The organism is Ruminococcus sp. 5_1_39BFAA, from assembly GCF_964240875.1.
In the GTDB taxonomy this organism is placed as follows: Bacteria; Bacillota; Clostridia; order Lachnospirales; family Lachnospiraceae; genus Blautia_A.
In genome coordinates, this window is sequence record NZ_CAXSVO010000011.1 from 1 (window position 1) to 56,414 (window position 56,414).

General features: G+C 45.1%; 63 protein-coding genes, 1 pseudogene and 1 riboswitch (1 of these 65 running past the window's edge). Of the genes and pseudogenes, 9 read left to right on the top strand and 55 right to left on the bottom strand.

The window, feature by feature from the left end; translation table 11 throughout:
* The first annotated feature begins 105 nt into the window (after positions 1-105).
* Entirely contained in the window at positions 106-522 is a 417-nt protein-coding gene (locus tag ACESZH_RS12620) for a toll/interleukin-1 receptor domain-containing protein (protein WP_373216956.1), read from the top strand.
* Positions 523-681: 159 nt separating this feature from the next.
* Entirely contained in the window at positions 682-1,101 is a 420-nt protein-coding gene (locus ACESZH_RS12625; RefSeq protein WP_373216954.1) for a twitching motility protein PilT, read from the top strand.
* 93 nt (positions 1,102-1,194) lie between these two features.
* Here ACESZH_RS12625 and ACESZH_RS12630 read toward each other — a convergent pair whose 3' ends face one another.
* Complete coding sequence (locus ACESZH_RS12630) at positions 1,195-1,893, bottom strand: transglycosylase domain-containing protein (protein ID WP_373216952.1); 699 nt, start codon at positions 1,891-1,893, stop codon at positions 1,195-1,197.
* 300 nt (positions 1,894-2,193) lie between these two features.
* Between ACESZH_RS12630 and ACESZH_RS12635 the strand changes: the two genes are divergently transcribed.
* Genes ACESZH_RS12635 through yedF form a run of 3 tightly spaced genes read left to right on the top strand, consistent with a single transcriptional unit; the run spans position 2,194 to position 4,275 of the window.
* On the top strand, positions 2,194-2,430 hold the full coding sequence (locus ACESZH_RS12635) for a DUF3343 domain-containing protein (protein WP_373216951.1): 237 nt from the start codon (positions 2,194-2,196) through the stop codon (positions 2,428-2,430).
* 20 nt (positions 2,431-2,450) lie between these two features.
* Complete coding sequence (locus ACESZH_RS12640) at positions 2,451-3,593, top strand: aminotransferase class V-fold PLP-dependent enzyme (RefSeq protein ID WP_373216962.1); 1,143 nt, start codon at positions 2,451-2,453, stop codon at positions 3,591-3,593.
* A 52-nt stretch (positions 3,594-3,645) separates the two neighbouring features.
* Complete coding sequence (yedF, locus tag ACESZH_RS12645; RefSeq protein WP_373216949.1) at positions 3,646-4,275, top strand: sulfurtransferase-like selenium metabolism protein YedF; 630 nt, start codon at positions 3,646-3,648, stop codon at positions 4,273-4,275.
* A 25-nt stretch (positions 4,276-4,300) separates the two neighbouring features.
* Here yedF and ACESZH_RS12650 read toward each other — a convergent pair whose 3' ends face one another.
* The 4 genes from ACESZH_RS12650 to ACESZH_RS12665 form a co-directional block, all read right to left on the bottom strand.
* Positions 4,301-4,966, bottom strand: coding sequence for a nitroreductase family protein (locus tag ACESZH_RS12650; protein WP_373216947.1), 666 nt, complete (start codon positions 4,964-4,966; stop codon positions 4,301-4,303).
* Positions 4,967-4,984: 18 nt separating this feature from the next.
* Positions 4,985-6,046 carry a tyrosine-type recombinase/integrase gene (locus ACESZH_RS12655; protein WP_373216946.1) on the bottom strand — a complete coding sequence of 354 codons (1,062 nt, stop codon included), beginning with the start codon at positions 6,044-6,046 and terminating at the stop codon, positions 4,985-4,987.
* Positions 6,047-6,244: 198 nt separating this feature from the next.
* Entirely contained in the window at positions 6,245-6,691 is a 447-nt protein-coding gene (dtd, locus tag ACESZH_RS12660; RefSeq protein ID WP_373216944.1) for a D-aminoacyl-tRNA deacylase, read from the bottom strand.
* 4 nt (positions 6,692-6,695) lie between these two features.
* Positions 6,696-8,150, bottom strand: coding sequence for an AI-2E family transporter (locus tag ACESZH_RS12665; RefSeq protein ID WP_373216942.1), 1,455 nt, complete (start codon positions 8,148-8,150; stop codon positions 6,696-6,698).
* A gap of 184 nt (positions 8,151-8,334) precedes the next feature.
* Here ACESZH_RS12665 and ACESZH_RS12670 point away from each other — a divergent pair, with 184 nt between their 5' ends.
* The gene (locus ACESZH_RS12670) at positions 8,335-9,102 is read left to right on the top strand and encodes a tRNA 2-thiocytidine biosynthesis TtcA family protein (RefSeq protein WP_373216940.1); all 768 of its coding nucleotides are present in this window, start codon (positions 8,335-8,337) and stop codon (positions 9,100-9,102) included.
* A gap of 108 nt (positions 9,103-9,210) precedes the next feature.
* On the opposite strand, the gene ACESZH_RS12675 is transcribed toward ACESZH_RS12670, so the two are convergent.
* From ACESZH_RS12675 to ACESZH_RS12710, 8 genes are all read right to left on the bottom strand, one after another.
* A complete protein-coding gene (locus ACESZH_RS12675; protein ID WP_373216939.1) occupies positions 9,211-9,849 on the bottom strand; it encodes an AAA family ATPase in 639 nt (212 codons plus the stop codon).
* Positions 9,850-9,918: 69 nt separating this feature from the next.
* Positions 9,919-10,833, bottom strand: coding sequence for an RluA family pseudouridine synthase (locus tag ACESZH_RS12680; protein ID WP_373216938.1), 915 nt, complete (start codon positions 10,831-10,833; stop codon positions 9,919-9,921).
* A gap of 28 nt (positions 10,834-10,861) precedes the next feature.
* Entirely contained in the window at positions 10,862-11,383 is a 522-nt protein-coding gene (gene lspA, locus ACESZH_RS12685; RefSeq protein ID WP_373216937.1) for a signal peptidase II, read from the bottom strand.
* Positions 11,380-12,471 carry a 3-dehydroquinate synthase gene (gene aroB, locus ACESZH_RS12690; RefSeq protein WP_373216936.1) on the bottom strand — a complete coding sequence of 364 codons (1,092 nt, stop codon included), beginning with the start codon at positions 12,469-12,471 and terminating at the stop codon, positions 11,380-11,382. Before aroB ends, lspA begins: the two co-directional genes overlap by 4 nt.
* Positions 12,472-12,490: 19 nt before the next feature.
* Positions 12,491-13,243: an RNA-binding protein gene (locus ACESZH_RS12695; RefSeq protein WP_373216935.1), complete on the bottom strand. Its 753-nt coding sequence runs from the start codon at positions 13,241-13,243 to the stop codon at positions 12,491-12,493.
* 5 nt (positions 13,244-13,248) lie between these two features.
* On the bottom strand, positions 13,249-13,872 hold the full coding sequence (locus ACESZH_RS12700; protein WP_373216934.1) for a cell division protein SepF: 624 nt from the start codon (positions 13,870-13,872) through the stop codon (positions 13,249-13,251).
* Positions 13,873-13,895: 23 nt separating this feature from the next.
* The gene (locus tag ACESZH_RS12705; protein ID WP_373216932.1) at positions 13,896-14,594 is read right to left on the bottom strand and encodes a YggS family pyridoxal phosphate-dependent enzyme; all 699 of its coding nucleotides are present in this window, start codon (positions 14,592-14,594) and stop codon (positions 13,896-13,898) included.
* Positions 14,595-14,629: 35 nt separating this feature from the next.
* The gene (locus tag ACESZH_RS12710; RefSeq protein ID WP_373216931.1) at positions 14,630-16,054 is read right to left on the bottom strand and encodes an HlyD family efflux transporter periplasmic adaptor subunit; all 1,425 of its coding nucleotides are present in this window, start codon (positions 16,052-16,054) and stop codon (positions 14,630-14,632) included.
* A 229-nt stretch (positions 16,055-16,283) separates the two neighbouring features.
* On the opposite strand from ACESZH_RS12710, the gene lexA reads away from it, so the two are divergent.
* The gene (gene lexA / locus ACESZH_RS12715) at positions 16,284-16,904 is read left to right on the top strand and encodes a transcriptional repressor LexA (RefSeq protein WP_373216929.1); all 621 of its coding nucleotides are present in this window, start codon (positions 16,284-16,286) and stop codon (positions 16,902-16,904) included.
* Between the two features lie 48 nt (positions 16,905-16,952).
* Here the strand turns inward: lexA and rsfS are convergent, their stop codons facing one another.
* From rsfS to ACESZH_RS12885, 34 genes and pseudogenes are all read right to left on the bottom strand, one after another.
* Complete coding sequence (rsfS, locus tag ACESZH_RS12720) at positions 16,953-17,312, bottom strand: ribosome silencing factor (RefSeq protein ID WP_373216927.1); 360 nt, start codon at positions 17,310-17,312, stop codon at positions 16,953-16,955.
* A 58-nt stretch (positions 17,313-17,370) separates the two neighbouring features.
* Positions 17,371-17,961: a bis(5'-nucleosyl)-tetraphosphatase (symmetrical) YqeK gene (gene yqeK, locus ACESZH_RS12725; protein WP_373216924.1), complete on the bottom strand. Its 591-nt coding sequence runs from the start codon at positions 17,959-17,961 to the stop codon at positions 17,371-17,373.
* Between the two features lie 38 nt (positions 17,962-17,999).
* Positions 18,000-18,629 (bottom strand): nicotinate-nucleotide adenylyltransferase, encoded by a 630-nt coding sequence (gene nadD / locus ACESZH_RS12730; protein ID WP_373216923.1) that lies wholly within the window; start codon positions 18,627-18,629, stop codon positions 18,000-18,002.
* Between the two features lie 35 nt (positions 18,630-18,664).
* Positions 18,665-18,958, bottom strand: a complete 294-nt coding sequence (gene yhbY / locus ACESZH_RS12735; RefSeq protein ID WP_373216921.1) for a ribosome assembly RNA-binding protein YhbY — start codon at positions 18,956-18,958, stop codon at positions 18,665-18,667.
* A 38-nt stretch (positions 18,959-18,996) separates the two neighbouring features.
* On the bottom strand, positions 18,997-20,289 hold the full coding sequence (gene obgE, locus ACESZH_RS12740; protein ID WP_373216919.1) for a GTPase ObgE: 1,293 nt from the start codon (positions 20,287-20,289) through the stop codon (positions 18,997-18,999).
* Between the two features lie 92 nt (positions 20,290-20,381).
* The gene (gene rpmA / locus ACESZH_RS12745) at positions 20,382-20,669 is read right to left on the bottom strand and encodes a 50S ribosomal protein L27 (RefSeq protein WP_373216918.1); all 288 of its coding nucleotides are present in this window, start codon (positions 20,667-20,669) and stop codon (positions 20,382-20,384) included.
* A 4-nt stretch (positions 20,670-20,673) separates the two neighbouring features.
* Positions 20,674-20,997, bottom strand: coding sequence for a ribosomal-processing cysteine protease Prp (locus tag ACESZH_RS12750; protein ID WP_373216916.1), 324 nt, complete (start codon positions 20,995-20,997; stop codon positions 20,674-20,676).
* Between the two features lie 12 nt (positions 20,998-21,009).
* A complete protein-coding gene (rplU, locus tag ACESZH_RS12755; RefSeq protein ID WP_373216914.1) occupies positions 21,010-21,315 on the bottom strand; it encodes a 50S ribosomal protein L21 in 306 nt (101 codons plus the stop codon).
* Positions 21,316-21,565: 250 nt separating this feature from the next.
* Positions 21,566-22,030: a hypothetical protein gene (locus ACESZH_RS12760; RefSeq protein ID WP_373216912.1), complete on the bottom strand. Its 465-nt coding sequence runs from the start codon at positions 22,028-22,030 to the stop codon at positions 21,566-21,568.
* Positions 22,031-22,117: 87 nt separating this feature from the next.
* On the bottom strand, positions 22,118-23,335 hold the full coding sequence (locus ACESZH_RS12765; RefSeq protein WP_373216911.1) for a ribonuclease E/G: 1,218 nt from the start codon (positions 23,333-23,335) through the stop codon (positions 22,118-22,120).
* A complete protein-coding gene (locus ACESZH_RS12770) occupies positions 23,328-24,035 on the bottom strand; it encodes a TIGR03936 family radical SAM-associated protein (protein WP_373216910.1) in 708 nt (235 codons plus the stop codon). The genes ACESZH_RS12765 and ACESZH_RS12770 overlap by 8 nt, the downstream gene beginning before the upstream one ends.
* Positions 24,019-25,908, bottom strand: coding sequence for a TIGR03960 family B12-binding radical SAM protein (locus ACESZH_RS12775; protein WP_373216909.1), 1,890 nt, complete (start codon positions 25,906-25,908; stop codon positions 24,019-24,021). The genes ACESZH_RS12770 and ACESZH_RS12775 overlap by 17 nt, the downstream gene beginning before the upstream one ends.
* 115 nt (positions 25,909-26,023) lie before the next feature.
* Positions 26,024-27,535: a 4Fe-4S dicluster domain-containing protein gene (locus ACESZH_RS12780; protein ID WP_373216907.1), complete on the bottom strand. Its 1,512-nt coding sequence runs from the start codon at positions 27,533-27,535 to the stop codon at positions 26,024-26,026.
* A 128-nt stretch (positions 27,536-27,663) separates the two neighbouring features.
* The gene (locus ACESZH_RS12785) at positions 27,664-28,008 is read right to left on the bottom strand and encodes a hypothetical protein (RefSeq protein ID WP_373216906.1); all 345 of its coding nucleotides are present in this window, start codon (positions 28,006-28,008) and stop codon (positions 27,664-27,666) included.
* A 142-nt stretch (positions 28,009-28,150) separates the two neighbouring features.
* Positions 28,151-29,044 carry a hypothetical protein gene (locus ACESZH_RS12790; RefSeq protein WP_373216905.1) on the bottom strand — a complete coding sequence of 298 codons (894 nt, stop codon included), beginning with the start codon at positions 29,042-29,044 and terminating at the stop codon, positions 28,151-28,153.
* Positions 29,045-29,087: 43 nt separating this feature from the next.
* The gene (locus ACESZH_RS12795; RefSeq protein WP_373216903.1) at positions 29,088-30,095 is read right to left on the bottom strand and encodes a sirohydrochlorin cobaltochelatase; all 1,008 of its coding nucleotides are present in this window, start codon (positions 30,093-30,095) and stop codon (positions 29,088-29,090) included.
* A gap of 231 nt (positions 30,096-30,326) precedes the next feature.
* A riboswitch (cobalamin riboswitch) is annotated at positions 30,327-30,530 on the bottom strand.
* Between the two features lie 157 nt (positions 30,531-30,687).
* Positions 30,688-32,760, bottom strand: coding sequence for a heavy metal translocating P-type ATPase (locus ACESZH_RS12800; RefSeq protein WP_373216902.1), 2,073 nt, complete (start codon positions 32,758-32,760; stop codon positions 30,688-30,690).
* On the bottom strand, positions 32,757-33,068 hold the full coding sequence (locus tag ACESZH_RS12805; RefSeq protein ID WP_373216901.1) for a DUF6110 family protein: 312 nt from the start codon (positions 33,066-33,068) through the stop codon (positions 32,757-32,759). The genes ACESZH_RS12800 and ACESZH_RS12805 overlap by 4 nt, the downstream gene beginning before the upstream one ends.
* A gap of 276 nt (positions 33,069-33,344) precedes the next feature.
* Complete coding sequence (locus tag ACESZH_RS12810) at positions 33,345-34,775, bottom strand: VanW family protein (protein WP_373216899.1); 1,431 nt, start codon at positions 34,773-34,775, stop codon at positions 33,345-33,347.
* 13 nt (positions 34,776-34,788) lie between these two features.
* Positions 34,789-35,403 carry a bifunctional phosphoribosyl-AMP cyclohydrolase/phosphoribosyl-ATP diphosphatase HisIE gene (gene hisIE, locus ACESZH_RS12815; protein ID WP_373216961.1) on the bottom strand — a complete coding sequence of 205 codons (615 nt, stop codon included), beginning with the start codon at positions 35,401-35,403 and terminating at the stop codon, positions 34,789-34,791.
* A 324-nt stretch (positions 35,404-35,727) separates the two neighbouring features.
* Positions 35,728-36,072: pseudogene (locus ACESZH_RS12820) on the bottom strand (HisA/HisF-related TIM barrel protein); the annotation flags it as partial.
* A gap of 18 nt (positions 36,073-36,090) precedes the next feature.
* Positions 36,091-36,678, bottom strand: coding sequence for an imidazoleglycerol-phosphate dehydratase HisB (hisB, locus tag ACESZH_RS12825; protein WP_373216898.1), 588 nt, complete (start codon positions 36,676-36,678; stop codon positions 36,091-36,093).
* Between the two features lie 11 nt (positions 36,679-36,689).
* A complete protein-coding gene (gene hisD, locus ACESZH_RS12830; protein ID WP_373216897.1) occupies positions 36,690-37,991 on the bottom strand; it encodes a histidinol dehydrogenase in 1,302 nt (433 codons plus the stop codon).
* 31 nt (positions 37,992-38,022) lie between these two features.
* Positions 38,023-38,658: an ATP phosphoribosyltransferase gene (hisG, locus tag ACESZH_RS12835; RefSeq protein ID WP_373216896.1), complete on the bottom strand. Its 636-nt coding sequence runs from the start codon at positions 38,656-38,658 to the stop codon at positions 38,023-38,025.
* Between the two features lies 1 nt (position 38,659).
* Positions 38,660-39,775 (bottom strand): ATP phosphoribosyltransferase regulatory subunit, encoded by a 1,116-nt coding sequence (hisZ, locus tag ACESZH_RS12840; protein ID WP_373216894.1) that lies wholly within the window; start codon positions 39,773-39,775, stop codon positions 38,660-38,662.
* 133 nt (positions 39,776-39,908) lie between these two features.
* Entirely contained in the window at positions 39,909-40,442 is a 534-nt protein-coding gene (locus ACESZH_RS12845; RefSeq protein ID WP_373216892.1) for a Holliday junction resolvase RecU, read from the bottom strand.
* 24 nt (positions 40,443-40,466) lie between these two features.
* Complete coding sequence (lepB, locus tag ACESZH_RS12850) at positions 40,467-41,024, bottom strand: signal peptidase I (protein ID WP_373216890.1); 558 nt, start codon at positions 41,022-41,024, stop codon at positions 40,467-40,469.
* A complete protein-coding gene (locus ACESZH_RS12855) occupies positions 41,008-42,009 on the bottom strand; it encodes an RluA family pseudouridine synthase (RefSeq protein ID WP_373216888.1) in 1,002 nt (333 codons plus the stop codon). The genes lepB and ACESZH_RS12855 overlap by 17 nt, the downstream gene beginning before the upstream one ends.
* Positions 42,010-42,017: 8 nt before the next feature.
* A complete protein-coding gene (locus tag ACESZH_RS12860) occupies positions 42,018-42,647 on the bottom strand; it encodes a hypothetical protein (RefSeq protein WP_373216886.1) in 630 nt (209 codons plus the stop codon).
* A 10-nt stretch (positions 42,648-42,657) separates the two neighbouring features.
* The gene (locus tag ACESZH_RS12865; RefSeq protein WP_373216885.1) at positions 42,658-44,538 is read right to left on the bottom strand and encodes a YgiQ family radical SAM protein; all 1,881 of its coding nucleotides are present in this window, start codon (positions 44,536-44,538) and stop codon (positions 42,658-42,660) included.
* Positions 44,539-45,204, bottom strand: coding sequence for an HAD family hydrolase (locus ACESZH_RS12870; RefSeq protein WP_373216884.1), 666 nt, complete (start codon positions 45,202-45,204; stop codon positions 44,539-44,541).
* A 133-nt stretch (positions 45,205-45,337) separates the two neighbouring features.
* Positions 45,338-46,153 carry a GTP pyrophosphokinase family protein gene (locus tag ACESZH_RS12875; RefSeq protein ID WP_373216882.1) on the bottom strand — a complete coding sequence of 272 codons (816 nt, stop codon included), beginning with the start codon at positions 46,151-46,153 and terminating at the stop codon, positions 45,338-45,340.
* Between the two features lie 123 nt (positions 46,154-46,276).
* The gene (locus tag ACESZH_RS12880; protein ID WP_373216879.1) at positions 46,277-47,077 is read right to left on the bottom strand and encodes a M23 family metallopeptidase; all 801 of its coding nucleotides are present in this window, start codon (positions 47,075-47,077) and stop codon (positions 46,277-46,279) included.
* Between the two features lie 225 nt (positions 47,078-47,302).
* Positions 47,303-48,754 carry an aminoacyl-histidine dipeptidase gene (locus ACESZH_RS12885; RefSeq protein ID WP_373216877.1) on the bottom strand — a complete coding sequence of 484 codons (1,452 nt, stop codon included), beginning with the start codon at positions 48,752-48,754 and terminating at the stop codon, positions 47,303-47,305.
* A gap of 80 nt (positions 48,755-48,834) precedes the next feature.
* Here ACESZH_RS12885 and ACESZH_RS12890 point away from each other — a divergent pair, with 80 nt between their 5' ends.
* Positions 48,835-49,815: a nucleoside recognition domain-containing protein gene (locus ACESZH_RS12890; RefSeq protein ID WP_373216876.1), complete on the top strand. Its 981-nt coding sequence runs from the start codon at positions 48,835-48,837 to the stop codon at positions 49,813-49,815.
* Here ACESZH_RS12890 and ACESZH_RS12895 read toward each other — a convergent pair.
* Genes ACESZH_RS12895 through ACESZH_RS12910 form a run of 4 tightly spaced genes read right to left on the bottom strand, consistent with a single transcriptional unit; the run spans position 49,801 to position 51,890 of the window.
* Positions 49,801-50,424 (bottom strand): ATPase, encoded by a 624-nt coding sequence (locus ACESZH_RS12895; protein ID WP_373216875.1) that lies wholly within the window; start codon positions 50,422-50,424, stop codon positions 49,801-49,803. The two genes, ACESZH_RS12890 and ACESZH_RS12895, sit on opposite strands and share 15 nt — an antisense overlap.
* 21 nt (positions 50,425-50,445) lie before the next feature.
* Positions 50,446-50,934 (bottom strand): pantetheine-phosphate adenylyltransferase, encoded by a 489-nt coding sequence (gene coaD, locus ACESZH_RS12900; RefSeq protein WP_373216873.1) that lies wholly within the window; start codon positions 50,932-50,934, stop codon positions 50,446-50,448.
* Between the two features lie 9 nt (positions 50,935-50,943).
* Positions 50,944-51,498 carry a 16S rRNA (guanine(966)-N(2))-methyltransferase RsmD gene (gene rsmD, locus ACESZH_RS12905; RefSeq protein WP_373216871.1) on the bottom strand — a complete coding sequence of 185 codons (555 nt, stop codon included), beginning with the start codon at positions 51,496-51,498 and terminating at the stop codon, positions 50,944-50,946.
* Entirely contained in the window at positions 51,495-51,890 is a 396-nt protein-coding gene (locus ACESZH_RS12910) for a methylglyoxal synthase (protein WP_373216870.1), read from the bottom strand. Before ACESZH_RS12910 ends, rsmD begins: the two co-directional genes overlap by 4 nt.
* 311 nt (positions 51,891-52,201) lie before the next feature.
* On the opposite strand from ACESZH_RS12910, the gene ACESZH_RS12915 reads away from it, so the two are divergent.
* Complete coding sequence (locus ACESZH_RS12915) at positions 52,202-52,429, top strand: small, acid-soluble spore protein, alpha/beta type (protein ID WP_373216869.1); 228 nt, start codon at positions 52,202-52,204, stop codon at positions 52,427-52,429.
* A gap of 82 nt (positions 52,430-52,511) precedes the next feature.
* Here ACESZH_RS12915 and ACESZH_RS12920 read toward each other — a convergent pair whose 3' ends face one another.
* The 4 genes in view from ACESZH_RS12920 to ACESZH_RS12935 are tightly spaced (at most 26 nt apart) and all read right to left on the bottom strand, a layout consistent with a single transcriptional unit that may run on beyond the window.
* Entirely contained in the window at positions 52,512-53,741 is a 1,230-nt protein-coding gene (locus ACESZH_RS12920; RefSeq protein ID WP_373216867.1) for an AGE family epimerase/isomerase, read from the bottom strand.
* A gap of 26 nt (positions 53,742-53,767) precedes the next feature.
* A complete protein-coding gene (locus tag ACESZH_RS12925) occupies positions 53,768-55,246 on the bottom strand; it encodes an ATP-binding cassette domain-containing protein (RefSeq protein WP_373216866.1) in 1,479 nt (492 codons plus the stop codon).
* Positions 55,203-56,294: a sensor histidine kinase gene (locus ACESZH_RS12930; protein WP_373216863.1), complete on the bottom strand. Its 1,092-nt coding sequence runs from the start codon at positions 56,292-56,294 to the stop codon at positions 55,203-55,205. Before ACESZH_RS12930 ends, ACESZH_RS12925 begins: the two co-directional genes overlap by 44 nt.
* Before the next feature lie 11 nt (positions 56,295-56,305).
* Positions 56,306-56,414, bottom strand: partial view of a response regulator gene (locus ACESZH_RS12935; protein WP_373216861.1) — the final stretch only. It continues 1,481 nt past the right edge of the window; the window shows 109 of its 1,590 coding nt (coding positions 1,482-1,590); its start codon lies beyond the right edge, outside the window — the gene reads right to left on this strand; the stop codon is at positions 56,306-56,308.

Below are 56,414 nucleotides of genomic sequence, written 5' to 3' on the forward strand. Positions count from 1 at the left end.
AGCCCTTTAAATGGACTTATAAAGGTATACCTTTGACGGTTTGATATTGCTTAATTATTAATGCAATGCTGTACTAGACTGAAGTTTATTGCAAAAAGTTCATCTTTGAGAGAACAAAAAATAGAAGTATTTAAGGAAGATGTTTTATCAGCATTTGTATCTTATGCGAGTCAGGACCGTCAACGGGTTGCTATGATTATTCAGGGAATGAAGAAAGTACGTCCGGATATGGGTATATTTTTTGATGTGGATAGTCTGCGGAGTGGTGAAGCATGGGAACGTGCATTATGGTCTGAAATTGAAAAAAGAGACACTCTATTTTTGTGCTGGTCACAATATGCAAAAAAATCGAAATGGGTTGATGCTGAATGGCGGTATGCTTATAAACATAAGGGTGTGGAATGTATAGAGCCAATTCCGCTGGAATCACCGGCAAACTGTCCTCCTCCAAAGGAACTCAGGGACAAACATTTTAACGATAAATTGCTGTATATAATTCAGGCATCTCCATTCCGCGGCTGAGCTATCTTTTATAGAAAATAAAAAATAGTATTCACAATAATTGTTTAAATTTTTAAAAAAAAGCATTGAATTAATTGCTAAAATGCACTATAATTGAAACATATTCAATATGCTTTTTGGTTAAAATTAATATTATACGTGTCTAAGGAGGAAAACAGCATGGTTGAACTGATTGTAGGAAAGAAAGGCAAAGGCAAAACAAAAGTACTGTTGGACAAGGTGAACAGTGCAGTTAAAGACGCGAACGGAAGCATTGTTTACTTAGACAAGAGCAAAAAACACATGTACGAGCTTAACAATAAGGTACGTCTTATTGATGTTTCCTCATATCCGGTTAAGAATGCGGATGAGTTTGTTGGCTTTATCTGCGGCATCATTTCCCAGGATCACGACCTTGAGCAGATTTATCTGGACAGCTTCTTAAAGGTAGCAAAGCTCGAGGATGCTGACGTAACAAATACATTAGAACAGCTTGATATGATCGGACAGAAATTTAATGTTTCTATCATTATCAGTATTTCTCTTGATAAAGAGGAACTTCCGGCAGCTTTCCAGGAAAAGGTTTCTGTTGCACTGTAAACCTATAGATAATACGCATAAGCGGATGAGAGATTTACATAAGATTATTATAAGGGACATGAATCCAGGTTCATGTCCCTTTTTTCAAAGCAATTAAATTTCATTTTCCAAAATAGCCGCGCACTCCGCTTTGTTGAGATATCCATACTTGTACATCTGCAGAAGCACATACTGCTGACGGCGGGCGGCAAGATCCGGATTTTGGGTGGGAGAGTAGATAGAAGGGGCATTGGGGATGCCTGCCAGAAGGGTAGCCTCATAGGCAGTCATCTGGACAGGATCCTTTCCGAAGTAGCCTTTGCAGGCATCTTTTACGCAGTAGTAACCATCTCCGAAATAGATGGAATTTACATAGAATTCCAGTATTTCCTCTTTATCATAGTCTGCTTCCAGCTTAAAAGCCATAAATACTTCGGCAATCTTCCGGGTAAGTTTTTTCTCCTGGGTGAAATAAAGGTTTTTGGCAAGCTGCTGGGTGATGGTACTGCCTCCTTCCTTAAGACTCAGGGAGTTTAGATCATTCCATGCTGCGCGTCCGATGGCAAGCAGGTCGATACCGTGATGCTTGTAAAATCGGTGATCCTCCACAGCAATCACCGCATCCAGATATGTCTGCGGCAGGTCGGAAACAGGGGTATACCCGGGATTTGCCTGAACCTCCGAAATCCTTTCTGCCAGGCTTTTTTGATCCAGCGCATCCCGGTACATTTTATATCCACTTCCTACCAGAATACCGCCGGCAAGCAGGAAGATCACCAGCAGTAAGAATACAGCTTTTTTAATCTGTTTCATGAATTTCTTCACCTCATATCTTTTGGATAATTATGTCTTTTCGCCTTTCGGAACTTCATTATAACAGATACCAGATGATGGAAACATCGAATCAGGTTACAATATCTCCGGCATAGATTACATTTTTGTAAGATTGCACGATGAATTTATTCCCACGAGCAACGAGCCAAGCGGTGGCGCTTGTATGAACATTTGATTTTATCTATAAATGGCACAAAAATTAGTCTATAATTTATTGGAAGAAATATACGTCCGGTGGTATTATTTAAGAAGAATCAAAGAAAAATGCTGGTGACAGAAATGAGAAAAAAAGAATGGAAGCTGATCGTGACATTCCATACCACAGCCGATGCAATGGCAATGGAAGAAATCTGCAGGGAGCAAAACGCTGAGGGCAGGCTAATCCCCGTTCCCCGAAGCATTTCCGCAGGCTGCGGCCTTGCCTGGTGCGCCGGGACAGAGTGCCGTGGCATGTTAAAGGAGCTTATGGAAAAAGCGGGAATCACAGAACAGGCAATGCAGGAATGTCTTGTCTGAAAATGGAAAGGTACAAAGCGATGATCTATTTTGACAATGCGGCAACGACTATGCAAAAGCCAAAACAAGTGGCAGAAGCTGTGGCAGGGGCGATGTGCTCTCTTGGGAACGCAGGCAGGGGCGGTCATGAGGCAACCCTTGGCGCTTCCAGAACGATTTTTGAGACGAGAAAAAGACTGGCCTCGTTATTTCATGCAGAAAGTCCGAAACAAATTGTGTTTACCGCAAATTCTACGGAGAGCCTGAATATTGCTATAAAAGGAATCCTGCAAAAAGGCGATCACGTCATTACCACACAGTTGGAGCATAATTCTGTGCTCCGTCCACTATACGAAATGGAAGAAAAGGGAGTAGAGCTGACCATTATTCAAAGTGATGAACGTGGATGTATCAATGCTGCAGAGATAGAGCGTGAGATAAAGAAAACGACACGGATGATCGTCTGCACCCATGGCTCCAATCTGACCGGAAATCTTATCGATATTGCTCAAATTGGTCATATCGCCAGGCGGCACGGTGCATTGTTCTGTGTAGATGCCTCACAGACTGCAGGAGTATTTCCGATCGATGTGCAGGAAATGAAGATCGATATTCTTTGTTTTACCGGTCACAAGGGGTTGTTAGGTCCTCAGGGAACCGGAGGAATGTATGTAAGAGAGGGTGTGGAGATACGTCCATTGAAAACAGGAGGCAGCGGGGTGCTGACCTACAGCAGGAAACACCCACCCCAAATGCCCACCGCATTGGAAGCAGGAACGCTGAATGGACACGGGATTGCGGGATTAAATGCGGCAGTTGCTTATATCCAGGAAACTGGGATGGAGGTAATACGACAAAAAGAGCAGCGGCTGATGCGGCGTTTTTATGAAGGAGTGAAGGAAATTCCGGGAGTAAAAATATATGGGGACTTCCGAAGTGACAACCGTTGTCCCATCGTTTCCCTGAATCTCGACGAATATGATTCTTCGGAGGTGAGTGATGAGCTGTTTACGGTCTATGGAATCGCCACCCGACCCGGCGCGCACTGCGCGCCGCTGATGCACCAGGCGCTTGGCACGATGGAGCAGGGCGCTGTACGCTTTAGCTTTTCCCACTATAACACGGAAGAAGAAATTGATACTGCGATTCGGGCGCTGCGGGAGCTTGCGCAAGATCTGTTTTGATCTGTTGCCTGCGGAAATAAATTGCCTGATAAAATATGAGGAGGAAAATAAAATGGAGAAAAAGACAGTAGACGCGAGAGGGCTTGCCTGCCCTATGCCAGTTGTAAATGCAAAGAAGGCTGTAGAAGAGTTTAAGGAAAATGGAATCCTTACGGTTCTTGTAGACAATGAGATTGCCGTTCAGAACCTGCAGAGGTTCGCGTCTCAGAAGGGGTTTGAAGCAGCAGGAGAGAAGAAGTCAGAAAAGGAATATGAGGTGACGATCCATGTTACTGCCGGAACACCGGTTCCCGCACAGACACCTGAAGAGGAAGAAGAGATCAACTGCAGCCCGGATTCCAGAAGGAAGGGACTTATTGTAGTGCTTTCTGCAAATGTGATGGGAGGCGGAGATGAGAAGCTTGGAAAAACACTGATGAAGGCATTTATTTTTGCTCTGACAAAACAGGATATTCTGCCAGAAATGATCGTGTGTTACAATTCCGGTGCCTATCTCACCTGTGAGGGTTCCGAATCCCTGGAGGATTTCCGGATACTGGAATCAAAAGGTGTCCAGATCATGACTTGCGGCACCTGCCTTGACTTTTACGGAATAAAGGAAAAGCTGGCAGTGGGAATCGTCACAAATATGTACGATATCGTGGAAACAATGGAACATGCAAAATCCATTGTCAGGCCATAAGTATGCCGCAAGTCCTTATCGGCAATCAGGTCCATTGGAAATTGTCTTTTCCGGCGCCAAGCTCAAAATGGTATTTTACAATGCCTAAATCCATCTTGGTGTAAAAGCCTAATCCTGATTTTGCCGTTACGTTGCCATTTGAATGGCTCAGATAAAATTTCTGCTGGTTCATAGCGGTAGGTGCAAGTAAAGCTGCGTCTATACCGCTTTTGAACCATTCAGGTGAATCAGAACTGATGTTGCTGACTGTTTCCGCAGATTTTGATCTGTGTTCCACACCTTGCGTTTTTCCATAGCCGAGAGCAATCACAACCGCCAGCTTTTCTCCCGCATCTATTTTAAAAGCACCGGGGGTCTTGCTGTATGTCAGCGCTACCCAGCAGGTGTTAAGACCAAGCTGCTGCGCCTTTAAAACGATCCGTTCTCCATAATATCCGCACCGTTCATCCAGATCCTTGCTCTTTTTGCCAATCAGGGCAATATAGTTTTTCACGCCGCTGAATTTGCCGTAATGCGCCATGGAACCGGCAAAGGCTTTGGGCTCATCTGTTACAAGCTGTATATGCAGATTGCCTTCCCTGTTGCAGTCCTCGATTTCTGCCTGCAACAAAGACAAGAGCTCTGCCTCAATTGGGTTATCTGTATATTGACGGACACTGTGCCTTTTTTTCATCGCTTCTAAAAAATCCATTTGAATATCCTCCATGTCTTACATATTGTCCTCACGCAGCCTTACCGCAGTGGCCGCCTGACGCCGTCTGTTGTCGTCCAGGGCAGCATAATGCTTCTTGGTAGTATTTACGTCCTTGTGTCCCAAAACGTCCGCCACAAGGTAAATATCGCCTGTTTCCTGGTAAAGGGCAGTTCCATAGGTACTGCGGAGCTTGTGCGGCGTAATTTTCTTTGTGGTGGTAATCTGGCGGGCATATTTTTTGACCAGGTTTTCCACAGCCTGTACGCCGATGCGTCGCCTCTGGGTAGAGTAGAAGAGGGCGTGTTCATGGCCTGCAACAGGAGTAATTCCTTCCCGGACTGCGAGATAATTTCTCAGCGCCCGTTCCACTTCCTCACCGAAATAAACAACCATTTCATTTCCGCCTTTTCGCGTTACCTTAATTCCATTATTTTTAAAATCAACGTCCTCCACATCAAGACCAACACATTCTGAGACACGTATTCCTGTGCCAAGAAGCAAGGTCACAAGGGCAAGATCCCGTTCCTTTGTCTTTTCGTAATAGACGCGTTTCTGACCCGTTAAACTGTCACCGCAGTGCTCAATATAGTCAAGGAGCATGGCAACCTCATCCGTATCGAGACGGATAATGCTTTTCTGGTGGATCTTCGGAACATCTATTAAAACAGTAGGATTTGTATGGATCATTTCACGCTTATAGTAATAGGCGTAAAAGCTGCGTAGGGAGGACATTTTACGTTTAAGGCCGCGTTCGCCGTTTGTTTCGGTTTTATCACCATTTTTGTAAACCTTTAAATATTCTTCGTATTCCTCCAGGTCAACAGCCTTGATCTGGTCCAGAACGTCCACCGTAAAGTCTGTCATAGATATATTTCGGAAAGTCGGGTTTTCATCTAATAAAAACTGAAAAAAGATGCGGATGTCATAGGCATAGGAAATTCTGGTCTTTGTGGTAGTTGTGGCGTCGATAGCCCTGAAAAAATCCTTGCAAAAAGGCGGCAGGGTTTTCAGAACCTCACGCAGCTTAAGAGTGTTTTCAATGTCTGTCTGCTGACGATATGAGATTTTATTATCCATAAGAAGTAGCTCCTCACTTAAGTTAAATGATGATGGGGATCCTTTTTAACATGTATTTTAGCACATCGGGCTTTTTTTCGCAATATCTATTTGAAAAACTCGGGTTTGTCGTATAGATATATAGATAAGGAAAGAGGAAGCCATCCCCTCTATTTTCCCATATTTTCCCAGGAATGGTTTCCTCTTGAAACGGCAAAATCATATAAACGTTTCGTCCAGTATAATGGTAAAAGGCCCGTCGTTTTCCAGCGAGATTTTCATATCAGCCCCAAAGATACCATGTTCTACCTTTGGAACTGATTTTTTCGCTTCCCGTATCATATATTCGTAAAGCTCCTCAGCTTGATCCGGCGCTCCTGCCTCAATAAAGCTGGGACGGTTGCCTTTTCTGCAGTTTGCATATAATGTAAACTGTGAAACCATAAGCACCTCTCCATTTACGTCCGCCAGGGACAGGTTGGTCTTTCCTGCTTCGTCTTCAAAGATACGAAGTCCCAGCATTTTTTTTAGATATTTGTCTGCAATGTCCGTTGTATCGTCCTTCCCGACACCTATGAATACGAGAAATCCCTTTCCGATGCTGCCAACCGTTTCACCTGATACTTTTACTTCCGCATGATTGACACGCTGTATTAATAGCTTCATAATCCTACTTCTTCTCTCTTTCTTTCATCTTCTCTTTTATTTTTTTTCCGTATTCATTAGCAAGCTGCACACATTTGACAGAAATTATTCCCCATGCTTTTTTCAAAAAGTCCCATATGATCTGCAGGATCTTCTTAAGGGTTTTTAAAAGAGTTAATAAAAACTCCATCATAGCAGTACGCCGTGTCGTGCCCTCATGCTTATGGGCGGACTCTTCCGGCAGCAAGATCCTTTCCTTTGTATGGGTATCAAGGCAGTCAATATTTATATACGCCTCCTCTTCTGCCGGCACTTTCTGGTGGATCAGAGAAAGGCGGATCAGCTTCTGGAATGCAGCGTATATTACTGCAAATACAGGAACGCCGATGATCATGCCGGGAATACCGAATACGCCTCCGCCGATCAGAATGGCAACGATTACCATAAAACTGGACAGACCGGTGGAATCGCCCAAAATCTTGGGGCCCAGGATATTTCCGTCAAACTGCTGCAGTGCCAGGATAAAGATGGCAAAATACAGGGATTTCAGCGGATCTACCAGCAGTATCAGGAAAATACAGGGGATAGCGCCAAGGTAGGGTCCAAAAAATGGAATAACATTGGTGACACCTACGATCACACTGACCAGGATTGCGTACGGCATATCCATAAGGGTGGTCCCGATATAGCAGAGGACACCGATTATGGCTGAATCCAGGATCTTACCGCTGATAAAGCCGATAAAGGTCTGGCTTGTAAAACGCATGGCATGGATGATAAAATTAGCCTGCTTGGTCGGTAAAAGCGCATAAGCGACCATTTTCCCTTTGGCAACAAACCCCTCTTTATCTGCCAGAAGGTACAAAGAGACAATGGCACCGATCAGGAAATTCTTTAAAAAGATCAGGATATCGAATACGCCTGCTGAAATGTTTTTCAGCATACTCTGCATCTGTGGAAGTATGGTCGTGGTTAGGTATTCCTGAGCCTGCAGCGAATACTGCTCCACCGTATTTACAGCATCCGGATTTAAATCCCAGCCCTTTTCCATAAAGGATTCCAGCCAGTTCTGCACTACAGTCACATAATGCGGAAAGCTGTAGATCAGGTTCATAATGCTTCGGATCAACTGTGGAAGGATCATCATGATCAATGCGTATATTACCGCGAGAAGAAAGCACAGGGAAACGATAACACAGCTCCAGCGCACTACTCTCCTGCCCTTTTTTTCAAGGTTAATTCCACGTTTGGCAAAAAGCGGAAAAATGACCTTTTTTTCCAGAAAATTCAGTACAGGACTGAGCAGAAATGCAATGGCAATACCATAAATGATAGGTGCCATAATCCCCAAAAAGGTTTTGATCCCTGTGATCAGTGTTTTCATGTGGAAAATGCCGTAATAAAAAAGCATACTGGCCGCAATAACCAGAAAGGCGGTTACGCCCCAGTGCAGATAACGATTATCCCAGCGAAATTTCATATTTGTGATTTAGTCCTCCTTGCTCGTAAAGTTCACTAAGTAATTATAACACACTTTATTAATAATGTCCCAGGTTATCAATATATTTTCGTAATATTTTCCGAAATGTTTTTGGAAACTTCACAGTTGCATGGAATAAAAAAAGCCGTTATAATAGCAGAAGAATTTAAGGAGGAATGCCTACATGAATTTACAGCAGGTTTTAAGTGTAACCCGAAAGGCAATAGATGAATTTCAGATGATCCAGGAGGGGGATAAGATTGCAGTGGGAATCTCCGGTGGAAAGGATAGCCTGACTCTTCTTTATGCATTGAATGGTCTGAAGCGCTTCTATCCGCAGCATTTTACCATAGAAGCAATTACTGTAGACCTTGGGTTGGGAGCCTCCATGGAGCCGATCCAAAGGCTCTGTGATGAATTGGGCGTACACTACACTCCCATTCCCACAGAGATCTATAAAATCATATTTGAGGACCGGAAAGAAAGTAATCCCTGTTCCCTTTGTGCAAAGATGCGAAAGGGCGCGCTGAATGAGGTGGCAAAGAAGCTTGGCTGCAACAAGATCGCCTATGCTCATCACAAGGACGATGTGGTGGAAACCATGCTGATGTCACTGATATATGAAGGACGTTTTCACACCTTCTCTCCTGTCACTTACTGGGATCGTATGGACCTGACTTTAATACGTCCCATGATTTTTATGAATGAAGCGGATGTGATAGGCTTTCAGCACAAATACGACCTTCCGGTGGTACAAAACCGCTGCCCTGCCGATGGAAGGACAAAACGTGAGTACATAAAGAATCTCCTTCGCCAGTTAAACCTGGAAAATCCCGGAGTCAAGGAGCGCATGTTTGCGGCTGTCCTAAGCGGAAATCTGAAAGGCTGGGTGCCTGCAGAAAAGATCCTAACGTCAAATACCACGCAGCAAACTACGGGCCATCAAACTTAAAATTATTTTCCAAATACAAAGAAACAGCCGTGAACTTTTCCTGATCTTATCAGGATATACTCACGGCTGTTGTGTTCTGCTTTTAACTATGTTTAACGGTATGTTCTGTTATTTTTTTATGGAATCAAAAATCTGGATGGTCTGGATAATGGCTTTCGCTGCACCTTCAATGCCAAGCTTGCTGCTGTCCACAGAAAGACTGTATCCCGAAGCACCGCCCCATTTTTTATTTGTATAATAATTGTAGTAGCTTGCACGGCTCTTATCCGTTTTTGTTATCATATCTTTGGCTTCCTTCAGAGATTTACCGTACTTTGCAGATATACGGTTGATCCTCCAGTCTAAATCTGCATGTATGAATACACTGAAGCAATCCTTATTGTCTGCCAGCGCATAGTCTGCGCAACGTCCCACCATTACACAGGGACCCTCATTAGCCAACTTTTTGATGGCATCAAACTGTGCAAGAAATACCTTATGATTCATGGGCATATCTGTAAATCCTGCAGAGGAATAGCCAAAAGAATAGGTATCCATTACAAGTGAATACAGGAAGCTGTTGGTAGGCTTTTCGTCATGGTTCTCAAACAGTTCCTTGCAGATTCCGCTGTCATTGGCCGCATGTTCCAAAAGCTCTTTGTCGTAGCATTTAATACCAAAGTATTTCGCAACTTCCTGGCCAATCTGCCTTCCGGCACTTCCGTATTCACGGCCGATCGTAATAACTGAGCTTGTACTGTTATTCATATCTGTCACTCCCTTCGGCAAAAAATATATTATAAAATTATTATACAATACATTTGTAAGAAATGACAACTATTTTCTCAATTTTTCAAGCAAATCTGTAAAATATGCTGGCAACGGCGCAGTAAACTCCATATACTCTTCTGTCCGTGGATGAACAAAGCCCAATACCATTGCATGGAGGGCCTGTCCCTGCAAATGCCAGGGATTTTTGCAGGAGCCGTATACCTCGTCTCCCAGCAGAGGATGCCCGATGCTTGTCATATGTACACGGATCTGATGGGTGCGCCCGGTTTCAAGGCGGCATTCTACATATGTGGCATTGCCGAAGCGCTCCAAAACCGTGTAATGTGTAACAGCATCCTTTCCATTTTTATAATTGACCGCCATTTTCTTGCGGTCAACAGGATGACGGCCAATAGGTCCTTCTACCGTTCCCTCATCATCTTTCAGGTTGCCCCACACAACCGCCCGGTAACGCCTTTTGATCGAATGCTCCTTTAACTGCTCCGCCAAATCGTGGTGGGCAGCATCATTCTTGCAGATGAGAAGCGCACCTGTGGTGTCTTTGTCAATGCGGTGGACAATACCGGGTCGCATTACCCCATTAATCCCTGAAAGATTTCCTTTGCAATGAAAAAGAATAGCATTTACAAGGGTTCCGCTTGTATGACCTGCACTTGGATGAACCACCATTCCTTTGGGTTTGTTTACCACCATCACATCCTGATCTTCATACAGGATATCCAGAGGAATATCCTCGGGCAGAATATCCGGCTCACTTAAATCAGGCAGGGAAATGAGAATTTCATCCCCTGCCTGGACCTTATAATTTGCTTTTACTTCTCTCCCATTCACAGTAATACCCTGTTCCTTCAGGAGCTTTTGGAGATAAGAGCGGGAAAGCTCGGCCTTTTGTTCTGACAGATAACGGTCAATGCGGATACCAGAGAAAGCCTCATCCGCAGTAATCTTCAACATTTCCATAAATAACCTGTCCTTTCATGATAAAAAGCTAGTTACGTCCGGGCTTTAAAAAATCAAAATCACGGTCATCCCGGTAAAGAAAGCATACGAACAAAAGAAGCAGGATTCCACCGCAAACCACATATATATCCGCCAGGTTAAAGGTTGGAAAATCAATAAGGCAAAAATAGATGAAATCCACCACATAGCCGCGGAAAACGCGGTCGATAAAATTGCCAAGAGCGCCGGATAACAGAACAAAGAGCACTGTCATAAGCGGCGCATAATATCTGTTCTTCGGAACTTTTATAAAAACATATAGAACTGCAGCAAAAAACAGCAGGCACATGACGATAAAATAGGGGATTTTTCCCTGGAGAAGCCCAAATGCCATTCCGCGGTTTTCCAGATAGGACAGCTCCAACACACCTTTGATCAGTACAAAAGACTCCTGCTCTTTTAATTGTTCAATAGCCAGAAGCTTCGTAATCTGATCCAGAAGTGTCAGGAAAAAAACGCAGATAAAGCCTGTCAATGCCCAGCTAAGTGTGCTGTGTTTCGCGCTGTTCATGCGCAGATCTCCCGAATGCCGGACAAAAGCTCCTGGTCGGTCAGAGTCTTGTCAATAAAGCTCTTTCCGATTCCATCCATAAGGATGAACTTAATATGTCCCTGCTCCATTTTTTTATCTTTTTTGGTAGCTGCCAGAATATCCGAAGCCTCAAGTCCCTCCACAGCCAGTGGAAGGGAATAAGCGCTGCAGCCATTTCGGATCTCCTGGTATTCTTCTTCCGTAAGGAGTCCTCGCTTCATGGAAATATAAGCGGCAGCGATCAGACCTACGCCAACGCACTGTCCGTGGAGAAGCTTAAAGTTCATTAGCTTCTCAACTGCATGACCTACTGTATGTCCAAGATTTAAAAGAGCTCTCTCGCCCTGTTCCTTGGGGTCACGCTCCACAACACCTGCTTTGATAGCACAGCATCGACGGATCATGGTTTTCAGCATATTTATATCCTTGCCCTTTATAACCTCCTGATTGGCGCATACGAAGCGGAAAAACTCACCATCGCAGATTAATCCGGTTTTGAGGATTTCGCCCATTCCGCAGGCAAATTCGCGGTCAGAAAGGGATTTTAGAGCTGCCATATTCATATATACAAGTCTGGGCTGATGAAAAGCGCCCACCATGTTTTTATACTGCTGGAAGTCCACACCTGTCTTTCCTCCTACGCTGCTGTCCACCTGGGCAAGCAAGGTGGTGGGAATCTGTACAAAATCAATACCTCTGAGATAAGTAGCCGCCGCAAATCCTGTCAGATCTCCTACTACGCCGCCGCCCAGCGCAACCAGAATACCCTTTCGGTCCATTTCCTGCTCGATCAGGATACGGTAAAGCTCGCCTACGGTGTCCAGATTTTTCCTTGCCTCACCGGCCGGAAATGTGAAAGTAGTCACGTCCATGGAAACAGGGATGAGTGCTTCACGAACTGCATTTTCGTACAGAGGTCCTACCGTGGAATCCGTCACAATACAAACCTTGCGCCCTGCAATATTTTCATCCTGAAAAGCCTGTGCAAGACAGGAAAAGTCCTCTTCAAAATAGATGGGATAATGGAAATCTCCCTGGCGTTTTACAAGTAATCTTTCATTTGACATGGTGTTGTCCTCCAAACTTTTAAATGTACCGTAATAACCGGACACTGTAACGGCCTTTCTTTGTCTGTCGGGAAATCCCGTCATAGATAAAGCGTCCCTTGCCCCGGACGGAAATTATGTCTCCCTCCTTTGGCTCATAGCCGTTGGAAGAAACAAGCTTTCCGTTTACGAAAACCTGTCCGGCTTCAATAAATGCAACCATACTGCTGCGCGAAGAATTAAAGGCAAGTCCGATCAAAGTATCGAGCCTTACCGAGCTGCAGGTTCCGTTTAACTCCTCAAATCGAGGCTGGGGAAGCAGATCGGGGTCCGCAACCTTTTCTGCCAAAACTGTGGTGTGACGGACGCGGCACAGATTCTCCAAAAAGAAATCCGTCATTTTTCTGAGACAGAAAAGCCAGGCCGTATTTTCCTGTATGAGAATATCGCCGACCACGCTTCTGTCCACTCCAAGATTTAAAATGGCTCCCAGATAATCCCTGTGGGTCAGCTCCTCTGAAAACTTCAGCGCTTTGGGCTGGATTTTCAGACAGTCGATTGGATACTCCCAAGGAAACATAAGAGCATCAGGATGAAAAGCAACCATCTGACGCTCTGCATTTTTATAGCCGCCGTAAAACTCCGGAACCACTCCAAGCTCACGAAAATTCAGGCTATTTATCATATTCTGTTCATTTAAATCAAGAAAATCCGAAAAAGTAACAATGTCTCTCTGATAAGATATGTTAGCCAGCTCCCGGATTCTCTTTCGTAAAAAATCATCTTTTTCCATAGAAATTAATATCCGGCTCTGACGGAAGGAATCGAGCCTCCTAAAATATTCTGCAGATCACCGGTAATATCCACACTGGCAGGCCCAAGGACGAAAATATAGCTGGATATTTTCTGCAGGCTGCCATTTAGGGAATAGCATGCACCGGACGCAAAATCAATGATCCTCTGTGCCAGCTCCACATCAATGCCTTCAAGATTCAGGATCACAGTGGAATTGTCCAATAAGGTATCGGCAATTTCACGGGTATCTTCCATGGAAGCTGGTTTAATCACACAAACCTCCACATTGGATGTCTGACGGTCACGACGGCTGCTGCGCATCGGTGTGATTTTTGAGGATTGTGCAGTGCGTACCGGTTTTTCCGGCTGTTTCGCAGGGGCTTTTGCGGCTGCTGTTTTGGCTGCGGCCTTCGGTTCCTCATCGAAATCATCCAGGTCATCGAAATCATCATCGGATTTTTTGCGGCTGAATTTCTCGAAGAATTTTTTCTTTGGTTTCTCATCCAGATCATCATCCAGAAAATCTCCGTCTTCCTCGTCATCCTCAAAATCTTCGTCTAAAAATTCGTCACCCTCATAATCATCGTTTAACTTAATGGCATCTAAAAATTTATCTAAAACACCCATATTAATCTCCAATCCTAATGTGCTTATCCTAATGAATTATAATTTCTCTCACCGAAGATACCTGTTCCCACACGTACCATCGTAGCGCCCTCCTCAATAGCAACCTGATAGTCTCCGGTCATACCCATGCTAAGAACGCTCATAGTAGTATTATTAATGTTTTTGCCAGCAATGTCAACACTTAATTTTTTTAATTTCCGAAAAACCTCCCTGTTATCCTCTGCATTTTCCACGAAAGGCGCAATGGTCATAAGCCCCTTTACCTCGATATGGGAATAATCGCAAATCTGCATAAGAAGAGGAAGAACCTCCTCTGTTTTAAGGCCAAACTTGCTCTCCTCTTCTGCAACATTGACTTCCAGAAGGATAGGGACACGAACATTTTTTTTGGCTGCTTCCTGCTCAATAGTCTGTGCAAGACGCAAAGAATCGACAGAATGGATCATGGCAACCTTATCCACGATATATTTCACTTTATTTCTCTGCAGATGCCCGATCATATGCCACTGCACATCAGAGGGTAGACGATCATATTTATCCATGATCTCCTGAACCTTGTTTTCTCCAAAGATCCTGGCCCCGGCATCATAAGCTTCCATGAGCATTTCCACCGGTTTTGTCTTACTCACAGCCACCAAAGTGACATCGGAAGTATCTCTTCCTGCTGCTTTGCAGGCTTCCTCAATATTGCTCTGTACCTGCCGTAAATTAGCTGCTAACATGTATAAGCCTCCTTGCTTATCTGTAATTACTGATTTTAATATAATATATCCTGTTCTTTTACCTGACTGGCATCTTTTACAATGTGGTCATAGCGCGAAAGACCGTATGATGTGTCGCGGGATACAATGGCGTACTCTTCGTTCTGATCCAAAATCTCAATCCTGCGGAATACGGCATACCCCTGGTTAATACAGTAAACACCCTCAAGGCTGTCTGTTTCACCCACAATGTATTTTTCATTGGAGCTTTGGCTGATGATCGCATCGCCCTCCTTAAAAGAGCTTTTATCTACAAAATATATATATGAAGGATCTCCGTTTGCCTTTTGGACGGTTTTATCCTCCAGCTTTGCATAGATGGTAGCATTTACAAACGTATTGACCTTGTCGCCGTCCTTATTTGTGTCCACCTTCATAAAGCCAGTAATCTGACGCTCCTCATTGACCGTGGAATAACCAGAAGGAATGGTATAAAATTCCTTTGTCACAATAGAGCTGAGGGGGATCTTAAGACCGCTCACGGTGTTAGTGACAAGCTCTATATCCAGAAAACGGTCTGCCGCATAGCGGATCAGCCCTCTGTTGAAATCAATTTTCCCGTATTTTGAGCCGTCGATCTCCATAATGGAAAAATCGCCGCTCTGGGTCATGTCATCTTTCAGGAATTTTACACGGACTGCCGTGCGGTCGGCGAGCTTGGCAGCTTGCTTGTCGCTTAAAGGAATGATGAGGCTCCATCTCTCATCTGTGATAATGGTATAAACACTATCGCCGGTTTTGACCTGTCCATCCGTCTTCAGGTCTGTCTCATGGTAGGAATTCTGGTCAAAATCCTCTGCCGTGATGGAGTCCACGGTTTTTTCCTCGTATCCGTCACGGGAATAGAGAATGATGCCATCCTCAGACGTCCTGGAGATGTTTTGGTTTCCAAGAGTCACCACATTTGCCTGCACGGAATCACCGCTGGCTGTCATGACCCCTGCATACTGGAGAATGTTTCCCTCCAGCTGGTTTTTAAAGCTGTATGTATTATTAAATTTACTGGGGTTAAAGCCTTTGGAAAAGCTCAGCATATCACTGCGGATCTTTGACAGATCCTCTGCTCCGAGGTTTGTCTCCGCTTCCGGGATCTTTGTGGCGCTTAAGCCGTAAACAGCTCCGTTGGCGTTGATCTTGCTGCCTTCACGGGCATAGTAATTCACATAACCTGAGGATTCTGCCTTGCAGACAGTTTCTTCACGTATGGAGAGTCCTGTGTAAGTCTCGTTTCGCGACAAGGGCCCGGAGGTAACCTGGTAGGATTCAATATGGCTGGATGTGAGATATAAAATCGCACTGAATATCATATACAGAAAAAGAACGCTGAAAATCATGGTGCCGATATTCAGTCCTAAGACTTTTTTGATCTGAACCAGAAAACCGGCCATTTTGCCCGGTTCTTTTTTATTATTATCAGGCAAGTGAATGCCTCCTTCTTTTCTTGTTCTAATGAATACCGGGATATTGTACCATTTTTTGACTCCAAAGACAAGAAAAAGAGACAAGAAAAGGATGATGATTCTGTGAACGGCAAAAAGCGCGAACGTATTTTCCGAATATCTGTTTGCTTTTTTGGCTTAGATGTGGTATGATAAATAAAATATCTGTACTGAAAAGAAATAGAATTGATCAATTTGGAGGTATTCTCTTATGGCATATGGAAAAATCAGCAAGAAACAGCAGGAAATTCTGGAGTATATTAAAAGTGAGATCTTAAACCGCGGTTTTCCGCCTGCTGTACGTGAAATCTGTGAAGCAGTAGGTCTGAAATCAACCTCCTCCGTGCACGCTCATCTTGAAGCGCTGGAAAAAAACGGTTACATACGCAGAGACGCGACGAAGCCCCGGGCTATTGAGATCATTGATGATAACTTTAATCTGGTCCGCCGTGAGGTGGTGAACGTTCCACTTGTGGGTACTGTGGCGGCAGGACAGCCTATCCTTGCTATGGAAAATATAGAGGGATATTTTCCTATACCGGCAGAGTTTATGCCCAATGAACAGAGTTTCATGCTGAAGGTAAAGGGAGACAGTATGGTAAATGCAGGGATTTTTGACGGAGACCAGGTTCTGGTGAAGCAGCAGCCCACAGCTTCTAACGGAGATATTGTTGTGGCACTGGTGGATGATTCCGCTACGGTGAAAACATTTTACAAAGAAAACGGTTACTACCGCCTTCAGCCGGAAAATGACACCATGGACCCGATCATTGTAAATGGCAATTTACAGATTTTAGGAAAGGTATTCGGCGTATTTCGCTTCTATCAGTAAATAACAGCAGAAAAGGCAGCTTCTTTTACCGGAGCTGCCTTAAGCTTTTCAGTCGTTCAAAAATTCATGCATATCCAAAACAGTTCCATCTCTCCAGATTCTTTCCAGATCATAGAAAAGACGGTTTTCCTCATCAAAGACATGTACGATCATGTCGCCGTAATCCATGAGGATCCAGCTTGAATTTTTCGTTCCTTCGATCTGCTTTGCTTCAAATCCGGCTCTGCCAAGCTGCTCCTCCACATTGTCTACAATGGCCTGTACCTGGTTCTGGTTGCTGCCGCTTGCAATGACAAAATAGTCTGCGATCACAGAAACCTCATGGATATCAATTATTTTAATATCTTTTCCCAGTTTGTCATCAATTGCTTTGCAGGCAAGCTTTGCCATCTCTTTTTCTCTGCTCATAGGAACTCTCCTCTCCTGACGAATCGATTCACATTTCCCTGTGAATCGTAACGGTATGTTAGCTTCGTTTCATATGTAAATCCTTGTAATATAAAAATGCGTCCTTTGTGGTCATATCAATTTCCTCCGCATCATCCTCCTCCAGATAGGCAAGGGTGTCCTTCAGGATTTCGTACATACACTCATCCAGATCCTGAAAGGCGATCCTGCGGATCTTCGGGAGATTTGATGCCTTGTAACGCAAGGGCTCGATATAATCGGCAATATAGACAATTTTTTCCAGAAGGCTCATAGCCCGTTTTCCTGTGGTATGATAGGTAATAGCGGACAGAATCTCCTCATCTTTAATTCCGTATTTTTCACGGGCAATGTAAGCGCCAAGCTTAGCATGTAGCAAAAAAGGGTGATCCTTTTCAAATTCAGATACCGGGATTTTATGCTCATTACACATTTTCAGCTTTTTCTTATTAGGAATACATTTTGCGCTGTCATGGAGCAGGCCCGCCGCCTGAGCATCCTGGATATCATAACCGTGTGCCATAGCAAGACAGGCGCATGTATACATCACACCCATTGTATGCTGGTAGCGGTCGTCATCGAGATATTTTGACAGCTTTTTCTGCATTTTTACGAAATCATATTCTGCCATCAGTTGTGCTTCCTTTCCATTCCATATCAAGTACTCTCTCACTCTTCTCCGCCCAGATAAATGCCCTGCTCCTGCATGTAGGCAATTACTTTATCCGGCACATAATAGCGGAGGCTTTTATGCTGGACAGTCCATTCGCGCAAATGCTGACTGGAAACATCGATGTTCATGGTGTCCAAACGAATGAACCGTCCATTATATTTTCGGTTGAGAAGCTCCATTTCACGGTTTAGTTCATCCACCGGAGTATGGTTGCGCACAGCGACAACCAGGGTGCAGGCCTGACAGATCCTGAGAGGTTCTTTCCAGGTCTCAAAGGTGTACAGGGAGTCTGCTCCGATGATAAAATAATAATCCGTATCAGGATTTTGTTCTTTTAAATTCTCCAGGGTACGGTAGGTATAGGTATAGCCCTCTTCATTCATTTCAATGTCGGACAGTTCAAAGTGAGGATTGTCCTCAATCGCAAGACGGACCATTTCCATCCGCTGCTCATCGCTTGCGCGGCCCTTACGGTTCTTTTTGTGGGGCGGGTTCCCGGCAGGCATGAACCATACTTTATCAAGGCCAAGCTGTTCGTAGCTTTTTTCGCCCAGAATCAGATGCCCCATATGAATGGGGTCAAAGGTACCGCCCATGATACCGATTTTTTTTCTCTTATCACCCATACCAGACCTCCATGGAACGATTGTTGTAAAGCAAATTATTTAGGAAGAACGATTTTTTTCTTTTCGTTTTTTCCTTCGCGGTACAAAACGATCTTCTTTCCGATTACCTGTACCACCTGGGAACGGGTGCGCTCTGCAAGCACCTGTGCCATTTCTTTGGGGTCTTCCAGACAGTTTTGCAGCACACTTATTTTGATAAGCTCACGGGCTGCAAGTGCTTCCTCAACAGAGGCTGTATTCTCCGGGGTCAGTCCGTTTTTTCCAAGCTGAAGGATTGGATCCATCTGCATGGCAAGACCTTTCAAATATGCTCTTTGTTTACTTGTCATAATATTTCTCCTGTTTATGGTTCCCGAATCATCTCGGATTATTTATAATAGTCAAAATCAAATCCGTACATGCGGACCGTATCGCCTTCCTGGATGCCTGCTTTTTCCAGTTCTTCCAGAATACCGCCTTCCTTGAGAAAACGCTGGAAGAAGGCAAAGCCTTTTTCCGAATCCAGATTGGTATAGCCAAGCATTTTTTCGATACGCGGTCCCTCTACAATAAAGATGGAAGGATCTTCTTCATCCGGCGCTACGGTAAATGGAAGATTTTCTTTTAAGAGCACATCCTCCGGAAAGAACTCCTGCTCAAAAATAACCGTTTTCTGCGGGCAGGAATCCAGAAGCTCTTTTACATGGAAAAGCAGTTCACGCACGCCCTCTCCCGATACGGCAGAAATGGGGTAAACCCTGGTGCCCTGAGGCTCAAATTCGCTTTTCAGGCGGTCAATGGGGCTTTCCTCTCCATCTTCAAATATACAGTCGATCTTGTTCGCTGCAATCACCTGCGGTCTTGCCGCAATTTCCGGGTTGTATGCTTCCAGCTCTTTGTTGATCTTATAGATATCATCTACCGGATCACGGCCTTCTGTGGAAGCTGCATCCACGATATGGATAATAACTCTGGTCCGCTCAATGTGGCGCAGGAATTCATGACCCAGACCCACACCTTCTGATGCTCCCTCGATCAGCCCCGGAATATCGGCAATCACGAAACCGCCGTTGTCAGTATCCACCACCCCCAGATTCGGGCTTAAGGTTGTAAAATGATAGTTGGCAATTTTAGGCTGTGCATTTGTTACGCGTGAAAGGAAGGTGGATTTTCCAACATTGGGGAAGCCTACCAGTCCAACGTCCGCAATGACCTTAAGCTCGAGAAGCACCTCAAGCTCCTGTGCTGGCTGTCCGGGCTGGGCGTATTTCGGTACCTGCATGGTGGGGGTTGCGTAATGCTGGTTTCCCTTACCGCCCCGTCCGCCCTTTAATACGATCTGACGCTTATTTTCGCCTGACATATCGGCAATGACCTTGCGCGACTGGGCATCCATGATCACGGTGCCTTCCGGGACCTTCAGGATGATATCTTCTCCGTCAGCTCCGTGACAGCGGCGCTTGCCGCCTTCTTTGCCGTCTTCTGCCTTATATTTTCTTTTGTGACGATAGTCGCCGAGGGTGTTTTGCCCTTCATCGACCTCAAATATAACATCTCCGCCCTTACCGCCGTCGCCGCCGTCAGGTCCGCCGTTTGGAACATATAATTCCCGCCGGAAGCTTACATGGCCATCGCCGCCTTTTCCGGAGCGGATTGTGATCGTTGCTCTGTCTGCAAACATATTTTACCTCTGCATCTAAAATATGGCCCAAGGGCCTTTTATAAGAAAAGGCTCCAAACCCGTTATAGATTTGAAGCCTCCCACTCAACTAATTACTCTGCCTCTACTGGAACGATAGAAACCTGTTTTTTGTCACGGCCTTTTCTGGTATATCTTACAACACCATCGGTCAGTGCAAATAATGTATAGTCTCTGCCACATCCTACGTTTTCACCAGCATGGATTCTGGTTCCGCGCTGTCTGTAAAGAATGTTTCCAGCTTTTACAAACTGTCCGTCTGCTCTCTTCGCACCAAGTCTCTTAGATTCGGAATCACGACCGTTCTTTGTGGAGCCAACTCCCTTTTTATGTGCGAATAACTGAAGGTTCATTTTCATCATGTTGTTACACCTCCTTGACTCTTACTGTCAAATATCGATTGTTATAATTATGGGCAATTTCTGTTAATCCGAGAAGAAGGGAATCCATCAGAAGCTTTCCCTGATCCGTATTTTGGCTGCCGTGAAAGTGAATGGATACGAAACCATCCTTTTCTTCTGCCTGAAATTTCTCTTCAGTAAAGCTCTCGAGAGAATTTACTGTGGTGATGATCAGTGCAGAAACTGCAGCGCATACAATATCCTGTCCTGCTTCTGCATATCCGGCATGTCCCTTTGACACAAATTCCGTGTAGGAACCGTTTCTCTTCTTAACTGTAATTGTAATCATAATGACACCAGATTAACCGTTAATCTTTTCGATTTTAACTTTGGTGTACTGCTGTCTGTGACCGTTTTTCTTGTGATATCCAGTTTTTCTCTTGTACTTGTAAACGATGACTTTTTTAGCCTTTCCGTTTTCAACTACAGAAGCGGTAACACTGGCATCCTTTACGTCCTCGCCTACTTTTAATCCATCATTGCTTACTGCAATAACATTGTCAAAAGTAACGGTTTCACCAGCTTCAACACCGAGTTTCTCAACTCTGATCACGTCGCCTTCAGCAACTTTGTACTGTTTACCACCTGTTGCAATAATTGCGTACATCTGTGGCACCTCCTATAAACTTTACTCGCCAAATATGGTGGTCCGTAGACTCTTCAACCTCTTTGTGCGGCATACTCAATTATAATATCAGATGGAAAATGATTCGTCAATATTTTTCGGAAATTTTTTTGTATTTTCGTCAGAACATGGTTGAGCAACTGAAAAGGCAGACCGGAATTTCTCTCCGGCCCGCCCTTTTTATCTTATGTATTCAATGAAGAAAAGACAGAAATCATAGACAGATGCCGACTCATGCCATAGCCAGATGTTGTTTGATCTGCTTGATCGCACAGTCGTGCATATCCACTTTCAGGGAAATGGCCTCATAGTTTCGGCTCATTTTTTCTATATGGTTCATCTTCTCAATGATCATATGATGACCATCAGCAATTGTTTTTATGCGGTATTCCACATTCTGTTCAATAAACAGTCGGAGAGCTGTCATCGATTTTTCCAGCTCGGTAAGTCTCTGCTCCACTTTGCCCATGGAAAGCTGTAAGTCATAGATGCTGGCCTTCATATTTCTAATATCTTGTTTCATGACAGCCTGCTCTGCTTTAATATCAGCAATGTCCTGCTTCATGACAGCCTGCTCTGCCTTGATATCAGTAATATCCTGTTTCATTGTGCTGATCGTTTCTTCGATCCTGTCTAAACGTGAGTTTATCTTTTGTAATTCGCTTAAGATCAATTCAAGTATTATTTCCGTATTCACAATCTCCTCCTTTCTGAGTTCTTCATGCCCCGTGTGATAATTATAGCACGAATCGTTCTGAAAGTACATACGTAAAAACTTAAATTATTATAAAGCATTACACAGCTCACGCAGATCCTCAATGACAGGGCGGCGTACTTTTTTTCTGGTCATTTCCAGAATATTTAATGGGGTAATATCTACCGCCCTGCACCGGACAGGGTCTTTCCGCAGAAGCTTCTGAAGCACATGAAAAAGCTCATCCTGATGGTCCGGATTTTCCATATTGATAAAATCGATGAGAATAATACCGGAAAGATTGCGTAAACGAAGCTGTCTGACAATTTCGCGGGCGGCTTCCAGATTAATCTTCCGGTAGGTTTCCTCTGCCTTTTTCCTGCCCATGAATTTTCCGCTGTTCACGTCAATGGATACAAAGGCTTCCGTCTGCTGAATGACCAGAAAGCCTCCGCTGTCCAGCCAGACCTTTTCCTTCTCAATGGTCTCAATCGCTTTTTCCAAACTATAGAGCTTATGCAAAGGAAGAAGCTTATCCTGATACATGCGGAGCTTATCCTTTTCGTCTGCACTGTTTTCCGAAAGGTATTGGGCGATCCGGTCGTAAACACCAGGAACATCTGTAACAATCTCACTCAGTTCTCTGCTGTTAGCATCTCTGGCTGCAGAGATATAAAAAGTCTCTGTTTCATAAAGACGGCTGAAACAGGTACGGCTTTTTCCATCCACAGCGACCTTCTGGTATTGTTTTTTCAAATAGGAAAGCTCACGGAGGATTTCTTCTTTTTCCGCATCCGCAGCATTTGTCCTTACAATGATCCCATACTCTTTATCCGGGCACAGTATCTCGTCTTCCAGCCACTTTGAAAGCCTGCTCCGATCCTCACTGCAAAGCTTGTTGGAAAGGCCAAACTTTTTATCGCCTGTTGTAAGTACCAGGTATTTGCCGGTAAAATTCAGATTGGAGGTAAGCGCCGGCAGCTTTCCCTTCATGGCATCCCGGTTTATTTGTACCAAAATCTCATCGCCAGGCTTCAGGGGACGATTTTCCTTTCGGGCAGAAGCATAAATACAATACTTTTCCTCAGCCAAAGGAAAATAGCATCTTTCTCCAGGAGAAATCTGGACAAAGGCAGCACCGATATTGGAAGAAATATTCTCTACCTGCCCGACATAAATATTGCCAAGAACAGATTTTTTCCCCATAGGCTCCAGCCGTATTTCCATAATGCGCCCTTCCTCTTCTGCTGCACAGATCAAACAGGGTACACCTTTGATATTCATTTCCGTAATGATTAACTTATTCAACTTCTTCTCCCAGGGCTTCCAGAGTCACAAATTTATGATTTTCATCTTTTCCTTTGTCGGCATACACCTCAAGCCTCTCGATCATGCAGGCAAAAGGCTTTGGCTCCTCTCCCAGCCACTGGATAAAAGCATTCATTACCGTTTCCGGTTTTGTATAATTTGCACTGGCTGAGGCGAGCATCATAAAAATTTTGTCCCCTTGAATCCCCATTTTATAAACATAGGGCCGGATATCAACCATTTTCTCCCCGTTTTTTGTAACCTTTGAAACTAGAATCTCTTTCTGGCTTAAAAATTCCGGGATTTTTTTCTTCCAGTCAGCTTCCGGTTCTTTGCCTTCCCGAAACTCAATATAATAATCAGCAGCAGCAACAAGGGACATCGCCTTTCCCGCTTTTCCATCCTCTACCTGGCGGGCAGCGAGCACCCGGAAGCCTTCTGCCATTGTGTCATTTAATCTTCTCACAATTTCATTCGTCGGAACAGTTTCTGTCAATTCCATATCAAAGTATTCGCCCTGACTCGTAATCCCTACTCCGAGAGGAGCCGCAAAGGACATGATCATATGAGGACTGTAGCCTCCGGAAAAAGCGATAGGCAGCTCTGCCCGGCGGACTGCTTTCTGGAAATAGCGCATGGTATCCAGATGTCCTATGAATTTTGTATGACCTGTCTTGCTGAATTTAATTCTTACCTTCATAGCACACGCCTCCTCCGTATTGTTTTACCCCGCAGCCGGAACATCTCTGACGGCAGTTCGGAGTTACCGTTTCTTCTTTTGCATGTTTCCATTCCCGCTGCAGGAATTCCTTGCTTACTCCGGCATCAATGAAATCCCAGGGAAGGATTTCATCCGTGTCACGTTCCCGAAGAGTATAAAAATCCAGGTCCGTATTGGTCTCACAAAACGCCTCCTGCCAGATTTCATAAGAAAAGCTTTCGGACCAGGCATCATAAAGTGCGCCTTTTTCATAAGCCTTTTGGATGACTGCAGCACACCTTCTGTCACCGCGGGCAAGAAAGCCCTCCAAAATGGTCACGTCCGGCTCATGCCAATTATACTTGATAGCGCGCTGGTTTAACTGGGCACGGATTTCTTCTTTTACTACCTTTGCCTTGCCGATAAAGTCCTGTTCGGAATACATGCCAGCCCACTGGAAAGGTGTAAACGGTTTAGGTACAAAGAAGGAGGTGCTCACTACAATCTGCACCTTGCCATGGCGCTTCTCCTTTGGTACCGTGTCGTAATACTCTTCTGCAATCCGTTCTGCAAGATGAGCAATTCCCTTCATATCCTCTTCTGTTTCAGTTGGGAGTCCCAGCATAAAGTACAGCTTTACGCGGTTCCAGCCACCCCAAAATGCTTCTCTTGCACCGTGGAGAATGTTTTCCTCTGTAAGTCCCTTATTGATAACATCCCGCAGTCTCTGTGAACCAGCTTCCGGCGCAAAGGTCAGGCTGCTTTTTTTTACATCCTGAACCTTGCTCATGACATCCAGCGCAAAGGCATCAATGCGCAGGGACGGAAGGGAAATATTGACTCCTGCACTTTTGAATTCATCAATAAGATAGGTCACCAGCTCTTCTAAAGAGGAATAGTCACTGGAGCTTAAGGAGCTTAAGGAGATTTCCTCATGTCCTGTGTTTTTCAACATTTCTTTTGCGGAAGCTTTTAACGCTTCCACATCCCGCTCTCTGGTTGGACGGTAGATCATTCCCGCCTGACAGAAACGGCAGCCACGGATACAGCCTCTCTGGATTTCCAGAGTCACACGGTCCTGGGTTGCCTTGATGAAAGGCACAACAGGCTTTTCAATGGGCACATAGCCCTGATCCATGTTGATGATAAGCTGTTTTTCTACTTTTTCCGGCACGCCCTCACGGTTTGGTCCAAAGGAGGCAATGGTTCCGTCCTGATGATAGGTCACATCATAAAATGCCGGAACATAAATGCCTGGAATCTGTGCAGCAAGCATCAGGAAATCACCTTTTGTTCCGCCAGCCTTTTTATTGGCTTTGTAAACATCGAAAAGCTTATCATAGACAGCTTCCCCTTCTCCGATGTAAAACAGATCAAAAAAGTCAGCCAGAGGCTCCGGATTATAGGCGCAGGCACCGCCGCCCACTACAATGGGACAGTCCTCGCCCCTGTCCTTTGCAAGGAGAGGCATATGGGACAAGTCAAGCGTTTGCAGAACATTGGTATAGCACATCTCATAACCAAGGGTAATACAAAGGAAGTCAAAGTCCTTTATGGGATGCTGGGACTCCAGGGCAAAGAGAGGGATATTTTTCTCCCGCATTACCTTGTCTAAATCCAGCCAGGGGGAATACACTCGCTCACACCAGACATCCTCACGCTGGTTAAACATATTGTAAAGCAGCATCATGCCCAGATTGGACATACCAATCTCGTAAACATCCGGGAAACAGAATGCCACACGGATAGCTACTTTGGGATCCACATTTCCTCTTTCGTCCATTTTCATTACAGAATTGACCTCGCCTCCGATATACCGGGCCGATTTATCAACCTGCAGCAATATTTCATCATCTAAAGCTAATTTTCTCATTATATATTTTCCTTCTGATATCAATTTGTCTCATTAATGAACTTTAACATAAATCAGTTATTTCATCAACATAAAAAAAGAACCTCGCAGTGAGATTCTTTTTTTATCCTCTGTACTAGTCGAGATATTCCAGCAGATCACGGTAATCGCTCTTCAGTGCATGGTCCGTAGTAGAGTTCTTTTTACGGAGTTTTACTGCTGCTGTCGATTTTGCAATGGGCTGAACCGTTCCGGCACCTGCCACGCAGCCGCCCGGACAAGCCATACCTTCCAGAAGATATCCGTTGTATTTGCCGGATTTTGCCATGGTCAGAAGCTTTTTACAGTTTGCCAGTCCCTCTGCACTTTCTACCTTGACCTCCCGGTCAGGATATAACTCTTTGATACAATTTACTACAGCATCAGCTACGCCGCCGCTTACTGCAAATCCGCGTCCGTCACCGCTTGCCCCATGCATAGGAGGCTGTTCCTCCAGCTTTGAAAAGTCAACCTCTTTTGCCTCAAACATTCCCATAACTTCTTCGAAGGTCAATACAAAGTCAATATCGCTGCGTATGGATTTTCTTCCTGCCTCCAGCTTTTTCGCTGCACATGGGCCGATGAATGCCACTTTACATCCGGGATGCTGTTTTTTGATCATTCGCCCTGTCAATACCATTGGAGTCAATGCCATTGAAATACACTCTTTATACTCCGGGAATAACTTCTTTGCCATCATGGACCATGCCGGACAGCAGGAGGTTGCCATAAATGGCAGCTTTTCCGGTACTTCCTGGACAAAATCCTTAGCCTCTTCGATCGTGCAGAGATCCGCTCCTATTGCAACCTCTACCACATCCTCGAAGCCTAATGCCTGAAATGCGGAACGTATTTTTCCGGGCGACATTTTCGGTCCGAACTGTCCCTCCACAGCAGGTGCAATTGCCGCATAGACAGGAACATCGCTCTTGATTGCCTGAATGGTCTGGAAAATCTGGGCTTTATCGGCAATGGCGCCGAAAGGACAATTTGCAAGACACATACCGCAGGATACGCATTTTTCCTGGTCAATATCAGCACGTCCGTATTCATCCGAAGCGATCGCATTCATACCGCAGGCCTTGGCACATGGACGTTCCAGCTTTATGATAGCGCCGTATGCGCAAGCATTGATGCATTTTCCGCATTTTATACATTTATCCTGATCAATTACGGATTTTCCGTTTTTAAAAGAAATTGCTTTTTTGGGGCATACCTCCTTGCAGGGATGTGCCAGACAGCCCTGGCATGCGTTTGTCACCATTACTTCATTATCCGGGCATTTATGACAAGCAAATTTAATGATATTTACCAAAGGGGGCTGATAATATTTCTCCGGTTTTACGCATTCATGGGCTCCCTCCGATACAGGCGCATGTTCGGAAGCTGAACGTAACGGAAGTCCCATAGCAAGGCGCATTCTTTCCTTTACAATGGCTCTCTCCAGAAAAACACTCTCACGATAAGTAGAAACTTCCCCTGGAATAATACGGTAGGGAATCTGCTCCATTTGTGACAGGTCACCATCCTTATATTCATAGGACAATCGTGCTACTTCTTCAAAAACCATTTTTCTGATGTCATTAACCGAAGTGTAAACTCCTCTCATTTCTTGTCTCTCCTTTATTGTGAATATCAAAATATAAAGCTAAAATGAAAAGGCAGCTATAGCTTACTCTACTATAACTGCCTTCTAAGGGTCATAGCGTTGACCTGCTCAAGCACATCAGCAGCATACTATAAATCCTGTAAATATTTTAACAAGTCTTCTTTTTCTTCATCGGTCAATTTCTTTTTTTCTGCAAAAGCGCTGACCAGTTTTAAGACGGAATCATCTTCCGGTATTTCCTGTGTGCTCTCAGATGTTTCCGGAACATCCAAATACTCAGACCGGATACAGCTTATGCAGAGAAACGCCGGAATCACAACAGACAGAGCTGCAGCACAGATCAAATATTTGCCCAATAGCGCTGCATCCTCCGGTGCCCCGGTAACCATCATATAGAACAAACACAGTCCTGTTACAACACCCATTCCGATATACAATGCAATCCTTAATACTTTGAATGTTTTTTTTCTCATATGCCTGCCTTTTGTGCTGGGTCTATCTGTGACATTTTTACTGTCTATATTTTAGCATTTAAATGATGGCGATGCAAGATAATATATACAAAACCCCCGGCAAATCCGATAAAACAGTTTTGCCAGGGGCTGTTTACAATCCTTACTCTGCTTCTACGATCGTATCTGAGTAAAAAGTAAGAGTATAATCCAGTTCACGCGGGGTTCCAAGTGCCACAGTATCTGCCATAACAGGCATCTTATAATCAAATCCGGTTACCGGAATGACAAAGGTGGAATGTTCTCCATTTCCATCCCATTCGTATTTTTCCTCTTTGATCTTCATGTAATCGTAATTCGAGTTTCCCCATACGATTGTCGCTTCTGCCTGCCCATCCTTTATGGTAAGCGGTGCCGGACTCTCAATCTTCGTGTGACCGGAGCCGCCCCCGATCTCTACGTCAACCAGATATTCTCCATCCTCCAGCCCCAAATCCTCAAGGGTTGTCATCTGGACATTTTTCTGAACGCCATCAGGAAGACTGGATGCTTTGAAAATCAGAGTACGGTCATACCATTTCTGCTTTCTCTTACTGAAAGCTGCACAGTTGATCACCTGATCAAGAGCTTCCACAGGAACTTCGTAGGTCTGTTTTCCCTGATCGTTTTCCACGAACGTAATGAACTCATCCTCCGAAGCGCCAGCAGCTTCCTGACCAGTACCCATATATAATTTCAGGTAACCCTGCCCTCCCATAGTAAGGACAGCGCTCATTTTTCCATCCTTAACAGTAAGCTGGCAGTCGTCAATCGGGAACATCGAAGAACTGCATTCCACTTCTATAGAATACGTTCCTTCCTCCACATCCTTTGCCGTTACCGCACTCAGCCCCTCATCGGAAAGCTCATTCTGCGGCCCCAGCTCAGAAGATGATGCCACACTCTCTTCCGCTGCAGACTCTTCTGCCGCTGTGTTTTCTGCCTCTGCAAAGCAGGTAATGGGTGCCATGGAAGCAGAAAGCATCAATATCAATGCTGTTACCTGTAATTTTTTCATGAATTTCTACTCTTTTCTTTTATTATTTTGAAGTCTGGAATTATTACTCAGCGCTTACCTGATCGATAGCTGCCTGTGCATGCTCTACCAGAAGATTCTGAATTGCTTCATTCTCGCCAAGTCCGCGAAGCAGGCACTCTACTTCATATCCGGCATCTTCGAAGGTCTTCTTCCAAGCGCCTTCCTCGTCACCAGCCATATCATTGTTTGCGTGGTCACCAGCTACAATCATCAGAGGCTCAAGAATAACCTTCTTATAATCGCCGGCCTGAACCAGTTCCAGAACATCCTCAAGAGATGGCTCTGCCTCTACAGTGCCGACAAAGTAATTGTCATATCCGTCCTCTGTCAGTTTATCCTGCATTTTAGAATAAACAGCATTTGATTCTGCCTCTGTACCATGGCCCATGAAGATGATAGCAGTCTCGCCGTCATCATAATCAGCAGTCCACTCTGTAATTGCTTTTTCAACTGCAGCAAAGTCTTCGTCAGAAGTCAGCAGCGGCTCGCCAAGTACAACATTCTCAAAAGCGTCTGTATATTCAGCAAGTTCGTTTGCAACATCATTGTACTCAAGGCCATTCATCAGATGAGTAGGCTGTACGACCAGAGTCTTAACTCCGTTATCAACAGCTCTTTCCAAAGCCTGTCCGAAGTTATCAATTACCTCGCCATCGCGGCTCTGTACATGGTCAATGATGATCTGAGCTGTGAAACCTCTTCTTACGGAGTAATCCGGGAAAGCTTTTTCCATTGCATCTTCAATTGCACCGATCGTTGCAACACGGTTATCATTGAAGCTGGTACCAAAGCTTACTACTAACAGTTCGTTCTCACCGATCTCATCCTGGTTTCTGGGATTGTCTTTGGAAGCATCACCGGTTTCGTAGTTTTCTTCATCCTCGGCTTCCTCTGCCTCTTCGCCTTCTTCTGCTTCAACACCTTCTTCTGTAGCCTCAGCTTCCTCAGCAAATGTGCTTACGGAACCCATCATAGTGATCGTGGACACTGCGAGTGCCATAACAAGTGCTTTTACAGTTTTGTTTTTCATTTCTTCCTCCTGTTCTAGAATCGGCTTGGATTCTCCCTGATGTTGATATATTTTCATTTTAGTACATCAGCTTATGTAAGCGGTACAGGAAAAACGGGCATCAAAACAATGATCTGTAAATAAAAAATCCTTCTACATGGGTAAAAGGATTTGACTTCAATCATGAATATACAAAATGTAAGTATATCATCAAAACGGTACAACCAATTACTCGTGATTCGGAACCCGAAGCTCCAGTACCAACAGATAGGCAGGTTTCCTGGCTTATAAATCATCATGCAGGGCTATCTTCCCAGTTTCCCAGTGACTGCAGCGGCTAAACTGCCCGGCCCAACACTCCTTAATTACAGTGACGAGATCGTACAGGATTCTCACCTGTTTCCCTTTTACAAAAACGGATCATTCCGTTTTCTCACCTTCTGTATCTTATGAAATTGTAGTTAGTATAGCACATATAAAAACAATTGGCAATAATTCTTACACGGATTTTACAGAAACTTTTCTGCTCCCTTTTGCTGCTTCTATCAGCATATTTCCCATCCTCAAAATATAAAAATGCCGCCCTTATACAGGAACAGCATTTTTATATTTTCTATATTAGATTCTCCATACTTTTCAGACTGATAGCGAGGGTTGAAGTGTTATGAAGAAGGGCTGACGCAGTTGGCTGGATAACGCCGAAAACACCTAGAAGGATCAGGCCGGTATTGATTCCTACGATCATCCTGTAATTTCCCTGGATCCTTCTCATCAGGCCGTTACTGATCTTTTTCAGTGCAACTACCTGATACAGATTATCTCCGCTCACCGTAATATCTGCAATTTCACGGGCAATTTCTGCACCGTCGCTGATGGCGATTCCCACATCTGCAGCTGAGAGTGCCGGCGAATCATTTACTCCATCGCCGATCATGATCACTTTTTTTCCGGCAGCTTTTTCTTTTTCGATAAACCCTGCTTTATCTTCCGGAAGTACCTCCGAATAATATTCATCCACTCCCACCATACGGGCAATCTCGCAGGCTGTCCGCTCACTGTCGCCAGTCATCATGACCACCTTGCTGATCCCGGAATCCTTCAGGGAACGGATTACTTCTGCTGCCTCTTGCCTCAGCGGATCCTCGATACAGATAACAGCCGCCAGCTCATTTTCAATCGCAAGGTATAAATGGGAACAGCCTGATGGAAGCATCTCAAATTTATGCTGCATTCCGGCTGGTATCGTACATGCCTCATCCTCAAAAACAAAATGATGGCTTCCGATAATGACCTTCTTTCCTTCAATCTTGGAAGAAATCCCATGTGCTACCAGATATTCCACTTTGGAGTGCATCTCATCATGTCCAAGACGCTTTGCTTTCGCAGCATCCACCACTGCTTTTGCCATGGAATGCGGAAAATGCTCTTCCAGGCAGGCAGCGATCCGAAGTAGCTCATCGGGAGCTTCCCCATTAAATGAAATGACATCTACAACCGTTGGACACGCTTTTGTCAAAGTTCCTGTTTTATCAAATACAATGGTATCCGCCTCTGCCACTGCCTCCAGATATTTACCGCCTTTTACCGTCAGGCCGTAAACACTTGCCTCGCGGATAGCTGACAAAACGGAAACCGGCATGGCAAGCTTTAGTGCACAGGAAAAATCAACCATTAAAACAGAGATTGCCTTTGTAGCATTGCGCGTCAGAAGCCAGGTAAGAGCTGTTCCTGCAAAGGTATATGGCACAAGCCTGTCCGCAAGATGCTCCGCCTTACTTTCCAGAGAAGATTTCAGCTTTTCTGACTCCTCGATCATGGAAACGATCTTGTCATACCGTCCTGAGCCGCCTACTTCTCTTACACAGACCGTCAGCTCCCCTTCTTCCACCACTGTTCCTGCATAAACATAGCCGTTGGTATATTTATGTACCGGAAGGGACTCACCGGTAAGAGATGCCTGATTGACCATAGCATCTCCGTCCGTCACAACTCCGTCAAACGGAATTACATTTCCCATATGGATCACTACCTGATCCTCCGCCTGGATCTCAGAAGCAGGTACCAGAATCTCCTGCCCATTCTGCAGCATCCAGACTTTCCCTACATTCAGGGACATGCTTCTGGCAAGATCATCTACAGACTTTTTATGTGTCCATTCTTCCAGGATTTCTCCGATTCCAAGTAAAAACATGACGGAGCTTGCTGTATTAAAATCCTGCCGGATCAGAGAAACTCCGATCGCTGTTGCATCCAGCACCGGTACTTCCAGCTTTCCGGAAGCCAGGGTCTTTAAGCCCCTGTATATATATTTGATCGATTTTATCACAGTAATCCCGGCTCTTACCGGATAAGGAAGAAAGATCCTGCTTCCTGCCTTCAGGACAACGCTGTGAACCAGTTTTTCTTTATAATGATCATTTAGCTGTCTGGAGGAGTTATCCAGGCAGGCTTCCGGTACTTCTACTGTGTCATAGCAAAAACGCCGGAGCAGAAGGATCAACGAACTCCTTTCACCTTCATAGCAAATTGAAACATCCTGTGTCTGCTCACGAACCTTTACAGACGTTATGCCAGACTGCATACTGAGGTAGTATTGAAGCATGTCGGCTTCTTGAAAGGTCATTCTGTCCTGCAGAACATGAATCCGCATACGTCCTTTACCCTCATGCTTAATGACGAATCTCATGCTTCAGTCGCTTCCTCACCTTCAGAATCTCTCACAGTTTCATTTTCTTCTTCACAGAAATCCTCAAATACCTCTGCTTTTGCGGCTCTCTCCTCATTCATCTGTCTTGCATCCTCATAAATGTCTTCCGCATTCTCCTGAAGTGTAGTAGCTGTCTTCATCACACAATCTCTGGCACGAAGAACGGCTGCCGTACAATGCGTATAAAGCTTCTTAGCATCTGCACTAGTTAAAATTTTAATTCCGGCGGTGCCAAACAGCACACCTGCTGCAAAAAGTCCTGATTTCTTAAAGTTAAAGTCTGTCATAAATGTGTCCTCCTCTGTCTCTTATTTATGCTCGTATCCGGTATAGATCGTTAAGATAAAGCAGATTACTGTAGCCCATGCCCAGAATTTATGTTTCTTCATGTTCAATACCTCCTTGCATTCTTCTACAATGGTTACCACCTTATTGTAACTGCATTTTAGGCATTTTCCAGTCCTTTTGTGCTTAATGAGAAATTTTATCCATTTTGTCAGTATTCGATTGCATAAAAATACGGCGGATATCTGATATGTCAGGTATCCGCCATTTTGATCAAACTATTTTTTGTATGTACTTGTACAGATCTGCTGTGTTTCCAGAAGCCCGCCTGATTCGTCATAGATGCTTCGGAAGGTTTTGCAGCTATTCTCATCAATCTGTTCCGTGGACAGCTTTACGGTATTTTCGTTAGTCTTTGTTCCATATATTTTTACATTGACTGCGCCGTTATAATAGCTGGCAGTAATTTTTATGGGATATCCGGTGTTATTCTGGAATCGGAAATCCTGACCGCCGTAAACCACGGCAGCATCCAAACCATCGTCTACATAATCCACTCTTCCGGAATGATTATGGCGTTCCAGAATATCCAGATCCGCATAAAGGCTTGCCACAAACAGCGTTGTGGTAATCTGGCAGATACCGCCGCCGATTCCCTTTTCATGCTCTCCGTTTACGATCACAGTAGCAACCTGATAGCCTCTCTCTGCTGTTCTGGGACCCAGAGCTTCATTGTAGGAAAAAACACCTCCGGGCTGAATCTCCACCCCATTGATCCCTGCTACAGCAAGCTCCAGATTTGTGATCCGCTCCGGAGTTCCGCCGCCGTAAGTGGTATAGCTTCCCAGAAGGTCCAGATAAGGCAGGGCTTCAATATCCTCAGTGGCAATTTCAGGCTGTGTCAGAGTCAGCTCTATGGTGACCGTTTCCCCTTCCTTTGCTGCCTTATACTTCTTTTTGGCAGTCTTACGATCAAAGGAAACTCCTGTTACAGAAGGCGTAATTTCCAGTGTTTTTTCATCAAGAGAGGCATCTGCCGCCTCCTTATAAACCTCCTCGTAACAGGCATCAAAGTCCAACGCTTCCGGTGAGGCATCCACAGTTGGACAATCAATCGACCCTTCAAATTCCTCGGAAGCAATATGCTCCAAAATAATCTTTTTCAGTTCTTCCATATCCGGGGCATTGCCGCTTTTTCCTTTTGTGATGACCAGAGAGGTGTCTGTGACACGCCAGGAGGATTCCACAACCGTCCCGCCTTTTTCAATACCTGAGTCAGAAAGAACAGAATCCAGATTTTTCGTATATGCGGCAAAAGGCATCAGGCTGATTTCCTGTCTGTCCTGCCCGGAATTCATAAAATGGATGCGGTCCGTTCCCCGTTTATACCAGGGACCGTGACCAAGGGAATATGCAGATTCCACAATTTGCTCCGCATCCAGGTCAAGAAGCGGAAAAATAGACACCTGGTAAGTTTCTTCATTTAGCCGGACTGTCATACAGGAATCTTTATATTTGGCTTCGAAATCATCTCTCAGTGCATCTACAGCTTCCTGTTTTTTCATGCCCTGAAGGGAAATGCCGTTTACTGTGATATTTTTCCATATGACATCATCGGAAAGCAAATGGCACCACAGGCTGTATGCACCTGCCAGAAACAGGATTACGATGGCAGCCTTGATCAGGCTGTTTCTCATTTGTCTATTCATACACTATAACCTTTTATCTTCTCGCAAGCTCTCTGGTAATGTCTTCCCAGGTGACGCCCTTTTCCACCATGAGGACCATGGCGTGATACAGGAAATCGGAAATCTCATATTTGATTTCTTCCTTGTCAGGGTTTTTGGCCGCAATGACGATCTCTGTGCACTCCTCTCCCACCTTTTTCAGAATCTTATCGATTCCCTTATCAAAGAGATAATTGGTGTAGGAGCCTTCCTTTGGATGCTCTTTTCTGTCCGCGATCACATCATATACATCCTGAAAAACATGAAGGGGATTGGTGTCATTGTACTCCTTCTTGATTAGCGGCTTAAAGAAGCAGCTTCTGTTTCCGGTATGGCACGCAGCCCCGATCTGGTCAACCTTTGCCAGAATGGTATCATTGTCACAGTCAAGGGTCAGGGATTTTACATACTGAAGATGACCGGAAGTCAGCCCTTTTGTCCAAAGCTCGCTGCGGCTTCTGCTCCAGTAAGTCATTTTTCCGCTTTTTAAGGTAGTGTTGAAGGCTTCTTCATTCATATATGCCATCATCAACACCTGGTCTGTTTTATAATCCTGCACCACCACTGGAATCAGTCCATCGCTGTTCAGCTTAAAGTCAGACCAGGAGATCGCACTCTCAAAGGTATTGACAGGAATATTCAGCGCCTTACACTCTTCCTTAAAGGCCAGAAGATCTGTCCTGGTGCTGCTGACATAGGCACCGCTTAAACCGCCTACTGAATCGCTGGAGAGAAGTTCCAGAAGATTTTCTTTTCTGCTGTCATCTGTGTGGAGCACAACCGGTATCGCGGAAATCTGCGCAATAGAATCCTGAACCGTATCCAGAGCGAGAACGCCTGCGGCATAAGTTTCGATCATGTGCTTATTGGAAGTGAATTCTTCTAAGGCGGAAATGCTCACCATCATTTTTTCTTTACCAAAACGTTTGGAAACCTCTTCCAGAAGATCAATGTTGCTCTGCTTGGAAAAATTCAGAACTGTTTTGGCGCAACCGGCGTAGATCAGCTTTTTTACATCCTCCATGCGCTTAATGTTTCCGGCTGCCACCACCGGAATTTCAGAAGCATCACAGATATCCTTGATCCTGCTGATCGCCTTTTCGTGCTCAGCATCACCGGAAGAAAAGTCGAATACCAGAAGCTCATCTGCTCCGTTGTCGCTGTAAAATCCGGCAAGGGCTTCCACGTCCCCGTCACCGAAAAGATTTCTCTGTCCAAATCCTGTCACAGCCTTTTCTGACTGGAGGTAAAGACAGGGTATCATCAATTTGTTATTCATATCAATTGGTTCTCCTTATTATAAGCTGCCCTTGGTGGAAAGTACATCCGTGATCCTGGGATCAGAAGAAACTGCCATATCCAAAGCCTTTGCAAAACTTTTGAACATGGCTTCTGCCATGTGATGGTTATTTCCAGGGGTCAGCACCTTGATATGCAGGTTCATTCCTGCTGTGTAGGAAATGGCATAGAAAAACTCTTTTACCATCTCTGATGCCATATCTCCGATCTTGTCCGATGTAAACTGAGCATCCCAGGAAAAATAAGGTCGTCCGCACAGATCCACAGCGCAGAGCACCAGGCATTCATCCATGGGAAGGATGCAGCTTCCATAGCGGCGGATCCCCTTTTTGTCCCCAAGTGCCTCTTTGATAGCGGTTCCCAGAACAATACCCGTATCCTCTATGGTGTGGTGATCATCCACATGGAGGTCACCGTGGACACGTACACACAGGTCGAATAAGCCATGGCGTGTAAATCCGTCAAGCATATGGTCAAAAAAACCTACGCCTGTTTCAATATCAGAATATCCGGTACCGTCCAGGGTCAGCTTCAGCTTAATTTCTGTTTCTTTTGTATTTCTCTCAACAGATGCTTCTCTAGCCATATTGCCTCCTCTTATTTTTCTTCGTCCTCAAAACGGACAGCAATGGAATTTGCATGTGCAGTCAACTGCTCAGAGGCGGCAAACTGGATGATGTCCTTATGGATGTCCTTCAGTGCCTGCTGAGAATAGTAGACAATGCTTGATTTCTTTACAAAATCATCAACTGAAAGGGCAGAGAAAAACTTTGCCGTTCCGTTTGTTGGCAGTACATGGTTTGGTCCCGCAAAATAGTCCCCAAGAGGCTCAGAGCTGTATTCTCCGATAAAGATAGCTCCTGCATTTTTTATTTTCATCATGACCTCAAACGGATTTTTTGTCACGATTTCCAGGTGCTCGGAGGCAATCTCATTGGCAGCCTCTACCGCCTGATCCATATTTTCCGCGATCAGGATATAGCCAAAATTTTCCAGGGACTTCTCAATGATCTCTCTTCTGGAAAGAACCTTCAAAAAGCCCTGAATCTCTCTTTCTACGTTTTCTGCCAGCTCTTTGCTGGTGGTGATCAAAATAGCAGATGCCAGCTCGTCATGCTCTGCCTGAGAAAGAAGATCAGCGGCCACATAACGTGGATTTGCCGTCTCATCTGCCAGAACCAGGATCTCACTTGGTCCGGCGATGGAATCAATACTCACATGTCCGTAAACTGCCTTCTTTGCAAGAGCAACAAAAATATTACCCGGTCCTACGATTTTGTCTGCCTTTTTGATGCTTTCTGTGCCGTATGCCAAAGCGCCGATGGCCTGTGCGCCGCCCACCTTGTAAATCTCGTCAGCTCCTGCTTCTTTTGCAGCCACAAGGGTAGAAGGATTTACCTTTCCATCCTTACCAGGCGGTGTGGTCATCACAATGTGGGGTACGCCTGCTACTTTGGCAGGAACAATGTTCATAAGGACAGAGGAAGGGTAAACGGCCTTGCCGCCGGGAACATATACACCTACACGATCTAAAGGTGTCACCTTCTGACCAAGCATGGTTCCCGCCTCTGTGCTGGTAAACCAACTGTTCTGTCTCTGCTTTTCATGGTAGCTTCTGATATTTACAAGAGCTTTCCGGATGACATCGATCAGGGAAGCATCCACTTTTTTGTAGGCTTCCTGAATCTCCTCTTCTGTCACACGGATTGTTTCCCTGGTAACCTCTACCTTATCAAATTCCTTCGTATATGCAAAAAGAGCTTCATCCCCTTCTGCCTTTACCCTTGCCAGAATGTCTGCAACAGCAGCCTCAAATTTACCGTAATTATTAGGGCTGCGTTTCAGCAGATTTTCCAGAAGGTCCCTGGTTGTTTCTTCTGTCAGTGTCACTGTACGCATCTTGTTATCGTCCTTCCTGCTTTTCGATAGTCTATAATACTTCCCGTAAATCTTCAATAAGTTTTCGGATTCTTTCATCTTCCATTTTCATGCTGACCTGGTTTACTACCATGCGGGCGGAAAGGGGGCATACCTCCTCCAGTACCTTCAGGCCGTTTTCTCTTAAAGTGCTTCCTGTCTCCACAATGTCCACGATCACCTCGGAAAGACCCACTATAGGCGCAAGCTCAATGGAACCGTTCAGTTTTATGATCTCAACAGTCTGGTGCTTTTTATTATAGAAGTAATCCTTTGCAATATTGGGATACTTAGTCGCCACCCGGATAAGCTGATTGGACTGAAGCACCGACCTTGCGCTTTCCGGTCCGCAGACGCACATGCGGCAGGCACCAAAGCCCAAGTCCATAACCTCATAAAGCTTCCTGCCCTCTTCCAGGAGGGTATCCTTTCCCACCACACCGATGTCTGCTGCACCGTACTCTACGTAGGTAGGCACATCAGGACCTTTTGCGAGGAAAAATTTAAGCTTCAGCTCTTCATTTACAAAAATCAGTTTTCGGGAATCCTTGTCACGCATCTCCTCACAGGTGATGCCGATCTTTTCCAGGATATCAAGTGTTTTATTTGCCAGTCTACCCTTTGTCAGGGCAAATGTCAGGTATCTCATGTTAATCCTCCTTTTCCAGACGCAGTGCTACTTTCTTGCCCTGGGTGCGAAGCTCCTTTGCCCTGGCGATCGCCTGTGCCCTGTCTTCTTTTTTATAGAAAAGGACGATCACCTCATCTTCCTCTGGCAGGCTGATCTTCTGTCTTGACAATGCCAAAAGAAGGTTGTCCACCACAATGGCAAAACCGATGGAGGCAGCAGGCTTTCCAAAATGCTTCATCAGCTCATTGTAGCGCCCTCCCTTGATCAGCGGTTCTCCGGTGCCGTAGGTAAATGCCTGGAAAATAATGCCCGTATAATAGTGATATTTACTCAGCATTGCAAAATCAAAGGTTACATATTTCTCATACCCGTAATCCTTCAGGATTTCGTAGATTTCCTCAAGGCGAGCCACTGCAGCCAGCGCATTCTTATTATCCGTCATGGATTTTGCTTTTTCCAGGATCTCCACAGAACCGAACATCTGCGGAAGCTGTGAAAATACCTTAGCAGTCGAATCGTCAAGCTTCTGCTCCTGCACCAGTTCTTCCACACCAAAATAGTTTTTCTGGGAGATCAATGCACGGAGCTGCTCCTGGGAATCCGCATCCATTCCTGTCTGTGCCAAAATGGATTTAAAATAATCTACCTGTCCTACGCTTACCTGGAAATCCTTAAGCCCCGCAGCAAGAAGGCATTCCACGGTCATTGCCAGAAGCTCCGCATCCGCTTCGGGAGAATCATCCCCGATCCTTTCCACTCCCATCTGCGTTGTTTCCTTTAACCTTCCCCGGAAGCTTGAATTATTGATAAACGTATTTCCGGTATAGCAAAGGCTGACAACTTCACTTTCCGGTGAAAAATAGGTTGCGCAGGCTCTGGATACGGAAGGTGTAAAATCCGGCCTGAGTACCAGAGTATTCCCTTCCCTGTCAAAAAATTTGTATAGTTCCCTGGACGGGATCGTTCCGACCTCTCTGCTGAAAACCTCAAAATATTCAAAGGTCGGTGTTTCTATATCCTGATAGCCGTACTGATGGAACACATGATGAAGCTTTTTCTGAAGGTTCCTCTTCTGGCTGCATTCTCCATTGTAAATATCCCGTACACCCTCCGGTGTATGAAAAATTCTCTGCATGTTGTATCCTCCGTAATGAAAATAATTGAGTACTGTGTTGAGAATCCTGTTTATTAAATACTTTAGCACGCTACCATGGTAGCATACCGTAGCATTATATCCTTTAGAATTATAGTGGAATTGTATGGGAATGTCAATCCCGCATTTTCAGGTCCTTTTGCAGTCCTTCCAGATAGGGAATGAGAAATCCACTCTTTTTCGGAAGATAAAAGTCCGGATCAAGCTCTTCACGGCGAAAGCTTTTTCTGCCTCCGTCCTCCCTGCGCTCCCAGAAAGCCATTAAATTCCGAAGCGGCAGATAATAAAAAAGATCAAGGTGACTAAAAAAAAGAAGAAAAAATGCCACGCCGTTCTGTCCTTCAAAGTCCCTCATGAAATCCACCTGATGGGGGTGGATGTTTGCAAGAGGGAAGGTCTCAGCGCTGCATTCCTTTGCATCAAAGCAGACAGGAATCCCCTGTACTGCTCCAATATAATCCACCGTACTGCGCTGGTCAAAATAGGCCAGCGTAATATGGCGGTGTTCTTTATCCATGCGTACCGGGGTAATGGGGGTCGGGACTTTCTGGATCAGAGCCAGCCCCTTTTCCCGGTACTGTTCATTTGTCCTGTTTACCAGGTCCTCCAGAGTAGAACCCCTTAAACCTCTGCTGTTCCAGGTTGCCATAGCTTATGTACTCCTTTCGGACAGCTATTTCAGAAGTTTTATAGACGGATAATATCTCACAATGGCTTTTCCCACGATCTGGTCAAAGCGTACAAAAGTATTTTTCCAGTAACGGGAGTCCTTGGAATTATTGCGGTTATCCCCAAGCATAAAGTAACAGTCCTCCGGCACCTCATAAGGCCCGAAACTTCCATACATAGGCTCCGGTATAAAAGAGTCATCAAGAGGTGTTTCCGAACCGTCAATGTAAACCTTTCCGTCTACGATCTCAACGGTTTCACCTGGAAGCCCGATCACACGCTTGATAAAAAGCTGGCTCTCATCATCCGGGTATTTAAAGATTACAATATCAAACCGTTCCGGGTCCTTAACCTTTTTGGATATCTCATTGCCAAAAAGATTAAGGTTGACGCCATATGAAAGACGAAAACCAAAAATGCGGTCCTTGGTCATAATTGTTTTTTCCATGGAAGCGGATGGGATTCTCGCGTTGATCAAAACCACGTTGTTGAGAAAAAGGACCACAACTACCACAATGACGATCATTTTTACATAATCCCAGATTTCATGCCAGATTTTCATAATATTTATTCTCCTCTAATTGTTCATCCTTCAATATATGTTGAAAAAGCTCAGGCAAGGGAGCCTGAAAGGTTCTGCCTGACAGATAGGAAAGTTTTCCCGTGATCTCCGGGATCTCCAGACGGAAGGCGTGGAGAAGCTGGTGATCTAAGTGATACGCTTCACGGTAATACTTATTATATGTTTTATCTCCATATTTGGTATCTCCAGCCAGAGGATGCCCCATGCTGGCCAGGTGTGCGCGTATCTGGTGCGGCCTTCCTGTAATCAGCTCAACCTCAAGAAGCGTGGAACGCCCGCTGCTGCCAAGAGGACGGTACCTTGTCTCAATAGGAAGAGCTCCCTCCCGCATTTCTTCATATACTGTTACTTTATTACATTTTTCGTCTTTATGCAAATATCCTTTGATATATTTTTCATTTTTTATGGTTCCTTTTGCAAGGCAGAGATAATATTTGTGAAGCGTTCTGTCATGGAAAAGCCTGGAAAGCTCCTGAAGGCCTGTCAGACTTTTCCCCGCAGCCACGATTCCGCTGGTGTTCCGGTCCAGCCTGTTGCACACCGAAGGTTTAAAGGTTCTAAGTGCCTCGCCGGTGATTGCCTGCTCCTTCAGAAGATACCCTATCAGATATTCCACCAGTGATGCTTCCCGGTTATCTGCAGGCTGAGAAAGCATTCCCGCAGGCTTGTTGATCAGAATTACATCCTCATCCTCATAAAGAACCGAAATCTCACATTGGGCGGCGGAAAGGCACTCCACCGGACTGCCGGAGAATTTCTCGAAGGTTTCGTCGCTTAAAAACAGCTTTACATGATCCCCAACAGAGAGCTTTTCATTACCTGTAGCTTTTTTGCCGTTCAGAGTAATGTTTTTCTTTCGCATCATTTTATAAAAAAAGCTTTTCGGCGCTTCCTTTAAGAGCTTTGTAAGATATTTGTCAAATCGCTGCCCCGCTTCATTGGTTTCTATAATAAATTCCTTCATGCCTGCTCCTAGATACAAAGTCTCAGAATGGTGTGCTTGACCATATCGTTTCTGGTATAACCCGGATAACGTTCATCCGGTGTGAACTTGATGCCGCTTTCCAGGGATTCCATATGCTGATTCATGGAATCCAGGCGCTCCAGGAATGTATTTAGCTCCTTCAGGATCTTAAAATCAATCTTGTAACCGTTTTTCCGCACCAGCTTCTGGGCTTCGGATGCCATGAATGCGGAATCGATCTTAGGGTCGCTGCTATAGCCGACCACTGTATTTCCGCATATGGCAATCGCATCAATATATGCGCTTTTTTCATAAAAGGTCATATACATTTCATATGCCATTACCAGGTTTCCCTGATGAGTACGTATCTGATCATAAAGCTTTTCATCCATGGGTTTTCGCATGGCGATCATGATCAGATCTACAATGGATTTACACCCGGGCAGGCAGCCAACCACTGCGATCACTGTCCAGATCGTATTTCGGGTGCCGTGATAGGCCCACATGGTAAAAAAGATAAACAGGGGAACGCCCAGAAGGATCGCCGTAATGATGATCCGGCGCTTTCTTTCCTTTTTGAAATAGCCGAAATCCCCTTTTTGAATTTTATTTTTTCTGTTTTTTTCGGTTTTGCTCATCAAAACACTCCTATTTTTTCTTTTTTCCCGCATGTACATTTCGGATTGTCTTCTTTTTCGGCGTTCTGATAACACCTGAATGGGTATCCTGCTTTTTGGAAATCGGTCGGATCAGGCATTTTTCTCCATATCCTACTAAATCCATACGCCCGGCAATCCGCAGCCCTTCCAGTACCAGCTCCCGGTTGGCAGGATTCTTGTACTGCATCAGAGCCCGCTGGATGGCTTTTTCATGGGGATTTTTCGGAACATATACCTTCTCCCCTGTCAGCGGATGGATGCCGGTATAATACATACAGGTGGAAAGGGTGGACGGAGTTGGATAAAAATCCTGTACCTGTTCCGGTGTAAAGCCCAGATCACGCACATACTCTGCCAGCTTTACCGCTTCCTTCATGGTACATCCCGGATGGGAGGACATAAAGTAGGGAACCGCATATTGCTGTATGCCTGCCCGCTTATTTTCCCTGTCAAATTCCTTTAAAAACTGTTCGTAAACCTTATGGGAGGGCTTTCCCATATATTTCAGTACCTCATCGGAAACATGCTCCGGAGCCACGCGGAGCTGACCGCTGACATGATACCTGGCAAGCTCCTGCAAAAAAGTCTTGTCCGGATCCGCCAGAACATAATCAAATCGCACACCCGAACGGACAAATACTTTTTTTATCTTTGGCAAAGCACGAAGCTTACGGAGAAGGGAAACATAGTCCTTATGGTCCGCCACCAGATTTTTACATGGCGTAGGAAAAAGGCACTGTCTGTTCTGGCAGACTCCCTTTGTAAGCTGCTTATCGCAGGAGGGGCGTCTGAAATCAGCGGTTGGTCCTCCCACATCATGGATATAGCCTTTAAAATCCGGGTCCTGGGTCATCTTAATTGCCTCAGTCAGAATGGATTCATGGCTTCTGGTCTGAAGGATCCTTCCCTGGTGGAAGGTCAGGGCACAGAAATTGCATCCGCCGAAGCAGCCCCGATTGCTTGTGAGGCTGAACTTAACCTCCTCCAAAGCGGGGATTCCCCCATCCTTCTCATATACAGGATGGTACCGGCCCGTGTATGGCAGCCCATAAATGTCATCCATTTCCTCACCGGAGAGAGGCATAGAAGGAGGATTCTGTACAATATAGCCTTTATTTCCATAGGATTCCGCCATTGGTCTGGCTGTAAAGGGGTCTGTATTTTTATACTGGATACCAAAGCTTTTGGCATAGGCGTTTTTGTCTGCCTGAATTTCCTCAAAGGACGGCAGGATAACAGGATCATACGCTTTTGACAGGTCCCTGCTTTTGTAAACCGTCCCTGATACATAGGTGATTTCTCCAACAGGAATTCCGCTTTCCAGCGCCTCCGCGATCTCTAAAACAGAATGCTCTCCCATTCCATAGGAAATAAGGTCAGCGCCGGAATCCAGCAAAACGCTGTGCTTTACTTTGTTATCCCAGTAATCATAATGGGCAAGCCTGCGCAGACTTGCCTCAATTCCGCCCAGGATGATGGGCGTTTTTTTGTAAGTCTGGCGGATGAGATTGCTGTATACGATCACCGCCCGGTCAGGCCGAAGCCCCATTTTGCCACCGGGAGAATAGGCATCCTTTTGTCTGTGCTTTTTGGAAACCGTATAATGATTTACCATGGAATCCATATTTCCCGCTGTCACCAGAAAACCAAGACGCGGTTCCCCGAACACCTGGATGCTCTCCTTCCTTTTCCAGTCCGGCTGTGGGATCATGCCCACACGGTATCCGCGGCTTTCCAGAAGACGGCTGATTATGGCAGCGCCAAAAGAGGAATGGTCTACGTAGGCATCTCCTGTCACATAGACGAAATCAACCTGCTCCCATCCTCTTTCTCTCATCTCTTTTTTTGTTATCGGCAAAAAATTTTGCATCTATGTTTCCTCGTAAGAGCCCTCTATTACCTGGTGATACGAGGTAATAAAGTAGTCGGCTGTTTCTTTTTTCTCTTTTTCCTGCGGACGGCTGTAACGGTCATCCACTGCACAGACGCGCATTCCTGCATTTTTTCCGGCAAGAATGCCGGGAATGATGTCCTCAAACACAAGACACTGCGAAACTTCTGTGTGAAGCTGACGCGCCGCTTCCAGGTATACATCCGGCGCTGGTTTTCCTTTGTTGACCTGACAGGAGGTAATGATGCTGTCAAAATACTCCCGGACGCCGTGGCTTTTCAGCACCGCATCAATGAGACCGTAGGAATTGCTGGAGGCTACTGCCAGCCGTATGTTCTTTTCTTTTAAATATGCGATGAATTCCTTTGCACCTGGTTTTAATGGAACGGCTGTGCAGTAGGCATCCATTGCCATATCCTGCCAGACCTGCTTGATTTCTTCCACGGTTTCAGGAAGGGAAAAACGTTTTTTAAAATAGACGGCAGTTTCTGTAAAGCTCATTCCTTCCAGATCATTTTGCAGACCAGCAGGCACTGTGAGACCATATTTTCCTAAAAAATCAATGTCAATCTGGCTCCACACCCACATGGAGTCCACAAGTGTCCCATCCAGGTCAAAAATTACGGCTTCGATTTCTGTCAGCATGTGTACCTCCCTCTTAAGGAAGTTCGATTCACTAAATTCGAGCGGCGCCATAGGCTTGCTCTCATTAAGTTCCTTCGAACTAAGTTCGCACTAAGCTCTGTCTGCGCCTTACGCTTGCCAATCGCTAAGTGCTCTACTTATTATCATGATAAACCGCCTGTGCGCGGTAGCCTTCGGCGATGATGTCAAGCTGTCTGTGAAAACGCTCCAACTGCTGCAGATCCTTGGTGCGGAAAACACGAAGGAACTCGGTCTGGATCTTCATAACTTCACGCTTGTTGGACAAGCGGTAAAGATTTTCAATATTGTTCAGAATATCCTTCACCAGATTGGACTGCATCTGGGAAGAATTCTGCGCATCCATAATCTCATTCCGCACAGAAGACATCTCATGGTCAAGAGATATGATCGCATCCGCAGCATTGCTCAGGCGCTCTGCAACATGAGGAGGCATATCTCCTTTATACTTATATTGCAGGGAGTGCTCTATGGTGGCCCAGAAGTTCATGGCCATAGTCCGGATCTGGATCTCAGCCTGCAGCTTCTTCGGTCCGTCAAGAGTTTCCACTGTATAATAGATGATCAAATGATAGCTTCGATAGCCGCTCTGCTTAATATGCTTGAGATAATTCTTTTCGCTTTTTATGGTCATATCCGTGCGTTTTTGAATAATTGATGCAACAGTATCAATGTCTTCCTCAAACTGGCAGATGATACGGATGCCCGCAATATCCTCGATCTCTTCTTCCATTTTTTCCATGGGGATATGCTTACGCTGCATTTTTTCCAGGATACTGGATACGCTTTTTACCCTGCCGCTCACCTGCTCGATCGGGGAATACAGATCATTTTCTCTATGTTCACTGATAATGTGCTCAAATTTTACTGTCAGCTCTTTTACAGCCAGTTCATAGGGGCATAAGATGCTTCTCCATAACTGTATTTCCATACTACTCGCTCCTTACAAAACATGGATATTTCTTATTTCCTTTGTTTCCCATATCCATACGTAAACCTCATTATAGCACAGATTCCGGAAAATTTCTCGCTAATATGTATAGTTTATAATTTTTTAACATCGTTTGTTCTCCATTGCCCGCAGAATCCAATAAGGATTCACGCTCAGTTCCTCCTGCTCAGGGGTTCTGATGTAAATTCCAAGATGAAGATGAACCGGAAACTGCCCGGAGGTCCCTTCCGGACCGTACCCGGTGTCTCCCATATACCCCAGGATATCCCCTGCCTTTATCGTCTCCCCTATCCGGAAAGCTCTGTCATATTCGGAAAAATGGGCATAATAAAAATATCCGCCTGATGGAGAACGTATGCCAATCCGGTATCCTCCAAGGGGAAGCCAGCCAATCTGTTCCACACGTCCGTCTGTCATGGAAAGCACCGGATAATACCCGGGTATTGTCACCTTACCAAATAAATCCGTCCCCTCATGTGTCCGGTCTCCTCCAAAGCTTCGCGGCGCACCAAAGCTGTCCTCGTAGGAAATGTCACAGCCTGGTATCGGAAAGCACATAAGGTCATTCCAAATAGCTTCGTAGCAGCTTTTTAAAAGTACATACTCATCAGGCTTATATTTCAAAAATGGCTCTCTGTCCGTAGAAATGTGCTCAGGAAAGAAATCACCCCGCAGCATCGTAACGGTGAGCAGGTCACCCAAATTTCCTTCCTCATTTGCCCTCTCTGTAATCTCCCCATAGAGCTCCGGTGTGAGATGCTGGCTGCGAAAATCGTCCTGGCTGTATGTATCCTGCTTCAAAACAGATACCTGGCTTCGCTCCAGAATCACATTCTGCAGGGAGTAAACAGACAGAATAAGAAAAAACAGAACCGGAATCCATCTTTTCAAACTGGCTTTCATGGCGCACCTCCCCATATCCTATATAGTATATGAGAAAATGCGAATCTTAGAACCATATATAAAAAAGTGTGCGCCAGCAACCATATTCCTCTTGCGCGAAGTGCGCATCCCCGCAGCGTGAGCTGCGTTTTTTGTTTCAAAGGAAAGTTCCTCAGGCTTCCACGCGGAACAAAATGGAGTACTTTCCTATGAAACGGAAAAAGGCTGCAAAAAGCAGCCCTTTCATCAGTCTTTCAAGTTTTTGAGGACCTCAAGGAGATAATTCCACACACGCTCAGTAGAGGCTATGCTCAAAAGCTCTTCAGAGGTATGGATATCTTTCATATCCGGTCCCAAAGATACACAGTCAAGTCCTTCCATTTTTTCATAGAAAAGTCCGCATTCCAGTCCGGCATGGATTGCTATCACTTCCGGCTTTTCCCCGTACATTTCTTCGTAGACTGCAACCATCTTATCACGAAGCGGGGAATCCTTTCTGTATTCCCATGCCGGATAAGCGCCCTGGATCTCGTAATCACCTCCAAGGAATTCCGTCACATATTCTACTTTATTGGAAAGGGCTTCACTGGCAGCGCCTATGGAGCTGCGGATGCTGTTTACTGCCCATAATTCATCTTCTTTCAGCTTCAATATGCCAAGGTTGGAGGAGGTCTCCACAAGACCCTGGATCGTGCCGCTCATTTTTGCAATGCCCCAGGGACAATTCATCAGGAAGAAAAGAACCTTTTCCCTGCTGGTAGGGTGAAGGACCATTGCAGTTTTTTCACCAAGATCTGTAACCTGAATAGTAATCCCTTCGTCAGTGCCTGTATATTCATCACGCAGCTTCAACTGGGCTTCCAGTGCGTAAGACTCTATATTTCCCTGGTCCTCCGGTGTGATCATAATCTCTGCGGTACACTCTCTGGTGATGGCATTGTCCTTCTGACCGCCTTCCAGTGAAAGAAGCTCATAATGATAAAGCTTTTTCATGCCATAAAGGAAACGTCCCATCAAAATATTGGCATTTGCACGATTTTTATCAATCTCAGCACCGGAATGTCCACCCATAAGGCCACAGATTTTTACCTTAAGGATCTTTCCTGTTCCCTCAACCCTCTGAACAGGAAGATAGGAGTTTCCGGAAAGGCCGCCTGCGCAGCTTACCCAAAGGCTTCCCTCTGCTTCGGAATCCAGGTTCAGCAGTCTTCTGCCCTTTAAAACACTGCAGTCCAGTCCTGCTGCTCCCAGAAGGCCGATCTCTTCATCTACCGTGATGAGAATTTCCAGGGGAGGATGGGGAATGTCTGTGCTGTCAAGAAGTGCAAGGCCATATGCCACTGCAATTCCATCGTCACCGCCCAGCGTTGTGCCGTTTGCAGAAACATATCCATCCACAACAGAAAGCTTCAGCCCATCTTTTGTAAAATCATGCTCCACATCAGGACGCTTTTCACATACCATATCCATATGTCCCTGAATGATTACGGTAGGTGAATTTTCGTAGCCGCTGGTTCCCGGCTTATAAATGACCACATTATTCAGTTCATCCTGTACATAATCAAAGCCATGATCCTTTGCAAAGCTTACCAGATAATCACTGATCTGCTTTGTGTTTCCCGAACCATGGGGAATTTTGCAAATTTCTTCAAAATAGTGAAAGACTTTTTTGGGTTCACAGTTTTCTAAAACTGCCATATCCATACACCTCCGATAATAAGAACTGTTCATTTATCTTCATAAAAACCATATACTTTAGAAAAAAGCTATGGTCGAATATGAAACTGATTTTTTTGCGCATCAAGAAAAGACTGCCCTTTGCAGGCATTGTCCTGCTTCTCTGTTTTTTATTGAAATATCCTGCCGAAGCTCTGGATGCTTCCAGAGACGGACTGAAGCTCTGGATGAACACATTGATTCCAACACTGCTTCCTTTTATTATTTTAACCGGATTTCTCGTACATACTGATGGAATCGAAAAAATCTTAAAACCTTTTTCCGGCTTATTCCGGATACTGTTGGGGCTTTCCCCAAACGGAGCCTACGTATGCTTTTTGGGACTTCTCTGCGGATATCCCATGGGAGCCAAGCTGGCTGCCGATTTATACCAGTATGGAAAGATCAGCAGGCGGGAAGCAGAGTATCTTTTAACATTCTGCAATAACCCAAGTCCCGCTTTTCTCACCACTTATCTGGCGCAGATCTGCCTGGAAGGAAGGGTGAGCACAGCAAAGCTGCTGGGAATCATGATACTGTCAGATGTTCTTTGTATGCTTTTTTTTCGCTTTACTGTCTACAGAAATCATACGGTTTCATCAACCAATTTAATAGCAAAACCGCTTACTGCCACAGGCAGGAGCGATTCAAAAAAAGAGACACCCTCTGTCAGCTCCGCAGGAGCTATCATAGATGCCTCAATCATGAACGGATTTGAAACCATTGCCCGGCTTGGGGGCTACATTCTGCTCTTTTCCATCCTGTCCGCCTGTATCAGCCATTTCTGGTGCTTTTCACAGACGGTAAAATATCTGGTACTGGGCATAATGGAAATCACCACCGGCCTGCATCAGCTCGCCGCATCGGCATTTTCCTATCCTCTCAAATTTCTGTGCTCCATGACCATGACCGCTTTTGGCGGCCTTTGTATTATGGCACAGACAAAAAGCGTATTGGAGGGAAAGCTATCCCTTCGCCCTTACGCTTCTGCCAAATGCCTGAACGCTGCGGTCACAGCGATAATAATCTTAGTTATCTCCTAACTCGTCAAGCAGAGCCTCATCCTCCTGCTCCGGTGCCTGATAGGAATTAGAAATAGCGGCTGCCTGTGCAGTCTGGGGAGCAAGCTCCTGACGGTTATGATTTACTACCTCCAGACAGCTCTGAAGTGCCTCGATAAATCCTTTGTATTTTCCGCCTGCATCCTCTAAGGTCTGATTCAGGACAGCGCCGATATTTGCCATCATGTCGTCTGTGTAAGTGATGGCGCTTAAACGGATACTATTGGCATCCTGTGTAGCGGAATCAAGAATGTCCTGCGCCTGACGGTTCGCTGCGTTGATGGTCTCATTTGCCTGCGCATAAGCCTTCTGCATGATCTCATGCTGTGTTACCAGCTCCTGCGCCTTAGCCTGTGCATCGGCAATGAGGCTGTCAGCCTTTGCCTGTGCATCCTCTAAAATGGCATCTTTATTACTGATGATCTTCTGGTAACGCTTGATCTCATCCGGAGTCTTCAGACGGAGTTCACGTAAAAGCTCTTCAATCTCCTCTTTATTTACAACAATCTTTGTCGTAGAAAGCGGCTGGTATTTACAACTGTCTACGTACTCTTCGATTTCCTCAATGATTTGTTCAATTCTGCTGCTCATAGTATACTCTCCTTATTTTCTCTATTTCTGGGCTTTGTGTAGCTTTTGCATCACTGCCTGGATGATCTCAGGCGGGGCGAATTTGCTTAAGTCACCTCCGAAGTATGCTACCTCTTTCATAATTGTGGAACTCAAATATGCGTATTCCAGACTGGTGGTTAAAAACACGGTATCAACATCAGGTGCCAGAACGCGGTTCGTCTGAGCCATCTGCAGCTCATACTCAAAATCTGTTACAGCACGCAGTCCGCGGATAATAACCTGAGCCTGGTTCTCTCTTGCAAAATTCACAGAAAGCCCCTCAAAAGCTTTAATCTCTACATTTGGAATATGTTCCGTTGCCTTTTCTAGTATATTAACACGTTCTTCCGCAGAAAACAACGGACTTTTTGCAGAATTATGCAAAACTCCGACGATTACCCTATCGAAAGATACGCTGGCACGCTGAATCACATCCAGGTGACCATAAGTAGCCGGGTCAAAGCTGCCCGGATAAACAGCTACTACCATGTGCTTTTCTCACTTTCTCCTGCATAAAAATACATGCTTGTTGGTTTTATATTCTTTTGAACGAAGCTGCCGGTATCCTAACTCATCTGCATAATCAAAGCTGGTATGTAAATCCGCTTCTACAATGATCAGGGTATTCTCATCCAGGATGGCACTGTCAGACAGATATTCAAGCACCTGCCGTTCCAGCTCCTGATTGTACGGCGGGTCCATAAATATACAGCCAAAGGTTCCCTTTCCCTCCAGGGAGCGGAGAGCCTGCAGCACGTCCATGTTTAGCAGTTTACCATCATCTGCAAGTTTTGTAAATGAAAGATTTTCTCTGATACAGGCACAGGCCCGGGGATTTTTTTCCACGAAGACAGCATTGGCAGCACCGCGGCTTAATGCTTCGATACCGATCGCGCCGCTTCCGCTGAACAGATCGAGAAAACGGCAGCCTAATAATTCCGGCTGCAGAATGTTAAACAAAGTCTCTTTTATACGATCCGTGGTAGGGCGCGTGTCTTTGCCCGGCACGGTTTTTAAATTCAAACGTCTTGCTTTTCCTGCGATGACTCTCATTTCAGATTCAGTCTCCAATCCAGATCGCCGCGTGCCAATCCAAGAATCAAAAGCTCTGCAGTGGCAATATTCGTCGCTACCGGAATATTATACTGGTCGCAGCGTTTTACAATTGCGGTGATATCAGGCTCTTTCGGGTCGATCATAACGGGATTGTAGAAAAGGATAACCATATCCAGATCCTGACGTTCCACCATCTCCATAAACTGCTTGTCTCCACCGATACTTCCTGCCAAAAATTTGTGTACATGAAGGCTGGTCGCCTCTTCTATTCTTCTGCCAGTGGTTCCGGTAGCATAAACCTCATGCTTTGCAAGAATATTTTTATAGGCGATACAGAAATCTTCTATGAGGACTTTCTTACTGTTGTGTGCAATGATACCTAAATTCATAGTTCACCTCTCCTATTTTCACCAATACATTCTTGTTTTTATATCTTTCAAATTCGACTTTTCAGTTCATTATAACAAATAGCTAAAAGAAGTGCAATTAAATCTTACAAAATATACAAAATTCACAGTTTGTTAATATTTACAAATTTCTGCCAATATATGAAAGAACTTCTAGTGTATTATTTTTTCTTTTTCACATACTAGGATTGTAACATCAATCGTAACTGTCCGGCAGACATCATCTCTGAGGTGGTGACTGAATAAACGGTCAGTTACCACCAAATTTTAAAACAACCAAGGAGGAAATTAAAATGTCAAACAACACTTCTTCTAACAGAGCAGTCGTACCGGAAGCAAAGGGAGCATTAGACCGTTTCAAATTCGAGGTAGCAAACGAGCTGGGTGTGCCGCTTACTGACGGTTACAACGGAAACCTGACTTCCAAACAGAACGGAAGCGTAGGCGGATATATGGTCAAGAAAATGATCGAGGCACAGGAAAGACAGATGTCCACCGGCAGCCAGGGCGGCCAGTACTAAAAAATAGCGATTCTAAATAACTGAGCCGAATAAAAAGACAGCGCCCCTTATAACTGACAGAAGTTATAAAGGGCGTTGTTTTTTATCTCTGCTTTACAGCCAGCGCAATGGAAACATCCGGCGCAGAATAAGGGATCAGGGTCGCCTGCAGTGCATGGTAAATATCAGATTTACCCGGCCATACCGTTCCGATCACACAGTTGTTTTCATCCAATTGATGGAACCAGGACCCGGTTTCGTGGTCTGCCACCTTTTCATCCAGATATTTCATAAACTGTTCATAGTCATCAGCATACTTCTGTTTTCCTGTTACATGATAAAGGACGGAAGAGGTGTTGATCGCTTCTGCTAGAGTCCAGTGCATCCTGTCATGAACCACCGGTTTTCCGTTCCAGTCAGTTGTATATACGATTCCCGGCGCTCCGTCTGCATTCCAGGCATCAGCGACTGCTCTGTTGTACAGGCTTTCCGCAGCTTCTATATATTTTCCTGCACCCTCTCTGTTCTCTTTGTAAGTGGAAAGTGCCCACTGAGTGATCAGTCTGGCCCACTCGATTCCGTGTCCCGGAGTTGCACCGTAAGGTTTAAACTGGTCGTCAGGCTTCTCTTTATTACACTCCAGGTTCGGTTCCCAGCCTTTTGAGAAATGCTCAGGGATTCTCCAGCTATTTCCGGAAGCCCATATAAGCACCTGATCAATGATACGTCCTGCTCTGACACGGTACTCTTCTTTTCCGGCAACGTCCGCAGCAGCTAAAAATGCTTCAACGCTGTGCATATTTGCATTCAGTCCACGATAGTCATCCAGAACGGTAAATTCCGTGTTCCAGGTATCACAGGAAAGTCCTTCCTCCTCATTCCAGAAACGCAGATCATACAGCTCCACTGCATCGCGAAGGAGTTCCTCTGCCCCGGGAATTTCAGCAAGCAGCGCTGAGGTTGCAGCCAGGATCACAAACGCATGGGCATAGCACTGTTTATTAGGAAGAATTTCGTTTTCTGCCGTCAGCCCTGCATACCAGCCGCCGTTTTTTTCATCATGAAGCTCGCCTCTAAGACCTTTTATGGCTGCGGCTGCCAGCTCCCGGCTCCCCTCATGTCCAAGGAAGGTTCCAATGCTATAAACATGGGCCATACGGCTTGTGATCCATGTTTCACGGCTGCGATCCTTCCATGGGGTTCCGTCATCTCCTAAATAATAGGAAGAACCTCCCGGAGACGGAAACTGATGTCCAAAGGACAGAAGTCCCTCAGTCAGCCCCTTTAAAAACTGCTTGTTTTCCTCTGTGTCAATCTGATATTTTTTGCTCATATATATTTCCTCCTATATTATTTTCCTCATTCATACAGGTATTTCCAGGGTACATCCTCAGTCAGTCCGTCAAAGTTATCCCTTGTGATCTCTTCCAGCATTCCATCGCTCCCAAGCCGAAGCAGCCGGTCCGATAGAGAAATGGAATCCGACAGATTCATCGTGAGGATCACCACTGCGATTCCGCGGTTCAGCAGCATTTCCAGAAGCTGCCACACAAACATGCGGTGCGGCAGGTCAGTCCCTTTAAAAGGCTGGATGCAAAATACCACCTTTGGTCTTTGAAGCAGTACCCTGGTATACACCAGCTTGTATTTCTGTCTCTGGGTAAGCTGCTCCATAGGCTTATAAAAAACTTCCTCCCCCACTATTGGCCGGCATTCCTGGAAAATACTTTCCCTGATATGATGTCTGTACCAGATATCAGGAATCCTCTGGGTCATTCCCATACACAGGTTGGTCATATAATCCAGCTCCTGAAAGATCATACTTGTGGTAGGCAGCTCACGTATGACAGAAATATTGTTGTTTCCCAGTATCTTTACTTTCTCTGTGCCCACATAGATACCGCCTTTTTGGGGCTGCTCATCTTCTGTCAGCAGCGAAATGATGTCCTGGAAAACATCATGGTCCATATTCTGTATGGTTACACATTCCCCGGCATATATATCAAAATTCAGCTGCGATATCGAGCCAAAGGTAATGTCCCTTAACGACAAAACCTTTTCGCGTTCACGGGATGTATTTGTCTGCGCCGCCAGATGATTTCGAACCACCCGTTCGTATTCTTCCGTATATGCTGCAACGATTTCGCGGCTCTTTTCTTTTCCGTGAATGACTTTCTGTATCGCTCCATGGGATAACAGCGCCGTCCTGTCACAGATCATGGCACTCTCCTCAAGATGGGGACTGATATATAAAAAGGAAAAGCCGGAAGCAGCATATTTCCGGATGATCCGGTGAAGCTTCTGAAGCTCTTTTTCACTGATCAGAGTGCCGATCTCATTGAGAACAATCAACTGATGTCCCAGGATCACGGCTCTGAGGATCTCTACCACCACCCTCTGGAAAACTGACAGCTTTTCCACGCAGGAATCCGGTGAGATATCATCCATACCGATGTCATGCAAAAACGGAGCAAGCTGCTTTCTCAAAAGTCCTGTACGGATCAGTCTCTGACGGAAGCCATGTCTCAGGACGAAAATGTTGTCCGAAACCGTCAGGCCCTCTACAAGACCGCTTTTCGCCTCTATGATGCTGACACGGTTGTGATTCTTTTTGGATTCCTTCCAGGAATTTACCAGCTCATTTCCGTAATAAATGTATCCTCTTTCAATAGGCAGATTTGTCTTAAGAAGCTTGAGAAAATCATTCATGCCATGACCGTTGACCGGTATCATTCCCATGATTTCTCCTTTATAGATCTGCAGGCGGAAATCTTCCAGCTTTGTGATCCCATGCTCAATGTATGTGACTCTCTCCATTCTCAATACTTCTTGTCTCATATCTAAACGCCCCTGCTCTGATCTGATCAGCATTGCTTTCTACAGGCAGGGTGATCTCCACATCTGTTCCCCTGCCGGGCACGGAATAAACGTGCATTCCATACTCTTCCCCGAAAAGCAAATGGATACGGTTATTAACATTCACCAGTGCGATTCCGCCCTTTGTTCCTTCATCCTTATAGGTCGCGGAGCTGCTTCCTTTTCCCAGACGGCGGTTCAGCCTTGCCAGGGTATTCTCATCCATCCCCACTCCATCATCGGAAATACGCACAATCAGGCGCTGATCCGTCCTTTCGAATTCAATCGACAGATTTCCGGTTCCGATCTTTAACTCTGTTCCGTGTATGATGCTGTTTTCCAAAATAGGCTGCAGGGTAAGCTTGGGAATCCTGCAGTTCATGACTACCTCTTTATCTTCCTCAGCACACAGGATATGGAGGTTCAGCCTGTCGCCGAAGCGATATTTCTGGATCTGAAAATATGTCTCGCAGTTGTCCAGCTCCTCTTCCACGGTCACCAGATTTTCCACCTTGGTAATGGTATAACGAAAAAATTTTGCCAGCGCCTCCGTCATATCCGCCACACCGTCCAGTCCGGCGATTAACGCCTCTCCCCGGATACTTTCCAGAGTGTTGTACAGAAAATGCGGATTGATCTGATTCTGCAATGCCAGATACTGTGCCTGTCTTTTGTTTAGATCCATCATCTGAGGCGACTTGAAAATCTCATTCATTGTCTCAACCTGACGTTTCATGGACGGTGTGATCAAAAAGGAATCCATATCCTTTAAATCTGAGATCACGTAGCCGTCCAGGAAATGCAGCATCCATTTTTCTGATTTCCTGTAAGGCCTGACGATCCAGAACCAGGCTGCCCCAAGAAAAGAAAAGAGCAGGATCAGGGAAAGGATCATACGAAAAAAGCTTCCTGTACCATGAAAAAATGCAAAAATGTTAAGCCCTGCTTTTATCGCCAGTATGACCAAAATGACCGCCGCTAAAAAAATAATACGGTTAGAAACATATTTTAAACTGTGGCTTTCTTTCAATCTTCGTCCCTCTATCCGTAAAGCTTCCGGTAAACAGATGGCTTCACGCCTGTAGTTTTCTCAAATGTATGGGTAAAATGCTTCAAATCGTTATAACCAACTTTTTTGCAAATATCCGAG

Bases quoted from the DNA above. Each gene is read 5' to 3' on its own strand.
- ACESZH_RS12625 (WP_373216954.1), top strand. From the start codon at position 682: ATGGTTGAACTGATTGTAGGAAAGAAAGGCAAAGGCAAAACAAAAGTA.
- ACESZH_RS12630 (WP_373216952.1), bottom strand. From the start codon at position 1,893: ATGAAACAGATTAAAAAAGCTGTATTCTTACTGCTGGTGATCTTCCTG.
- ACESZH_RS12635 (WP_373216951.1), top strand. From the start codon at position 2,194: ATGAGAAAAAAAGAATGGAAGCTGATCGTGACATTCCATACCACAGCC.
- ACESZH_RS12640 (WP_373216962.1), top strand. From the start codon at position 2,451: ATGATCTATTTTGACAATGCGGCAACGACTATGCAAAAGCCAAAACAA.
- yedF (WP_373216949.1), top strand. From the start codon at position 3,646: ATGGAGAAAAAGACAGTAGACGCGAGAGGGCTTGCCTGCCCTATGCCA.
- ACESZH_RS12650 (WP_373216947.1), bottom strand. From the start codon at position 4,966: ATGGATTTTTTAGAAGCGATGAAAAAAAGGCACAGTGTCCGTCAATAT.
- ACESZH_RS12655 (WP_373216946.1), bottom strand. From the start codon at position 6,046: ATGGATAATAAAATCTCATATCGTCAGCAGACAGACATTGAAAACACT.
- dtd (WP_373216944.1), bottom strand. From the start codon at position 6,691: ATGAAGCTATTAATACAGCGTGTCAATCATGCGGAAGTAAAAGTATCA.
- ACESZH_RS12665 (WP_373216942.1), bottom strand. From the start codon at position 8,150: ATGAAATTTCGCTGGGATAATCGTTATCTGCACTGGGGCGTAACCGCC.
- ACESZH_RS12670 (WP_373216940.1), top strand. From the start codon at position 8,335: ATGAATTTACAGCAGGTTTTAAGTGTAACCCGAAAGGCAATAGATGAA.
- ACESZH_RS12675 (WP_373216939.1), bottom strand. From the start codon at position 9,849: ATGAATAACAGTACAAGCTCAGTTATTACGATCGGCCGTGAATACGGA.
- ACESZH_RS12680 (WP_373216938.1), bottom strand. From the start codon at position 10,833: ATGGAAATGTTGAAGATTACTGCGGATGAGGCTTTCTCTGGTATCCGC.
- lspA (WP_373216937.1), bottom strand. From the start codon at position 11,383: ATGAACAGCGCGAAACACAGCACACTTAGCTGGGCATTGACAGGCTTT.
- aroB (WP_373216936.1), bottom strand. From the start codon at position 12,471: ATGTCAAATGAAAGATTACTTGTAAAACGCCAGGGAGATTTCCATTAT.
- ACESZH_RS12695 (WP_373216935.1), bottom strand. From the start codon at position 13,243: ATGGAAAAAGATGATTTTTTACGAAAGAGAATCCGGGAGCTGGCTAAC.
- ACESZH_RS12700 (WP_373216934.1), bottom strand. From the start codon at position 13,872: ATGGGTGTTTTAGATAAATTTTTAGATGCCATTAAGTTAAACGATGAT.
- ACESZH_RS12705 (WP_373216932.1), bottom strand. From the start codon at position 14,594: ATGTTAGCAGCTAATTTACGGCAGGTACAGAGCAATATTGAGGAAGCC.
- lexA (WP_373216929.1), top strand. From the start codon at position 16,284: ATGGCATATGGAAAAATCAGCAAGAAACAGCAGGAAATTCTGGAGTAT.
- rsfS (WP_373216927.1), bottom strand. From the start codon at position 17,312: ATGAGCAGAGAAAAAGAGATGGCAAAGCTTGCCTGCAAAGCAATTGAT.
- yqeK (WP_373216924.1), bottom strand. From the start codon at position 17,961: ATGGCAGAATATGATTTCGTAAAAATGCAGAAAAAGCTGTCAAAATAT.
- nadD (WP_373216923.1), bottom strand. From the start codon at position 18,629: ATGGGTGATAAGAGAAAAAAAATCGGTATCATGGGCGGTACCTTTGAC.
- yhbY (WP_373216921.1), bottom strand. From the start codon at position 18,958: ATGACAAGTAAACAAAGAGCATATTTGAAAGGTCTTGCCATGCAGATG.
- obgE (WP_373216919.1), bottom strand. From the start codon at position 20,289: ATGTTTGCAGACAGAGCAACGATCACAATCCGCTCCGGAAAAGGCGGC.
- rpmA (WP_373216918.1), bottom strand. From the start codon at position 20,669: ATGATGAAAATGAACCTTCAGTTATTCGCACATAAAAAGGGAGTTGGC.
- ACESZH_RS12750 (WP_373216916.1), bottom strand. From the start codon at position 20,997: ATGATTACAATTACAGTTAAGAAGAGAAACGGTTCCTACACGGAATTT.
- rplU (WP_373216914.1), bottom strand. From the start codon at position 21,315: ATGTACGCAATTATTGCAACAGGTGGTAAACAGTACAAAGTTGCTGAA.
- ACESZH_RS12770 (WP_373216910.1), bottom strand. From the start codon at position 24,035: ATGAAGGTAAGAATTAAATTCAGCAAGACAGGTCATACAAAATTCATA.
- ACESZH_RS12775 (WP_373216909.1), bottom strand. From the start codon at position 25,908: ATGAGAAAATTAGCTTTAGATGATGAAATATTGCTGCAGGTTGATAAA.
- ACESZH_RS12780 (WP_373216907.1), bottom strand. From the start codon at position 27,535: ATGAGAGGAGTTTACACTTCGGTTAATGACATCAGAAAAATGGTTTTT.
- ACESZH_RS12785 (WP_373216906.1), bottom strand. From the start codon at position 28,008: ATGAGAAAAAAAACATTCAAAGTATTAAGGATTGCATTGTATATCGGA.
- ACESZH_RS12790 (WP_373216905.1), bottom strand. From the start codon at position 29,044: ATGAAAAAATTACAGGTAACAGCATTGATATTGATGCTTTCTGCTTCC.
- ACESZH_RS12795 (WP_373216903.1), bottom strand. From the start codon at position 30,095: ATGAAAAACAAAACTGTAAAAGCACTTGTTATGGCACTCGCAGTGTCC.
- ACESZH_RS12800 (WP_373216902.1), bottom strand. From the start codon at position 32,760: ATGAGATTCGTCATTAAGCATGAGGGTAAAGGACGTATGCGGATTCAT.
- ACESZH_RS12805 (WP_373216901.1), bottom strand. From the start codon at position 33,068: ATGACAGACTTTAACTTTAAGAAATCAGGACTTTTTGCAGCAGGTGTG.
- ACESZH_RS12810 (WP_373216899.1), bottom strand. From the start codon at position 34,775: ATGAATAGACAAATGAGAAACAGCCTGATCAAGGCTGCCATCGTAATC.
- hisB (WP_373216898.1), bottom strand. From the start codon at position 36,678: ATGGCTAGAGAAGCATCTGTTGAGAGAAATACAAAAGAAACAGAAATT.
- hisD (WP_373216897.1), bottom strand. From the start codon at position 37,991: ATGCGTACAGTGACACTGACAGAAGAAACAACCAGGGACCTTCTGGAA.
- hisG (WP_373216896.1), bottom strand. From the start codon at position 38,658: ATGAGATACCTGACATTTGCCCTGACAAAGGGTAGACTGGCAAATAAA.
- hisZ (WP_373216894.1), bottom strand. From the start codon at position 39,775: ATGCAGAGAATTTTTCATACACCGGAGGGTGTACGGGATATTTACAAT.
- ACESZH_RS12845 (WP_373216892.1), bottom strand. From the start codon at position 40,442: ATGGCAACCTGGAACAGCAGAGGTTTAAGGGGTTCTACTCTGGAGGAC.
- lepB (WP_373216890.1), bottom strand. From the start codon at position 41,024: ATGAAAATCTGGCATGAAATCTGGGATTATGTAAAAATGATCGTCATT.
- ACESZH_RS12855 (WP_373216888.1), bottom strand. From the start codon at position 42,009: ATGAAGGAATTTATTATAGAAACCAATGAAGCGGGGCAGCGATTTGAC.
- ACESZH_RS12860 (WP_373216886.1), bottom strand. From the start codon at position 42,647: ATGAGCAAAACCGAAAAAAACAGAAAAAATAAAATTCAAAAAGGGGAT.
- ACESZH_RS12865 (WP_373216885.1), bottom strand. From the start codon at position 44,538: ATGCAAAATTTTTTGCCGATAACAAAAAAAGAGATGAGAGAAAGAGGA.
- ACESZH_RS12870 (WP_373216884.1), bottom strand. From the start codon at position 45,204: ATGCTGACAGAAATCGAAGCCGTAATTTTTGACCTGGATGGGACACTT.
- ACESZH_RS12875 (WP_373216882.1), bottom strand. From the start codon at position 46,153: ATGGAAATACAGTTATGGAGAAGCATCTTATGCCCCTATGAACTGGCT.
- ACESZH_RS12880 (WP_373216879.1), bottom strand. From the start codon at position 47,077: ATGAAAGCCAGTTTGAAAAGATGGATTCCGGTTCTGTTTTTTCTTATT.
- ACESZH_RS12885 (WP_373216877.1), bottom strand. From the start codon at position 48,754: ATGGCAGTTTTAGAAAACTGTGAACCCAAAAAAGTCTTTCACTATTTT.
- ACESZH_RS12890 (WP_373216876.1), top strand. From the start codon at position 48,835: ATGAAACTGATTTTTTTGCGCATCAAGAAAAGACTGCCCTTTGCAGGC.
- ACESZH_RS12895 (WP_373216875.1), bottom strand. From the start codon at position 50,424: ATGAGCAGCAGAATTGAACAAATCATTGAGGAAATCGAAGAGTACGTA.
- coaD (WP_373216873.1), bottom strand. From the start codon at position 50,934: ATGGTAGTAGCTGTTTATCCGGGCAGCTTTGACCCGGCTACTTATGGT.
- rsmD (WP_373216871.1), bottom strand. From the start codon at position 51,498: ATGAGAGTCATCGCAGGAAAAGCAAGACGTTTGAATTTAAAAACCGTG.
- ACESZH_RS12910 (WP_373216870.1), bottom strand. From the start codon at position 51,890: ATGAATTTAGGTATCATTGCACACAACAGTAAGAAAGTCCTCATAGAA.
- ACESZH_RS12915 (WP_373216869.1), top strand. From the start codon at position 52,202: ATGTCAAACAACACTTCTTCTAACAGAGCAGTCGTACCGGAAGCAAAG.
- ACESZH_RS12920 (WP_373216867.1), bottom strand. From the start codon at position 53,741: ATGAGCAAAAAATATCAGATTGACACAGAGGAAAACAAGCAGTTTTTA.
- ACESZH_RS12925 (WP_373216866.1), bottom strand. From the start codon at position 55,246: ATGAGACAAGAAGTATTGAGAATGGAGAGAGTCACATACATTGAGCAT.